This is a genomic window from Candidatus Eremiobacterota bacterium, from assembly GCA_031082125.1.
In the GTDB taxonomy this organism is placed as follows: domain Bacteria; phylum Vulcanimicrobiota; class CADAWZ01; order CADAWZ01; family Ess09-12; genus Ess09-12.
In genome coordinates, this window is record JAVHLM010000043.1 from 1 (window position 1) to 51126 (window position 51126).

47 protein-coding genes are annotated in these 51126 nt (G+C 58.6%); 27 read left to right on the forward strand and 20 right to left on the reverse strand.

Features of this window, described 5'->3' with window-relative positions; all coding sequences use genetic code 11:
• Positions 1-607: hypothetical protein (locus tag RDV48_28815; protein ID MDQ7826835.1), on the reverse strand; the 607-nt coding region annotated here is incomplete at its 3' end.
• A gap of 411 nt (positions 608-1018) precedes the next feature.
• Between RDV48_28815 and RDV48_28820 the strand changes: the two genes are divergently transcribed.
• The 4 genes from RDV48_28820 to RDV48_28835 all read left to right on the forward strand — a co-directional run bounded on the left by RDV48_28820 (position 1019) and on the right by RDV48_28835 (position 5477).
• Positions 1019-1882 (forward strand): peptidoglycan-binding domain-containing protein, encoded by an 864-nt coding sequence (locus RDV48_28820; GenBank protein MDQ7826836.1) that lies wholly within the window; start codon positions 1019-1021, stop codon positions 1880-1882.
• Positions 1866-2003, forward strand: coding sequence for a hypothetical protein (locus tag RDV48_28825; protein ID MDQ7826837.1), 138 nt, complete (start codon positions 1866-1868; stop codon positions 2001-2003). Before RDV48_28820 ends, RDV48_28825 begins: the two co-directional genes overlap by 17 nt.
• Positions 2004-2113: 110 nt before the next feature.
• Positions 2114-5353, forward strand: coding sequence for a VIT domain-containing protein (locus RDV48_28830; GenBank protein ID MDQ7826838.1), 3240 nt, complete (start codon positions 2114-2116; stop codon positions 5351-5353).
• Positions 5331-5477 carry a hypothetical protein gene (locus RDV48_28835; GenBank protein ID MDQ7826839.1) on the forward strand — a complete coding sequence of 49 codons (147 nt, stop codon included), beginning with the start codon at positions 5331-5333 and terminating at the stop codon, positions 5475-5477. The genes RDV48_28830 and RDV48_28835 overlap by 23 nt, the downstream gene beginning before the upstream one ends.
• Before the next feature lie 3 nt (positions 5478-5480).
• Here RDV48_28835 and RDV48_28840 read toward each other — a convergent pair whose 3' ends face one another.
• From RDV48_28840 to RDV48_28855, 4 genes are all read right to left on the reverse strand, one after another.
• Positions 5481-5675 carry a 4Fe-4S dicluster domain-containing protein gene (locus tag RDV48_28840; GenBank protein MDQ7826840.1) on the reverse strand — a complete coding sequence of 65 codons (195 nt, stop codon included), beginning with the start codon at positions 5673-5675 and terminating at the stop codon, positions 5481-5483.
• A complete protein-coding gene (locus tag RDV48_28845; GenBank protein ID MDQ7826841.1) occupies positions 5662-6288 on the reverse strand; it encodes a hypothetical protein in 627 nt (208 codons plus the stop codon). Before RDV48_28845 ends, RDV48_28840 begins: the two co-directional genes overlap by 14 nt.
• A gap of 145 nt (positions 6289-6433) precedes the next feature.
• Positions 6434-6736 (reverse strand): hypothetical protein, encoded by a 303-nt coding sequence (locus tag RDV48_28850; protein MDQ7826842.1) that lies wholly within the window; start codon positions 6734-6736, stop codon positions 6434-6436.
• Positions 6733-8307 (reverse strand): hypothetical protein, encoded by a 1575-nt coding sequence (locus tag RDV48_28855; protein ID MDQ7826843.1) that lies wholly within the window; start codon positions 8305-8307, stop codon positions 6733-6735. The genes RDV48_28850 and RDV48_28855 overlap by 4 nt, the downstream gene beginning before the upstream one ends.
• A 386-nt stretch (positions 8308-8693) precedes the next feature.
• Here RDV48_28855 and RDV48_28860 point away from each other — a divergent pair, with 386 nt between their 5' ends.
• The 7 genes from RDV48_28860 to RDV48_28890 all read left to right on the forward strand — a co-directional run bounded on the left by RDV48_28860 (position 8694) and on the right by RDV48_28890 (position 19382).
• The gene (locus tag RDV48_28860; GenBank protein ID MDQ7826844.1) at positions 8694-10607 is read left to right on the forward strand and encodes a tetratricopeptide repeat protein; all 1914 of its coding nucleotides are present in this window, start codon (positions 8694-8696) and stop codon (positions 10605-10607) included.
• 102 nt (positions 10608-10709) lie between these two features.
• Entirely contained in the window at positions 10710-11309 is a 600-nt protein-coding gene (locus RDV48_28865) for an iron-sulfur cluster assembly scaffold protein (GenBank protein MDQ7826845.1), read from the forward strand.
• Between the two features lie 12 nt (positions 11310-11321).
• Positions 11322-12506, forward strand: a complete 1185-nt coding sequence (locus RDV48_28870; GenBank protein ID MDQ7826846.1) for an IscS subfamily cysteine desulfurase — start codon at positions 11322-11324, stop codon at positions 12504-12506.
• A 13-nt stretch (positions 12507-12519) separates the two neighbouring features.
• The gene (locus RDV48_28875) at positions 12520-14313 is read left to right on the forward strand and encodes a rhomboid family intramembrane serine protease (protein MDQ7826847.1); all 1794 of its coding nucleotides are present in this window, start codon (positions 12520-12522) and stop codon (positions 14311-14313) included.
• Positions 14314-14481: 168 nt separating this feature from the next.
• Positions 14482-16128: a hypothetical protein gene (locus RDV48_28880; GenBank protein MDQ7826848.1), complete on the forward strand. Its 1647-nt coding sequence runs from the start codon at positions 14482-14484 to the stop codon at positions 16126-16128.
• Positions 16104-16928, forward strand: a complete 825-nt coding sequence (locus RDV48_28885) for a hypothetical protein (protein MDQ7826849.1) — start codon at positions 16104-16106, stop codon at positions 16926-16928. The genes RDV48_28880 and RDV48_28885 overlap by 25 nt, the downstream gene beginning before the upstream one ends.
• Before the next feature lie 213 nt (positions 16929-17141).
• Entirely contained in the window at positions 17142-19382 is a 2241-nt protein-coding gene (locus RDV48_28890) for a hypothetical protein (GenBank protein MDQ7826850.1), read from the forward strand.
• Here the strand turns inward: RDV48_28890 and RDV48_28895 are convergent.
• Positions 19366-19992 (reverse strand): hypothetical protein, encoded by a 627-nt coding sequence (locus RDV48_28895; GenBank protein ID MDQ7826851.1) that lies wholly within the window; start codon positions 19990-19992, stop codon positions 19366-19368. The two genes, RDV48_28890 and RDV48_28895, sit on opposite strands and share 17 nt — an antisense overlap.
• Positions 19993-20198: 206 nt before the next feature.
• Here RDV48_28895 and RDV48_28900 point away from each other — a divergent pair, with 206 nt between their 5' ends.
• A complete protein-coding gene (locus RDV48_28900) occupies positions 20199-20951 on the forward strand; it encodes an ankyrin repeat domain-containing protein (GenBank protein MDQ7826852.1) in 753 nt (250 codons plus the stop codon).
• A 113-nt stretch (positions 20952-21064) separates the two neighbouring features.
• On the opposite strand, the gene RDV48_28905 is transcribed toward RDV48_28900, so the two are convergent.
• Positions 21065-22231: an ATP-binding protein gene (locus RDV48_28905; GenBank protein MDQ7826853.1), complete on the reverse strand. Its 1167-nt coding sequence runs from the start codon at positions 22229-22231 to the stop codon at positions 21065-21067.
• Positions 22232-22301: 70 nt separating this feature from the next.
• Complete coding sequence (locus RDV48_28910) at positions 22302-22601, reverse strand: hypothetical protein (protein MDQ7826854.1); 300 nt, start codon at positions 22599-22601, stop codon at positions 22302-22304.
• Positions 22602-22754: 153 nt separating this feature from the next.
• Here RDV48_28910 and RDV48_28915 point away from each other — a divergent pair, with 153 nt between their 5' ends.
• The 5 genes from RDV48_28915 to RDV48_28935 all read left to right on the forward strand — a co-directional run bounded on the left by RDV48_28915 (position 22755) and on the right by RDV48_28935 (position 28423).
• Positions 22755-25196, forward strand: a complete 2442-nt coding sequence (locus RDV48_28915; protein ID MDQ7826855.1) for a hypothetical protein — start codon at positions 22755-22757, stop codon at positions 25194-25196.
• Between the two features lie 63 nt (positions 25197-25259).
• Complete coding sequence (locus RDV48_28920) at positions 25260-25769, forward strand: DUF2148 domain-containing protein (protein ID MDQ7826856.1); 510 nt, start codon at positions 25260-25262, stop codon at positions 25767-25769.
• A 31-nt stretch (positions 25770-25800) separates the two neighbouring features.
• A complete protein-coding gene (gene panB, locus RDV48_28925) occupies positions 25801-26640 on the forward strand; it encodes a 3-methyl-2-oxobutanoate hydroxymethyltransferase (protein ID MDQ7826857.1) in 840 nt (279 codons plus the stop codon).
• 106 nt (positions 26641-26746) lie between these two features.
• Complete coding sequence (gene folD / locus RDV48_28930; GenBank protein MDQ7826858.1) at positions 26747-27607, forward strand: bifunctional methylenetetrahydrofolate dehydrogenase/methenyltetrahydrofolate cyclohydrolase FolD; 861 nt, start codon at positions 26747-26749, stop codon at positions 27605-27607.
• A gap of 63 nt (positions 27608-27670) precedes the next feature.
• Positions 27671-28423: a PilZ domain-containing protein gene (locus RDV48_28935; protein MDQ7826859.1), complete on the forward strand. Its 753-nt coding sequence runs from the start codon at positions 27671-27673 to the stop codon at positions 28421-28423.
• A 3-nt stretch (positions 28424-28426) separates the two neighbouring features.
• On the opposite strand, the gene RDV48_28940 is transcribed toward RDV48_28935, so the two are convergent.
• The 8 genes from RDV48_28940 to RDV48_28975 form a co-directional block, all read right to left on the reverse strand.
• A complete protein-coding gene (locus RDV48_28940; GenBank protein ID MDQ7826860.1) occupies positions 28427-29839 on the reverse strand; it encodes a (Fe-S)-binding protein in 1413 nt (470 codons plus the stop codon).
• Entirely contained in the window at positions 29836-30504 is a 669-nt protein-coding gene (locus RDV48_28945; GenBank protein ID MDQ7826861.1) for a hypothetical protein, read from the reverse strand. Before RDV48_28945 ends, RDV48_28940 begins: the two co-directional genes overlap by 4 nt.
• The gene (locus tag RDV48_28950) at positions 30501-30920 is read right to left on the reverse strand and encodes a hypothetical protein (protein MDQ7826862.1); all 420 of its coding nucleotides are present in this window, start codon (positions 30918-30920) and stop codon (positions 30501-30503) included. The genes RDV48_28945 and RDV48_28950 overlap by 4 nt, the downstream gene beginning before the upstream one ends.
• Positions 30921-30939: 19 nt before the next feature.
• Entirely contained in the window at positions 30940-31620 is a 681-nt protein-coding gene (locus RDV48_28955) for a cytochrome b N-terminal domain-containing protein (GenBank protein ID MDQ7826863.1), read from the reverse strand.
• On the reverse strand, positions 31617-32156 hold the full coding sequence (locus RDV48_28960; protein ID MDQ7826864.1) for a ubiquinol-cytochrome c reductase iron-sulfur subunit: 540 nt from the start codon (positions 32154-32156) through the stop codon (positions 31617-31619). Before RDV48_28960 ends, RDV48_28955 begins: the two co-directional genes overlap by 4 nt.
• Positions 32153-32521, reverse strand: coding sequence for a hypothetical protein (locus RDV48_28965; protein MDQ7826865.1), 369 nt, complete (start codon positions 32519-32521; stop codon positions 32153-32155). Before RDV48_28965 ends, RDV48_28960 begins: the two co-directional genes overlap by 4 nt.
• Entirely contained in the window at positions 32518-33249 is a 732-nt protein-coding gene (locus RDV48_28970; protein MDQ7826866.1) for a respiratory nitrate reductase subunit gamma, read from the reverse strand. Before RDV48_28970 ends, RDV48_28965 begins: the two co-directional genes overlap by 4 nt.
• 63 nt (positions 33250-33312) lie before the next feature.
• The gene (locus RDV48_28975) at positions 33313-35790 is read right to left on the reverse strand and encodes a sodium-translocating pyrophosphatase (GenBank protein MDQ7826867.1); all 2478 of its coding nucleotides are present in this window, start codon (positions 35788-35790) and stop codon (positions 33313-33315) included.
• Positions 35791-36055: 265 nt separating this feature from the next.
• Here RDV48_28975 and RDV48_28980 point away from each other — a divergent pair, with 265 nt between their 5' ends.
• The 8 genes from RDV48_28980 to RDV48_29015 all read left to right on the forward strand — a co-directional run bounded on the left by RDV48_28980 (position 36056) and on the right by RDV48_29015 (position 46321).
• Positions 36056-40573: an FAD-dependent oxidoreductase gene (locus RDV48_28980; GenBank protein ID MDQ7826868.1), complete on the forward strand. Its 4518-nt coding sequence runs from the start codon at positions 36056-36058 to the stop codon at positions 40571-40573.
• A 9-nt stretch (positions 40574-40582) separates the two neighbouring features.
• Positions 40583-41005 carry a hydrogenase iron-sulfur subunit gene (locus RDV48_28985; protein MDQ7826869.1) on the forward strand — a complete coding sequence of 141 codons (423 nt, stop codon included), beginning with the start codon at positions 40583-40585 and terminating at the stop codon, positions 41003-41005.
• 27 nt (positions 41006-41032) lie between these two features.
• Positions 41033-41617: a 4Fe-4S dicluster domain-containing protein gene (locus tag RDV48_28990; protein ID MDQ7826870.1), complete on the forward strand. Its 585-nt coding sequence runs from the start codon at positions 41033-41035 to the stop codon at positions 41615-41617.
• On the forward strand, positions 41614-42501 hold the full coding sequence (locus RDV48_28995) for a CoB--CoM heterodisulfide reductase iron-sulfur subunit B family protein (protein MDQ7826871.1): 888 nt from the start codon (positions 41614-41616) through the stop codon (positions 42499-42501). Before RDV48_28990 ends, RDV48_28995 begins: the two co-directional genes overlap by 4 nt.
• A 71-nt stretch (positions 42502-42572) precedes the next feature.
• Positions 42573-43868 (forward strand): HD domain-containing phosphohydrolase, encoded by a 1296-nt coding sequence (locus RDV48_29000; protein ID MDQ7826872.1) that lies wholly within the window; start codon positions 42573-42575, stop codon positions 43866-43868.
• A gap of 23 nt (positions 43869-43891) precedes the next feature.
• Positions 43892-45127, forward strand: coding sequence for an MFS transporter (locus tag RDV48_29005; GenBank protein ID MDQ7826873.1), 1236 nt, complete (start codon positions 43892-43894; stop codon positions 45125-45127).
• Positions 45128-45168: 41 nt separating this feature from the next.
• Positions 45169-45501 (forward strand): STAS domain-containing protein, encoded by a 333-nt coding sequence (locus tag RDV48_29010; GenBank protein MDQ7826874.1) that lies wholly within the window; start codon positions 45169-45171, stop codon positions 45499-45501.
• A gap of 28 nt (positions 45502-45529) precedes the next feature.
• Complete coding sequence (locus RDV48_29015) at positions 45530-46321, forward strand: hypothetical protein (protein ID MDQ7826875.1); 792 nt, start codon at positions 45530-45532, stop codon at positions 46319-46321.
• Here RDV48_29015 and RDV48_29020 read toward each other — a convergent pair.
• Positions 46318-46767 carry a hypothetical protein gene (locus tag RDV48_29020; protein ID MDQ7826876.1) on the reverse strand — a complete coding sequence of 150 codons (450 nt, stop codon included), beginning with the start codon at positions 46765-46767 and terminating at the stop codon, positions 46318-46320. The genes RDV48_29015 and RDV48_29020 overlap by 4 nt on opposite strands.
• Positions 46764-47225 carry a PH domain-containing protein gene (locus RDV48_29025; protein MDQ7826877.1) on the reverse strand — a complete coding sequence of 154 codons (462 nt, stop codon included), beginning with the start codon at positions 47223-47225 and terminating at the stop codon, positions 46764-46766. The genes RDV48_29020 and RDV48_29025 overlap by 4 nt, the downstream gene beginning before the upstream one ends.
• Before the next feature lie 215 nt (positions 47226-47440).
• On the opposite strand from RDV48_29025, the gene RDV48_29030 reads away from it, so the two are divergent.
• Together RDV48_29030 and RDV48_29035 are read left to right on the forward strand one after the other, a co-directional pair.
• Complete coding sequence (locus RDV48_29030; GenBank protein MDQ7826878.1) at positions 47441-47599, forward strand: hypothetical protein; 159 nt, start codon at positions 47441-47443, stop codon at positions 47597-47599.
• 3 nt (positions 47600-47602) lie between these two features.
• Positions 47603-48052, forward strand: coding sequence for a hypothetical protein (locus tag RDV48_29035; GenBank protein MDQ7826879.1), 450 nt, complete (start codon positions 47603-47605; stop codon positions 48050-48052).
• A gap of 23 nt (positions 48053-48075) precedes the next feature.
• Here the strand turns inward: RDV48_29035 and RDV48_29040 are convergent, their stop codons facing one another.
• Entirely contained in the window at positions 48076-48510 is a 435-nt protein-coding gene (locus RDV48_29040; GenBank protein ID MDQ7826880.1) for a hypothetical protein, read from the reverse strand.
• A gap of 25 nt (positions 48511-48535) precedes the next feature.
• A partial coding sequence (locus RDV48_29045) for a hypothetical protein (GenBank protein MDQ7826881.1) occupies positions 48536-51126 on the reverse strand: 2591 nt, incomplete at its 5' end.

The window sequence follows — 51126 nt, forward strand, 5'->3', positions numbered from 1 at the left end:
TCACCTCACGCTCAAGGCCGCAAAGGGAGCGCACCTCTGCAATGGCGAGCCACCAGGACTCATTCTCAGACGTCGCGACCCTCGAGAGAGATCTCAGGGCGCTCTTGGCAATTTTTCCCTGGAGATAGGCTTCCCGGGTCAGGGGGAGCGACTTGAGGAGCTCATAGTTGTGCATCAGCTCCGAAGCGGTGCGCCCTGAGAACGAGAGATGCTCCGTGGCGAAAGTGCCCATGGAGCGGTAGCCTATTTGATCAACCCCTTTCGTTTTCAGAGTAACGAGAAGACCGCCCAGCACGAGATCAAGCGCCAGGCGGCCTCTGACTGCCTCGCAGAGCAGAAAATCAATGCGCTCTGCCCGCTCATCCCTGTCGATGGAGCTGAAGGACACGTCCTCCGAGAGCTTCTCCGCCTCGGGGATGAGGCCCTCCCTGGTAATCTTGACCATGTGCCCGGGCCTGCAGGTGGTCCCTGCGGGAAGCTCATAAGGCTCGGGGAGGAGAAGCATGTCCTCATAGTCCTGCGAAGAGAAAGAATCAGCGAGGTGAAGAAGCTCTTCTTCATCGGGAAGGTGCAATATATTATTGGGGCAGTGCTCTAAAGTCTTCATACGTATATTCTATCAGACTTCAAGAGAAAAATCAAAAGACATACCCCTTAAAAAGCCCAATGCAGAGGCATTATCAGGCTGTCATAGGATACCACCCAGAGGGCCTGAAAGGGGTGAAAAGGTCAAAAATGACCCTGAAGGCTTTAAACAATCACCAGGAAGCCACTGAGGCTTCTTCCCGCCCTATCGGCACATAGATCAAAAGAGGAAGATGCCATATTAAAATATTTGAGATTGTTTTATCCATTGAGATAAAATGGCCGCAATCCCTCACCCTTCATCTCGATATAATGGCAGGACTGTCGCTGTTTTGCCCGCTTGACGCGAAGCCTGGATCCGCTATAATATAATTATCAAATACTGTGAACATCTGGCAGTGTTCGATTGATTGCCAGAAAAGGAGCGCCTCCCATGGCAGGAACACTACCGATGAATATCCCAACCGGTTCCTCACCGTTACAGGCATCACCGTCGCTTACTGCAGAGGTGCAGCAGCGGCAGCAGGCAAGAGAGACCAGGCTCGGGCAGGAAAGCATGCCGCAGGTTGAAAGCCTCTCAGATAAAGAAATCAATGAGCTCAACGGTTTCTATAACAAGGTGACAGGACATATTGAGCAGATCCGCTTCCCGGAAGCGCTCAAAGGGCAGTCTTTCATAAGGGACGGCTCGGACCCCGAGCTGCTGGGCCTGATACAGCAGCTCCTGGAAAGGGCCCCAGAGCTCCAGGGATCATCGCTCGCTTCAAATGCCAAGAGCGGCCGCGTGTCAGCCTCGGATATAAAGGAACTGCAGAGCTTCCTGGAATCAAAAGGCTACTCGGTGGGCTCCACCGGCATAGATGGCCTCTATGGTCCCAGAACCCACCACGCAATGGAAGGGTTTCTCACCGGAAGGGCGCCCGACAGCGGGAACAGCACCATGGGCCAGGGCAGAGGCGGCACCACGGGCCAGGCAGGGGATACTCCCGCACACAATCCGCCTGCCGGCACAAAATCCACGCATCATACCACCGGTGCTCCGGGAACAACAGGCACGGGATCAGGACAGAGCACCGGGGCGCCTCCGGGTTACCAGACTATAAAGGGGCAGGTGCCAGCCGGCGTTGCTGAAAAGGCGAAGAGCCTTCTGGGCGGCGACTACGGCACCGAGACCCCATTTCAGCTCGACGGTAAAAACTATATGACCCGGGTAGAGCATCATTATCATCCTCCCGGGTACGTGGGAGGTCCCACGGGCTGGCACAAGGGTGTCACTGTCTATGAGCAGAAGCCTTGAACAGGCGGCCGGACAGGCAATTCAGGAGATTCTCTTTACCCATCACCTCATAGGGCACTTCGAGGGCGTAACCGATACTCCATGGTTTACAAAGCGCCCGTTATTCTATATAATCAATTAGGCCACCCGGTTCGAGCTCAGCAGATAATCCCGACCGCACACCGCACCCGATGACGCCTGTAAATGGGTTGCCTTCTATGTATCAGTCCTATTATGGAAGGGGGAAGTTACATGTGTTCATTATTGCGGGAAGACGGGCACGCAAGGCAGTTCGCCGCCACTGACGCCCTGCCCTTTGTTCAGGGACCCAAGGGGGAAAAGCCCATTGAGCTGAAGGACCTCGACATCAGGGTCGTGGTCTCGGGCCTCATTGCTGAGACCACGCAGACGATGAGGTTTTTCAATCCCAATCTCCGCGACATGGAGGGAAACCTTACCTTTCCCCTCCCTGACGGCGCTGCTGTCTGCCATTACGCGCTGGACGTGCGCGGCGGGATGGTTGAGGGCGTCGTGGTGCCGAAGCAGGAGGCACGGCGCATCCTCGAGGCAGAGGAGCGAAAGGGCATAGACCCGGGCCTCATCGAGAAGGTCCAGGGAAACCTTTACCGCACGCGGATCTATCCCCTCCCGGCCGGGGGCTCCCGCACCGTGAAGATCACCTACGTAAGCGGCCTCACCGTATCAGGGAACGACGCCGCCTATCACCTGCCCCTGAAGCATGCTGAAACCGTTGATAAAGTCACCCTCCGGGTCGAAGTCGCCCAGGCCCCCGTCACGCCTGAGCTCTCCGGCGGCATCGGGAACATGCAGCTCACGCAGTGGGAGAACCGATGGGTGGCCGAGGCGACCCTCGGGAAAGGGACGCCTGCCGAGGACCTGCAGGTGCGCCTCCCGCGCCTGCCCGACCACTTCACCCTGACGGAAAAAACCAGTGAAGGCGAGGTCTTCTTCTGTCTTTCGAGCAGAATCCCTGAAGATGAGGGCAAGGCGGAGGCCTGGATCCCCCAGCGCCTTGCCGTGGCCTGGGACGCCTCAGGAAGCCGCAGGGACAGCTCCCGGGACACAGAGTTCCTGGAAGAGCTCATCATGGCGGCTCCCGGCCTTGTCGTCGATCTCCTCGTGTTCCGGGACTGCCCGGAGTTACCGGTAAAGACCTTCCACACAGGCAAGGGAGAAACTGGTGCCCTTTTGGCATATCTCAGGGGAATGCCCTGCGATGGCGGGACAAACCTCGCCGCCCTTGACTTTTCATCGGCGCCCCATGAAGCCGGCGAGGCCTGGCTCCTCTTCAGTGACGGCCTGGGCACCCTCTCCCAGGAGCTCCCGAAATCAGGGGGGAAAGCCGTCATCGCCGTCACAGGCCAGGCGGAGAACAACAGCTCATATCTGAGATATCTTGCGGAATCCACGGGAGGCCTCCATATAAATCTGCTGAGAACTCCTCCGGCGAAAGCCTGCACTGACATGCTGGCGCTGAAGCGGGAAGCCCTGGAGATTGACAAATCAGAGGGATGCAATGACCTCCACCGTACCATTGAAGGCAGCCGCTTCACCCTGATTGGCAGGCTCTCAGGGGAATCAGGAAGCATCACCCTCAAAGGGAAAGGGGCACCCGCAGGAGCTATGGCACTCAGCACTGCCGGGGCTCCGGAAGGGAGAATTCTTGCAAGGGCCTGGGCAGGCATGGAAGCTGATAAGGTGAGCCTCACCGATCCGCAGAACAGGGAGAGGCTTCTTTCCCTGGGGCGCACCTATGGGCTTGTGACGCCCGGCACCTCGCTTCTCGTGCTGGAAAGCATCGAGCAGTATATCGAGTATGATATTGAGCCTCCCCTCTCGCTTCCCGAGATGGTGGCGGTGTTCCGCCGCCGCAGGGAGCAGGCATTCCAGACCAAGGATGCTCAAAAGGAGTCTCAGATAGAGAGGATCTACTCCCTCTGGGAGCAGAGAATTGTCTGGTGGGAGAGGGATTTTGAGGGCGAGTACGCCATGAAGAAAAAGGCCATTGCAGAGGAAAGAGCCTCCAGGCCTCCCGAGCCGAGACTGAGAAGGGAGGCAGGCAGCGCGGCATACCTGGGAGCCGCCCCGGAACTCTCACCCATTGAAGGCCTCGCTTTCGACATGGCCTCCATGGAGAGCCCTGAGCCGGAAATGGACTTATTGAGGGAGTGCAGCGAACCTATGCCGGAGCTCTGCGCGTCGCTGGCGCCCCCGCCGCCATCGCCTGCCGCCATGCCGTCCCTGCGGCAGGCCCCTGCAGACGCAGGAAAATCCGATGTGCAGTCTGCTCGTCAGGCATCGATCACCATCAAGCCCTGGGCGCCCGATACTCCTTACCTGACGGCCATGAGGAACGCCCCGGCCGATCAGCAGTACAGCCTTTACATGGAGCAGCGGGCATACTACGGCGAGAGCCCGGCCTTCTTCTTCGACTGCGGCGACTTCTTCCTCTCTCAAGGAACGAGAGCGCCTGGCCTCAGGATCCTTTCCAACCTTGTGGAGCTTGGCATTGACGATGCCGCCATGATCAGGATGTATGCCTGGCGGCTCCAGCAGGCTGAAGACCTTGACCTGGCCATCGAACTCCTCGAAAAGGTCCTCGCCGACCGCGGCGACGAGCCCCAGTCCTACAGGGATCTTGGCCTTGCCCTGGGACTGCGGTGGGAGCGCGGCCGCAGGGCCGCTGACCTCACCAGGGCAATGGAGCTCCTCTGGGAAGTGGTGCTCCGCCCATGGGACCGCTTCCCCGAGATCGAGCTCATCGCCCTCATGGAGCTCAACAGGCTCATCCATCTGGCGAAGAAGGAGGGCATACCGGTCCCTTCGGGGATAGACAGCCGCTTTATACGGCACCTCGATCTCGACATCCGCATCAGCATGTCATGGGATGCCGATCTCACCGATGTGGACCTCCACGTTTTCGAGCCGGGAGGCGATCACGCCTATTACGGCCACAACCTCACCGATTCCGGGGGCCTGGTCTCGAGGGATTTCAGGGAGGGCTACGGCCCCGAGGAGTATGTGCTGAAGGCCGCACAACCGGGCGCCTATACTATAAAAGCCCACTACTATGGATCGAGGCAGCAGTCGCTGCTGGGTCCCTGCACGGTCATCACCACCGTTTTTACTGATTTCGGCAGAGAAAACGAAAAGAAGCAGGTCCTGATGCTCCGCCTGGACAAGCCCAGCAGCGAGGCTGTCGTGGGGGAGATCACCATCGAGGGGAAGAGGAAAGCTTCCCCGCAGGCACAGGAGATGAAGGAGTGGCAGAAAGCCTTCAGAGCCCTGAGAAAGGGCATGACGGTGAACGAGATAGTCGCCGCAGTGGGCCAGCCGCTTGAGATAAAGGGAGATGACGAGATGATGCTGGTCTATAAGCCCCAGGAAGGCGTAGTGGTGCATGTGCTTGCAGCGCCGAGGCTCACTGCAGTGAAACAGATAATGGAAGGTGCCGAGCTGGATCTGCTTTGAGCTCCGGAGCAGGCCCGGTCCGCAGTTCACCGAGGATGTCCATGAGCATATCGTGTTGAAGGACATCCCCGGAGTGGACAGGGTCTATGCCCTTCTGCAGGGCACTTTTGCCTTGAAGCGGTAATCTCTACCCCTTTATCGCGATGGCCTGGAAGGGGCACTCGCTGCAGCACAGGGCGCACCACGTGCACTTTTCATAAAGATGCTCCGGGTATGCCATCTCCCTTGTCATGACGAGGGCCGCCTCGGGGCAGAGGTCGGCGCAGATCCCGCAGGAGGTGCACTGCCCGCTGGTCAAAATCCATTCTTTACGGCTGCTCATTGTCATTCTTCTTCAAGGTGCCAAGGGCGCTCCTGAATCCCCAGAGAAAGACCAGGATAAGAAGGGGAAAGGCTACCAGAAAGGTGAGCTGCGAGAGCTCCAGGTTCACATTTGAGCGGAGCTGAGTCTTGAGAAAAATCCAGAAAGGGCTCGGATGGGCCTGCAGGTACTCTTTCGCAGGGGCTTCCATGACAAAGGTGAAGCCCACGATGTTGAGGATATTTGCCAGGAACATGCACCACAGGGAAGTGAGAAAATTTTTATGCGAAAGGTGGTGGCCGCCATGAAAAAGCCGCAGCACCAGGGCGATGGCGAAGAGAATGGTGGCTGCAGGAACGAAGGGAAGGGCAATCTTGATGTCTGCCATTATATCAGGATTTAATACCAGGTAGCCTGCCGCCACCACCACTGCAAGAAGCACATCTACAACAAGCGTCGTGGTGACCTTCCACACCTCGATGGATACCCTCAGGGTGAGGAGCTTTTCCAGGGAGCGGTAATACTGCTGGACAAGGGCCAGAGCCATTGCCGCCATACCCAGAACGATTGATACGTCAAGCAGGGTCTGGAGCGTCCATATCTCCAGGGCTTTGTGAATTGTCGATGCCTCCATGGGACTCCCCCTTCATGATCATTGCAGGCACCCCCGCTGGGGCGAAAATCTTCCTCATCTTTAAGATAAATGAAATGCAAAAAAGATGCAACACCATAAGTATCAGGTGAAACCAGGAAATTCCCGCGTCGGAAGCCCGATAGCCTTATTCTTCAATGCGCCCCGTGAGCCTGTATCCGCGGCCTTCAAGGATGGGCAGCACGTGGGTGAAGAACTCCGGGGTGCCGGGCTTCACCGTTGTGGCATACGTGACGTTCCGATTACCGGAGGGATCGCCCGACAGGGCCTGGATCGGCTTCGAGAAAAGCTCCCTGAGCCTTGCCTCCAGTTCCCTGTCTGAAAGGGAGAATTTGAGCTCCCCGTTCTCTTCGAGGCTCACTTCCCCCATGATTTCACCGGGAACAAGCTCATCGGGCGTTTCTTCAAGGCGCTGCAGTACCAGTTTCATTTCCCTTGCACCGCTCCATTCGCCTGGGATTTGATGAAGGCCGCTTCTTTCTCGACGAGGGCGTAAAGCTCGGGGTCCTTGGCCTTCAGCAGCTTGGGATCGCTGTAATACAGGGCAAAGCCCTCTGCAAGGTTCTCCCTCTCGCCGGTCCCCGCGTAAGGCGTAACGGATTCATGCCTGCCATCACCGAAGCCCACGTGGGAGAAAGCCTTGTCGCGGCCCTCGGTCAATTCCTTAGAAAACCCGGGGGATTTCCTCTCGATGATGCTTTCGGTGGCGTGGCCCATCTCGTGAATGGGAGCCTGCTCCTTCAGGGCTGATTCCCTTATGAGAATGGTGTTCATGCCGTCCTTGTAAAAATGCTGGCCCAAGGTGGTGCTTCCCATAGGATCAACGCCCTTTATCTTTCCCGAGCCGTCTGTCCAGCTCTTGAGGCTCCCGTAATCATGGGCGTCAACGACGGAAGGCTTCGCATCGGGCTTGTCTTCGGGCCTGTAATAGAAGGTGTTGGGGACAAGCACCGGGTTGTTTGCCTGATCCAGCGGAATTGACTGGGGATCTTTTTTGAATTTGTCAATACTTTCGAGAAACTGCCTCTTCTGTTCAGGGTCCTGCACTGCTGCCGTCATGGTCTCCATATTCTTCAGGGACTCCTGCCTGAGTGCGGTGAGCCTGTCACCGTTGAGCTTCTCCACGCTGTCGTTGAACTGCTTTATTTCTTCAGGTGTCTTTGCCCCGTGGGCAGCGGCCATGTCATTGGTGCTCATCGGCTGTTGCGATACCTGCAGAGCAATCATCATTCCCATGGGGCCGGCAGCCCCTGCATCTGATCCCACAAGGGGACTGAAAATCATTGCCTTGTCCTTGGTCTCCTTTTCAACAAGCTCGGCCTCTTTTTTCCTCTGCTGCGCTTTCAGGTCGCTGAGCTCCTTCTCAAGCATGCTGCGCTCTTTTATTTTTTCGGCATCGGCATCAGACGCGCTCCCGAATATCGACATGGCGGGAGCCGGGGGAAGCCCGGCAAGCTTGCCTTCAAGCGCCTTTATCCGGGGTCCGTATTCCGCCTCAACATTCCCGAGGGCCTCCCGGGCATCTTTCCCCATCGCGGAGGCTCCGGCATTTATCGCGGCAGGGTCCTGGGACCTGATGACACCGGTATCCATGAGGTCCTGGCCGGGTTTCACTATTATGAACTTCGTGCCGTTGGCCTGGTTATATTTAAGCATGTCCAGGTCCACTGCGGCCAGCGTGTTGGTGAGATCCTGGGCCGAGGCCTCATCGGGCGCACCCACCCTGGAGTCCCGCACGATCATTGACGAGGCGATCTTCTCCCTCTCCGCACGCTCTGCCATCTGCCGCGCGATCTCCTGCTGGCTGAGGGCGGGCTTCGATCCGCCCGATTTCACGAACTGATCGTCCCCTGCGGCATGAACGCCGGGAGCATCTGCGCCCTGCGGGGCATCGGCCTCCGGGGCGCCAGGCGCTTGAGGGGCCTGGGCTTCCTGGGGTGCCGTCTGCACCTGTGGTGAGGTGCCTCTGAAAGAACCCGAGATCGCCGTGATTTCGTCCATCGTGCTCTCCTCCCGTAGGGTCATAGAATGAAAAAATCCGGTTACATGTGAAGATCCCAGATTTTCCGCTCAGAGAATCGCTTTTTCTTCAGGGCCTGTGGCGGCCCTTCAGCAGTGAAAGTTCTCCCCTTTCATAATAGATCAAACAGGGGAAAAATACCATTGATGATATGTAAAAAATGTAAAGAGAATGTTAAAAATTCATTATTTTTGTAAACATCTCGTTCACCATCCCTTCACGGTATCCTCACAGGCATGGGTCATACTGAGACCATAACACCGGGAAGAAGGTGATGGAACGACAGGCGACCCGGGGACATTGCCGGTGATGGCAGCAGGACTTGCAGCAAGAGGACTCGGGCCTGAGGCTATTGAACCTTTACCCCATGCATGCACAAGGAAAGATTCCTCTTCTCCCGCTCATCATAACAGCCCTTGCCTTGCTTCTGGCAGCGCCGGGGGGATGCAAGGGGAGCACGGAAAAAAATCCCCTTCCCATCAAGACGGCACCTGTGAACGAGCCCGCCAGGGAGGCAACCATCAGCGAAGATGCCGGAGCGCTCATCTATTCCTCCCTGGACATCCCTGGCGCCATCCTGCAGGAGCTCACCACCCTTGAGCTTGAGACAAAGCTCAAGGCGCTGAAGCACAGCGGAACCCTCGAGGGGAAGCTCAAGACCGGCCACATTTACCTCAGCCTTGGTGAACCCTCAAATGCCCTGTCCCTTTTTAAGGAGCTCACAGAGAAATACCCCCTGGAGGTGAAGCCTCTATGCTCGATGGCAGCAGCCCTTTTTCAGCAGGGCGACTTCAATGGCTCCATGGCATTCCTCGGCAGGGCCCGGACCCTCTCCCCTGCTTCTGCCGAGCCCTCCATAACCCTCGGGGAGGCCTGGACAAGGTGCTGGAATTTCCCTGACGGCATCAAGGAGTTTGACCAAGCCCTCAAGCTTGAGAAAAAGAATGCCTATCTTTTCATGGCACGCGGTGACCTTTACTTCACCAAGGGCGACTTCGACCTTGCCAGGGAAAATTACCGGCAGTCCGCGGCCCTTGCTCCCCGGGAGATCATGGCGCTCGAAAAAGAGGGCACCTGCGAGATTATCCTCGGGAACTATAAAAAGGGCCTTGAGCTTATAAGAAGGGCATACCGCCAGTCACCCGGGAACACCGTGACAGGCTACAGGCTCATCTCCTCCCTGAGAGACCCTGAGCGGACCGAGCTTTGCCGCACTATCGGAGCCTCATCGGGCGAGCCTGCCAAAACCCTGTTCAGCCTTGTCCTGGCGAAATTCCTCATCGACGGCGGACAATACGGCGAAGCCTGCACCCTCATTGAGGGACTTACCGGCAAAAAGGGCTTCCCCCGGGCAGGAAGCCTCCTTTATGCCTATGCCCTCCACAGGAGCGGCCGCACCGACCAGGCGATGAAGCTCACCTCCTCGCTGCTGGAGGGAACCCCATGGGACTGGAGCGGCCACGGGCTCATGGCAGTGATGCACCTCTCCCTGAAGGACTATGGGAATGCCCTGATTGAGAGCGAAAAGGCCTTTGAAATCGATCCCCTCGCGGGGAGGAGCAGGCTCCTGAGGAGCATGGCAGGAGCGCCCCTGCTGGCAGGAGAGCCCGTGGCGATCATGGGCCATATCAGGTCATACGAGGAGAAGCTGAAGACCTCCCGGGAGAAGGCGCCCCTCCATTTCATTCTCGGCGCCCTTTACAGCAGGGCTGCTGAATACGGGGGGGCCATAAGGCATTTCCGCGAGGCATCTGAATCTTCAAAGCACGATATGTTTTACCGGAGGCATTATGCAAGGCTTCTTATGGAATCAAGCGCCATCGAGGACAGGAAAAAGGCGGAAGCCCTCCTGCAGAGCGTCCTGAAAGCCCGGCCTGATGATCCCCTCGCCCACAGGGAGAAAGGAATGCTCTCGCTGAAAAACAGCTCGGCAGAGAAAGCCCTCGATGAATTCCGCCGCGCCCTGGCCATTTTTCACGGCGACGGCGCTGCCTGGTACTTCTGCGGTGTCACGGAGAACCTGAAAAAGAATCACGCCCCTGCCCTCAGGGACCTTGTGAAAGCCCTCGACGCCAGCCCTTCCGTGCCTGACATATTCCTTGAGATGGCAAAGAGCTACGAGGGGCTTAAAAAACCGGAGAGCGCCCTTCTTCTCTACCGGCAGTTCGAGCTTATGGAGAAGGAGCAGGGAGGCGGCAACCATGAGGCGCTCTCCATGGCACGGGCTAAAATCGAGGCTATGGAAAAAAACCTGCAGAAAAACCATCGGCATGAGAAATAACACATCTTAACGAGGAGAGCAGGAACGCATTGCATCTCTGAAAGAATTACTATTGAAATCGGTACGAGGCTCAGGGAGCCACAGAAGCAAGGAGGGATAGTCATGGCCTGGGATTACAGCGAAACGCTCAAGGATCATTTTTTCAACCCGCGGAACATCCTGGAGGTGCCCGAGGAGGAATACAGGGCTGACGGCATCGGCGAGGTAGGGAATGTGAAATGCGGCGACATGATGAAGATGTACGTGCAGATAGACGATTCCGAGCATATCACCGACTGCAAGTGGAAGACTTACGGGTGCGCCTCGGCGATAGGGAGCACGTCGCTCCTCTCGGAGATGGTGAAGGGAATGACCATAGATGAGGCGCTCAAGATTACCCCCGATGACATCGCCAAGGCGCTTGGCGGCCTCCCGTCCCAGAAGTTCCACTGCTCGGTGCTTGGCGACAAGGCGCTCCGTGCCGCCTTCGAGGACTACTTCACCAGGAAAGGCACCCCTGAAAGAATTCACTGGAAGCAGAAGGTCATCGTCTGCAAATGCCTCAACATATCCCGCGACGAGATTGAGAAACTCGTCGATGAAGGAGTGAGAGACTTCATCTCCCTCCAGGAAAAGACAAAGCTGGGAACGGGGTGCGGGGAGTGCATCGAAGAGGCGAAGAAGATCTTCGAAGAACTGAAAAAAGAACATTGCAGTGTGTAAGAGGAGGTCCCTATGCGCAAAGTATATCTTGACAATAACGCCACGACACCCCTTGACGAGGAGGTGAAACAGGTCATCAAGGATTCCCTCGATCTTTACGGGAATCCTTCAAGCCACCACGAATTCGGCAGGGAAGCCCGCAAGAGGATAGAGGAGGCCCGTGAGAAGCTGGCCCGTTTCATCAATGCGAAGCCCTCGGAGATAGTCTTCACCAGCGGCGGCTCGGAATCAAACAACATCGTGCTGAGAAGCCTTCTCTGCGCATCATTTGACTGCCCCTACAAGACCAAGAAAGGCACTCACATCATCACCTCCAGCATAGAGCACCCCTCGATCCTGGAGACATGCCGCTACCTCAAGTGCGAGACAGTGGCCATCACCTATCTCCCGGTGAACCAGTACGGCATCGTGAGCCCTGATGAACTGGAGAAGGCCATCAGGCCCGACACGGCCCTCATCTCGGTAATGTACGCCAACAATGAAGTGGGGACCATACAGCCCATAGCGGAGCTGGCGGAGATAGCCCATGCCCATGGCATTCATTTCCATACCGACGCGGTGCAGGCCCCGGCAAAGATACCCATTGACGTCGAGCACCTCAATGCCGATTTCCTCTCTCTTTCGGGCCACAAGATGTATGCCCCCAAGGGCGTGGGAATCCTCTATATCAAGCAGGGCACCCGCGTGTGCCCCCTCATTTCGGGAGGGCACCAGGAGACGGGCATCAGGGCCGGCACGGAGAACACCCTCGGGATCATCGCCATGGGAAAAGCTGCCGAGGTCGCCATGCGGGACTCCCACAAGGACATCCCCAGGGTAAAGATGCTCCGTGACAGGCTCGAGAGAGGCCTCCTGGAGAGAATACCCTACACGAGCGTCAACGGCCATCCTGAGTTGAGAGCCCCCAACACCCTCAATGTCTCCTTCAAATTCATCGAGGGGGAAGCGGTGCTCTATATGCTCGATCACGTCGGCATCGCCGTTTCCACAGGCTCGGCCTGCAGCTCAGGCTCCCTGAATCCCTCCCATGTGCTCACCTCGATGGGCACAGACATAGAAAAGATCCACAGCTCCATAAGATTAAGCCTTGGGAAATACACCAGCGAAGAGGATATTGACTATGTCGTCGAGCAGTTCCCGCCTGTAATAGAGAAACTGAGGAGGATGTCGCCTTTCTCGGCGCCGGCCTGCACTTAGAAAGAGCAGTGCAATGGCATCTGCAGGCTTCCCGGTGAAAAAATACAGAGCCTTTATAACCGTAGCGCTCATAGCAGTTAACTGTGCAGTCTTTGTCGCCTGCTGCCTGGCGGGAGGGCCCGGGGACACAGGGGTTCTTGTGGATCACGGGGCGAAAGTGGACGCCCTTATCTGGGAAGGTCAGTACTGGCGCCTCTTTGCCTCGATGTTTCTTCATATAGGCCTTCTCCATCTTCTCCTCAATGTTTACTGCCTCCTGATATTCGGCTCGCTGCTCGAGGAGGCCGTGGGACACTCTGCCCTGCTTCTCATATACCTCACTTCAGGCCTGATCGGCAACTCTGCGAGCCTTGCCTTCTCCTCATCAATCTCAGTGGGGGCCTCGGGTGCCATCCTGGGCGTGGTGGGAGCCCTGGCAGCCTTTGCCGTCTTTCACCGAAAGAGCATTCCCAGGGAAAGGTTCATCCTTTACACGGCTGCCCTCATCCCCTTCCTGGCCTCCCTTGCCTATTTCGGGTCCATGGAGAGTGGAGTTGACCAGGATGCCCACTGGGGAGGCTTCCTCTGGGGGGCCCTGGCAGGCCTCACCGTGGAATACTCGCGGAAAGGACCGAAGGCCCTTCCCATGGCTGTAGCGACAGCTCTGCTTCTCTCCTCTGCAGGAGCGCTCTTTCTCTCTGCCGGTCTTGCTCCCCAGAGAGACAGGGCGGTAAAGACTTACCTTGTGCTGGCAGGGCTTGACGAAGAGAGAGAAGATTATGGAGATGCCCGCCTCTCCCTTGAGAAGGCGGCGGCCCTTGATCCCGGGAACATGGAGGTCCTTCACCGCCTGGGAAAAGTCCTCATCAGCTCGGGAGATCTCCTGAAAGGCATTGTCACCTGGGAGCAGGCGGCTAAAAAGGACCGCACCATCAGGAGGAGCCTCTCAAAGGTCTATCTTATCATCGCCGAAAGCTCCCTCAATGCCGGCAAGACAGGCGACGCCCTCCTCTATTACCGGAAGACCCTGGAGTTCAATCCCCGGGAGGCGAAAGCATGGCAGGGGATGAGCAGCTATTATTTCCTTATGGGCGATCTTTCCATGGGCCTCGCCCTGCTGAAGAAGGCAATAGCCCTCACACCCGGCGACAGGGCCCTCGGCGCCCTCTTCAAAGAAAGCCTCAAGGAGCTGTTCCGTGTCGAGTGCTACCAGGCCAATGTCTTCTACACTCCCGATGTCAGGCCCCGTGAAAAGTCAGCCCGCCTCAACAGGGAAGGTGAGAAGGAGCTTGCCCGCACGGGGGACTATGAAAAGGCCCTGGCCCTTTTCCACCGCGCCCTTGCCCTGGACGGCACCTATGCCCTGCCCTATGAGAACATAGGCATGATTTACCTTGTCATCGGGAAATATGATCAGGCCCGGGAGTATCTTGAGAAGAGCATCAGCTGCGCGCCGGGAAACCCGGGTCCCTACACGGGCCTCGGAGATCTCGAGAGGCTTCAAGGCTCCCCTGAAAAAGCGGCACAGCTTTACAGGCGCTCTATAGCATGCAACAGCAGATTCGCCCCTGCCTATGCGCGGCTCGCCGAGCTGTTTCTCACCGGGAAGAACCATGGGAAGGCAGAAGAATATCTTGCCATGGCTCTGGCCCTGGACAGGGGGAACGCCCACTTTCACCTGCTGGCCTCTTCGCTGGCACTGGGGCAGGGCCAGGATGCCAGGCACTTCAGAGAGATGAACACGGCCCTGGCCCTGGCCCGTGCCGCCGGGAATGCTGATCTTGAGGCCTACATCCTGAAAAGGCTCAGGGCCAGGGGAACCAGGTGAATTTCGTACAGCCAGGAAAGAAATTTGCGAGTATAATCATGAGCGCAGGATGTTGACACCCTTTGGGGAATCGCTCAACAGGTGTTCTTCTGCTGCACCGCATTTGGCAGCGGCATTTTGCTATTCCTGCAGACATTACGGACATAGTGGTGAAAGGAGAACCGCCAGATGAACCTCTCGTCACGCTTTTCTGCCGAAAGATTTTCCCTTGTGGCGCTCCCGCTGCTCATGGTCATCGCCGCCTTCTGCCTTACAGGAGGATGCGGCGGAGGTGGCGGGTCATCGGGTGCCGGAGGTGGAGGCCTCTGGGGAGGCGCCGCGAGGACCGCGAAGATTCTCATTACTCTCCCTTTCCCCCAGAAAGGCGCTGAAGGCATCGTGAAAATCCGGGGCAACGTTCCGGGAGGGAAAGAAGAGATCCTGATGCGCGAAATTCCTGCCGGCACGACGTATTTTGCCATCTACATCTATGACCGCGGCACCACCGAGAATGCCGTGCCCCCTGTGCGCGTTGACAGGCCTGCTTCAGGCGATACGGCCACCGTCTCGATAAGCGGCGTGCCCATCGGCTGGAAGACAATCAGGATCCTGGCAAGCAACGCTGCAAATGAAGCTCTCGCCGAGTCATTTTTTGACGTGAACGTTATTACCGGCGACAACCCTGACATCACCATGACGCTCACTCCGACAATGTCGCCCTATGTTTCACCTTCGCCGATGCCAACCCCGACCCTTTCTCCTTCGCCTGAGCCGTCGCCTTCGCAGTCGCCTTCGCAGTCGCCTACGCCGAGCCCCCAGCCCACCTCGCAGCCGCCGGGCCCCCAGCCTTCCCCTTCCCCTTCGCCGACTTACGGCTGGAGCAAGTCCCTCACTCCCCTCACCCAGGGTGCCACCCTGAGGGGAATCTGGATGAAGGACGCCGGCCTTGGCTTCGCCGTCGGCGCAAGCGGGAAGATACTCAAGTGGAGCGGCTCGTCATGGTCTGACAACACGCCGTCGCCCTCGCTGGGGAACCTCAACGGCGTCTGCGGGAGGGCGAACACGACGCCGCCCAATAACGTGCACCTCGTCATCGCGGGAGACGGGGGAAAGATCACCTATTCCGACGACCAGATGGACTGGCACACCACCACTGTTGACGCCTCAAACAGGAATTTCCATTCCGTCTGCATCGACAATGCAAACAATGTCTATGCAGTGGGGCAGGGCGGCATGATCTGGAAATACGTTTACGCCTCCTCGACGTGGGAATCCCATACGAGCGGCACCGGAAATATTCTCTACGGGGTATGGGCGGCCGATTCATCGAATATTTACGCATGCGGGGCAGGCGGCGTTGTAATCAAAGGCAACGGTGCCTCGAACGGATGGACCGCCATGTCAAGCTCTACCCTTGAAGACCTCATTTCAATCTGGGGCACCTCAACGACCGATATCTACGCGTGCGGGACGAACAGGAAAGTCATTCACTACACGGGAGGCGCCGCCTGGCTCAATTTCTCCCCGGTGGCAGGCTCCGAGACTTTCTACTCGATCTATGGAGTCGGGGGATTTCTCTACGCGGCGGGATCAGGCGGGTCCGTTTTCAGCTATAACACCGGATGGGCGCAGGTAAGCACCGTTGACAGCAATGTTCTCTATGCGGTCTGGACTGACGGGACCAAGACCCTCGCGGTGGGAGGAAACGGCGTGTGCCTTGAGCATGCCTCGTCATCGATGTTCATATATTCCATCGGCGGGGGCTCTCCAACCTCAGGGGCGTCACATGCATCGGCGGCACCACCTACTCCGTGGGCACCAACAGCACCATTCTGAAGGGAACCCCCTGGACCGTGATGGAGCCTCCCAATCCTTTTCTGACGCTCAACTGCATCTGGGGCTCCGCGGGAAACAACATCTATGCCGGCGGGAAAGAGACCACCGATGGAAGGATACTGCTGTATAATGGTACAAGCTGGGGAATCGACTACACTTTCGTGGGGTCGGGATCGGAGCTGAAGGGGATCTGGGGCGCCGACGCCTCCAACGTCTATGCCGCCGGGTCGAGCAGCTCGGGTTATGCCGTGGTGCTGAAGAGAGCCGGGGCGAACAACTGGGTCTTTTCCTACACTTCAAACCCCACTTCTGCCACATTTTACGGGATCTGGGGATATGACAATTCAAACATGTACGCCTGGGGCCTCTGGCCTGCAGGCGAGGGGAGAGTGGCGCGCTTTAACGGGAGCATATGGACCGGCAATGACTTCACTGACTCCTCGTCGAGCATCTACGGGGTCTGGGGCCCCGATGCGGCAAACATCTATGCGGCAGGGGTGAATGACACGGGAGGGGTGGTGTACAAGAGAGGCACAGGGACAATGGGAGCCGGGAACTGGGGTGTCTTCAAGCAGTTCACCGCCGGGGACGCCGTGAGCCTGCACTCAATCTGGGGCACCTCGTCGTCGGACATATTCGTCTCATGCTATGACGGCAAGGTCGTCCATTATGACGGGAGCACCTGGAGCATTACCGCCGTGCTTGGCGCGGGATACGACCTGCTGAGCATCTGGGGCATATCGGCAACCGATGTCTACTCTGTGAGCAGGGACGGCCACATCATAAGGTACAACCCCTGATCCAGCCGGCTCTGGAACAAGGAACAGCGGGATTCAAAAACAGGGGAGCTCCCCTGTTTTTTTTGTTAACAGGCTGTTCACACATTGTTAAAAGAAAGGCCCTTCTGTTAATAATTCCTTAACCCATGGGGCCGGGAAATCATGTATAATAAACTCAGCCGCTTTTCAAGGGGTTTGCTTCGTGTTCTAAAAACGGCGCACAGGAGGGTTCCCATGAGCGAAGAGAACGACAGCATCAGCGAAGTCAAGAGCACTACCGAAAGGCCCCGGCAGGTCGAGCAGCAGGAGAGCCGCCCCGTCAGGGACTCTGCGCCGGCAAGGGAAGCACAGAAAAAGCCCGAGGAACAGGCTCCGGGCCAGCCTGCAAAGCCTGAATCAACATACAGCCCCAGCAGGGAGACCCAGGCAAGCCAGGGTGAAAAGCCCGGGAAGGCTGCCGGCACTGCCGGCGACATGGGGAGCGCCTGGCAGGACGCCCTCAGGAAAAAGCCCGCAGAGTCAAAAGCCGCCGAGGAGGCTGCCGGCGCCCAGGCCAAAAAGCCCTCGGAAGACAAGGGGCATGAGGCCGAGAGCCAGGGTGCAGAAGGCCATGGAGAGGGCCATGAGCCCGGCAAAGCGGCGATTCATACGGCGCACGCCACGGAATCAGGAGCGCTGGCTGTGGAAGCGAGCATAGAGGTGGCCAAGGAAAAGGCGGCCCACAAGGCACAGACCGGCCAAGGGCAGACAGAGGCCCCGAAGCCACCGGCAGCCGAGGGATCGAAGCCCGCCGCCGAGACTTCCAAGACACCGGCAGTGGAAGCACAGAAGACACCGGCCGCGGAAACGGCTAAGACGCCAGCCGCGGAGACCGCGAAGCCGCCGGTCCAGAGGCCCACCCCCGTCACCCAGGACATGCAGGACGTCGTTGACGCCGAGCTGAAAGCCCAGGAAGCACTCAAGAAGCCCGCTGCGGAAACAGCGAAGCCACCGGCCGCAGAAGCACAGAAGACACCGGCCGCGGAAACAGCTAAGACACCGGCCGCAGAGACCGCGAAGCCGCCAGCACAAAGGCCCACCCCCGTCACCCAGGACATGCAGGACGTCGTTGACGCCGAGCTGAAAGCCCAGGAAGCACTCAAGAAGCCTGCGGCGGAAACAGCGAAGCCACCGGCCGCAGAAGCACAGAAGACACCGGCCGCAGAGACTGCCAAGACGCCTGCCGGGGAAGCGGCGAAGCCCCCGGCCCAGAGGCCGACGCCCATCACCGAGGACATGCAGAAACTCGTGGACGCCGAGCTTAAAGCCCAGGAGGGCCTTAAGAAGCCCGCGGCGGAAACCGGCAAGGCACCGGCAGCAGAAGCTTCCAAGCCCCCCTTGGAATCGGGAAAACCCGGCGCCGAAGCCTCGAAGACGCCGGCAGAGAGCTCTAAAGCACCTTCATCAGAGGGAAGCAAGCCTTCTTCCGAGACCTCCAGACCGGCATCGGAGGCAGGCAAGACCCCTGCCGAGGCAACCAGGCCCGGTTTCAAGGAAAAATTCACCGAAGGCGCCGAAAAAGCCATGCACCATGCCAACAAGGTCCTTGGTCCCATGGCCATGGCTGCCGGGGCCGCCGAGTTTTCAGAAGGCCTCCACCAGGTGCAGCAAGGAAAGATACTTGAGGGCTCTCTCAACATGGCAGGGGGAGCGGCCGGCGTGACGGGGGGCGGAGCCGCGACGGTATCAGGCTTCTCCAACCCGGCAGCCTCGAGCCAGGCCGCCCTTGGAAGGGTGGCGGGCGGCGCCTTCGGGGTGGTCGTCGCCGCTGAAGGCGCCAAGGAGCTCACTCAGGGCATCAAGGAGGGAAGCGCCGGCAAGATAGCCGACGGAACCTTCAAGATAGGGGCCGGAGGAGCAATGACCACCGGGGCAGTCATCGGAAGCGCCGCCACGACTGGAGTGGCGATGGGAGCCCTTGCCACCGTTGACGGCTTGAAGACACTTGGCCAGGCTTACCAGGAAGGAAGCGTGGAAAAAGGTATCACCGGCAGCCTCAAGACCGGCGCCGGTGTGGCGATGATGGCCGGCGTGGCCACGGGCAATCCCATTCTCGCCGCAGGCGGTGCGGCAGTTTACGTGGGGACGGTGGCCTATGAGAACAGGGAGGCCCTTTACAACGGGGCCAAGCAGGTGGGAGGCGCCATCGCCGACGGTGCCAAGACGGCCTACAATGCCACCAAGGACTTCGCCGGCAACGTGGCGCAGAGCGTAAGCGAGAAAGCCTCGCAGATCAAGGAGGAAGCCGGGAAGGTCATCGAGGCCGGCAAGCAGAAAGCCGCCGAGGTAGCCGCTGCCGTCGCCGAGAAGGCGTCGCAGGTCAAGGAAGCCGTATCGAGCACGATTTCTTCGGCGGCCAGCAAAGTTTCAGATGCGGCTTCGGCCGTAGGAGGCGGAATGAAGAGCGCGTGGGGGTGGGCTACCTCGTGGTGGTAGCTGAGCCCGCCAGGGCATTCTCCATGACGATCGAGAGGGTTCTGCCGTCGGCATAGGCCATTTCAATCACCGACGTGGACTGCAGGTGGCAGCCCCTGGTGAGGGAAAAATCGATGGTCGATTCCACGGTCGTGTCCAGGCCCTCAAGCTCGTTCTTATCATGGGCGGTGCTTACAAGGTGAGCGATAAGCTCATCTTTTTTCTTCTCAAATGAGAGGACCACATACTCTGTCACCGAGGTGCCCCGCTCGGCCACCCATCCCTCACCCTCGCCCACTGGCTGGGAGGGAAAGGAGGCAGTGTGAGGGAAGGCGCTCTCTCCTGAGACGTCGGTGAGCGTGCCGTCGGGCTTCATCGCGAAGGAGAATCGGGCCCTCGTGAATTCCTCGGGGAGGCTCCCCATCAGGATTCCCTCAAAAGTGAGAGGCTCCTGGGTCATCTCTATGGTCATGTTTCCGTCGCCTGCGACATCGAGGACCTTGAGCCGCGACTTCGACGTGGACCGGCCCGCGGCGGTCTCTCCATCCCTGCTTTTAAGGAGCATGTTGATACCCTGCTCATAGGTGAGGACCTGATCCTTTTTCAATTTATAGGCTATCAGCTCTTTCATTTCATTGGTCTCCGCTCCAGGATTGGCTATCTTGCTCAATTCCACTACAAGGGGGAAAACCCTTCAGCACCGGATGCTCTGATGAAGTTATCCAGGCGGTTTACTTTCTGCAGCATTCCTGTATAACAGAGGTGACATGATCTCCCCGTCAAGGAGGGAAAGACGTGGAAGCACTATGCCCGAGATGCGGAAGGCGTAACAGTGGCATGAGCCATTTCTGCACGAAATGCGACGAGCCTCTGTTCATGCATCCCGATCTGTGGGGGGAGTTCAGCCCTGGAGCATTTGACAATTTCATCGAGCCTGCGGGCCGGGGGATCCCTCCCGATGGCTCCTACATCCTCCTCTCATCGGCCTTCGAGGAGAACAGGCACCAGTGGAATTCCCTGCACTGGGCCACTTTTTTCGGCATGACGGAGATGATTGAACTGCTCCTCGCCTCGGGGATCGATGTAAAGACCGTAAACCGTCTTGGCGAGACAGCCCTGCACCTTGCCAGAACCTGCTCAATTGCCCGCCTTCTCATCGAAAAAGGAGCCTCGATCAATGCCCGCAGCGTGAAAGGCGAGACACCCCTTTTTGAAGCACTCCGTTACGGGCAGCGCGACATGGTAGAGCTTCTGATAAAGCGCGGCGCCGATGTCAATGCCAGGAATGCCAGGGGGAGCACCCCGCTCCACAGGGCAGCGCGCATGGGAAGCGGGGAGCTTGCCGAGCTGCTCCTTCGCTATCGTGCAGAAGTGAACATGAGAGACTGCGAGGGAAGAACACCCCTCCACCTTGTGGAGTCCAGGGAAATGGCGGCCCTCCTCATCGCCTACAGGGCCGAGGTCAATGCCCGCGACATGAACGGCTGGACCCCCCTGGGCGCCACGCTGATCCGCGAGCGCGTCTCGTCGGGGAGCCAGGGGCTTTCTGAAGTGATAAGCCTTCTCATCGCCCGCGGCGCTGAGAAATAGCGGGATGGAGGAGGTCGCCGCGGCATATCGAAGGCTTAATCACAAGATGAACAGGAAAGGTCATATAATGAACGCGGACGGCTCAGGACGGACAAACCAGACTACGGAGCGCATCAGGGCAGCGAGGAAAGCCACCGGTGGGCTGTGACTGCCAGAACGCTCTGCAGGCCGTTCCTGTACACCTTCTTGATCCCTGCCCTCCTGACAAGCTGCACGGAGGGGATGTTCAGGCGGTTCTGGAACATCAGGAGGCTCGCAGCGGGAGCATCATCGTTCAGCTTTGCTTCCACCAGCAGGAAAGGCCTGTTGCTCTCCGCTATAAGAAAATCAACCTCCTGCTTTTCCTTGTTCTTCAGATAATGAAGGCTGAATCTCCCCCAGCCGAAATCGCTCCACGTCTCGACGGCCCTCAGGAGCTCAACGGCAACGAGGTTCTCAAAGCGCGCGGCCTCGTCGTCTATCACGGGAAAATTAAAGAGGTACATCTTCTTTTCCTTGAGGATGCTCCTCGAAATCTTCGCAGTCCAGGGAGAGAGGCGAAAGGTGAGATACAGGGAATCAAAGAGAAGGAGCCAGTTTTTCACTGTGTCAAAGGCCACCTGCAGGTCTCCCGCGAGGTTGTTCATGGACAGGGGGCTTCCCACTCTCGAGGGGATCAGCGCGGAGAGAAGCTCAAGGGTGTCAAGGTTGCGGATATCCGCAAGCGTTCTCATGTCGTCGCGGACAATCTGCTGGCCATAGGCCGCCGACCACCTCGACCAGAAGGCTTTCCTTCCCCTGGTAAAGGGCTCGGGGAAGCCGCTCAGCTCCCACAGTGAGTGAAATGTTTCTGCAGTCTCTGCTCCCGGGGCATCATCAAATCCCTCGAGGGGATTATTGATGAACTCTCTCACTGTCTTCCGGCGAGCAGAGAGCTCCGCCATCGTGAAGGGGAAAATATGGAACCTCAAGAAACGGCCTGCAAGCGAATCCCCCGCTTTCCTGGAATACTCCAGGCGGCCGCTCCCCGTGACAAGAAACTGATATTCTCCGGCAAACTGGTCACAGACTCCCTTGAGATAATTCTTCCAGTCGCGGTATTTATGGAGCTCATCCAGAATGACCAGGGGCTTTGATTTCACGCTGCTGCGAGGCTCTCTTGAGAAAAAACCTGGATCAGCGATAAGGCGGCGCTTGTCCTTCGCAAGGTCCCAGTTGAAATAGACGGTATCGGCAAAATCTTTTGCAACGATTTCCCTTGCAAAGGTGGTCTTGCCTGACTGGCGCGGCCCGGCGAGCATGATCAATCCCTTGTCGGCTGAGAGCTCATCCCATAACTCTTTGTAAACAGCTCTGCCATGCATGGTTAAATTATAACCCATACTCGGAAATAGTCAAGACTATTTCCGAGTATCTCTCCATGTAATGGAAGGCAGCCTTCTTCATATCGTCAAGAGATTGAGATGGAATAGAGCTGACCGCCCTGCGCCACCCGGAAGAGCTTGAAGCAGCCGGATAAATTCCTCGGAGTGATGATGTTATGAAAAATTTTTTGATAGATTCTTTCTCGTGATGCCATATCTTCATCTTCACAGGAGGCTCTTTCTCTTCGCTGGAGAGGCTTTCAGGGATATTTGCTGAAAAAATTGCACTACTGTCTTTTCCGGCCATCCAGATGCCATGGGGCGATGGCTTCCAAATCCAATGTACATCTTGTATTCTGCAGACAGCCCTTTTGACATGCCATTTATTTTGGAGTATAATTAAATAAGGGATACATAAGAGACCCATGAGTGGTAAATTACCAATGAAAGGAGGATGAATGTGAATAGCGCGGCCGGAGCTCACCTCAGGGAGGTCCCGCACCGGGAGGCCGAAACAGTCACTCAGGCTGTGCTTGCCACCCAGGAGGTTAAACCATCTCCCGAGGTGATCCGTGAGTATCCCGGCTACGAGGCCACCATGGAGGGCGGGCAGGTCTTCAAGGCACTCCCCGGCCTCCCACTGGTGACCTACGGCGCCGACGAGGTGCTCTCGCGATCAAACTGCAGGCATATTTTCAGGGATCTCACCGGAGAGGTTCTGGACTGGAACCTCTGGTGCCTCTCTTCTGCAGCGGTCAGGCTCGATCTTCTCATCGGGGAGGCTCTCCTCTCCCTGAACGGGAAGCTTGAGATGCTCGGTTATGTGCGGGTTTCCGACTTTGTGCGCGAGGAGCTTGGGATCTCATCCCGGAGCGGTTATGAGCTGATGAGGAATGCGAAGGCCCTTCAGAAGCTCCCCCTCATCAGGGAGGCTCTTGAAAAGGGGCAGCTCAGGAAGAGCGCACTGCGGTATCTTTTCCAGGTCGTGAAGCCTGAAACCGAAGCCGAATGGCTTTCAAAGGCCATGCAGTGCACCGTGAGAGAAATTGAAGAGGAGGTGAAGAAATTCAAGTCGGGTGCCGGGGAGGCCGGCATCGATTCCTTTGTCGCCGGCGATGACGATGAAGAGGACGCAGGGAGCCTCGCCGTAAGCGCGCGGGCTCCTTTTTCTGTTGCCGCAAAATGGGACCGGGCGTTGGAAGTGTTCCGCAGGATGGAGGAGGCTGAGCTCCCTTCGGAGCATTTCGTGGAGGCCCTTATCGGCGAGTTTGTCGCTTCGGCGCCGCTCGAAGGTCTCGGGGATCCTGGCACAACGCTGCAGTCTCCGGAGGATTCCGATTCCGGGACAGGGAAACCGGGGGCTCGGGAGGCCGCGGGAGCTGCTCTCTGCCGCCTGCAGGGGAATGAATCCCATGGCGACTGCGCCACCCACGGCGAGGGGGCATACTCTCGGAATAGCCTTGATGCTTCCGACACAAGGGAGAACGGAGCCGATCCCGCTATCGAGGAGAAAGCCCTTCTCCTTGGCGCCCTGGCGGGTGCCATAGGCTCCCTCGATGACGAGGCCTCCTTCGGCGAGCGGGACATGGAGCTTGCCCGCCAGGTCCACAAGGACCTCGAAGAGGTATCGCACCTCTGGGAGTTCCTCCCCTGGAAGCCCGTCACCGTGGAGCTTCCCCCGGAGTTCCAGGCTCCCCTGAGCCACAGGCCCGAGGCCGATACCGCCGTCACCCCTGACGGCACCCTGGTGCGCCCTCCCGCCGATCCCTTCAAGACGGTCGCCCGCCTCCGGAAGATGGCTTCACTGCTGCACTCCCTCTCCTTCTACCAGGGGAGGCTCCTGCGGACTCTCAACAATTTCGGTCTCTATAAGGACATGCTCTTCCTCTCCCTGGGGCATTACACCAGGGAGCGCCTCGGGATGTCCCGCAGCACCGCGTATTCTCTCATCAAATTAGAAAGGAGTTATCTGGAATATCCCGATATGCTGGACCTTGTGCAGGTGGGAAAGCTCTCCCCTGAGCAGGCGCGGCATCTTGCCAGGGTATTCAATGAGGGGACCCGCGTCCAGGGGGCGTGGCTCTCCTACGCCCAGGAGGTTCCTGTCGCCACCCTGATGGCTGCCGTCGAGGGGTTCCTGCGCTTCGCCAAAAGGGCGGTCCACAAAAAGTGGGACATCCATCCCGAGGCCTTCGAGGTGGCCGTCACGGGAAGGTCCGTCAAAAGGATCATCCAGGCTGATTCAATTGCCCATGAACCCAATGGGGATATGGGTTTGGATGCCGCAGTCCAGATTTCCGCACAGCAAAAAACAGGGGAAGGGGGACATAGTTCCGGGGGAGCCGTCATCTGGGAGGTCACCCAGGGCAGGGAGCACCCCGATCTCCCTGAGATTCTCTCGATCCTCTCGGGAGAGACCCCGGAAGAAGGGACCTTCGGGTCGAACCTCTCGGACAGGGGCACCCTCATCCGCTTCTTCATCAAAAAAGATCTTGTTCCCCTCTGGAACCACGCCGTGAGGATCTGGGCCGCCGGCAGGCCAGAAACGGCCGTCGATGCCAGTCAGCAGCTTGCCCTCTTCATCGAGGCCCTCCTTGATACTTTTCTTGCCACCTGGGACCTCCCGGAAAAGCGGGACATCCACCACCGCACCCTTGCCCGGGATAATTACCAGTGCCAGGCCCCGGGCTGCAAGTGCCGGCGGAATCTGCATTCCCATCACATCATCTTCCGCTCACACGGGGGAAGCGACAAGCTTCACAACAGAATCACCCTCTGCATGGCCCACCACCTCAGGTGCGTCCATGAGGGCCACCTTGTCATCAGGGGCAGGGCGCCTCACATCCTCACCTTCATCTTTCCCCTCGGCAGGGAAATCGGCGGGCCCTGTACAACTAATTAAAACAGAGACAGAAAACCGCGCATGAAAGAAGCCATAAGACAATTCAAAAGGAGGTGCTTCTCTGTGAAAATACTTGAAACCGTGGCAGAGCTGATGGATCTTGCCGCCAGGACGGCGCCCAAGAGCGCGGGGCAGGACTACATTCTCACCAGAATCCTGAGCGGGGCCGAGGTGAATGCTCTTGCCGACGCGATGATAAAGCATGGGACCGAGAAAGGAAAGAAAAACTTCGACAGGGACGGGGAAAACGTGCGCCGCTCCCCCGTGGTGCTCCTTGTGGGCGTGAAGGATGCGAAGCCCGTGGGCCTCAACTGCGGCGCATGCGGGGCCATGTGCGCCGATATCAAGCCTGCCGATCACGGCGAATTCAGGGGCCCCCACTGCGCCCTCCGCCTGCTGGACATGGGCATTGCAATAGGCTCGGCAGTGAAGACGGCACAGCTGCTGAACGCCGACAACAGGATAATGTACCGCATAGGCGCCGCCGCAATAAGCGCAGGGATGATCGACTGGGATTTCGCCATGGGCATTCCCATCTCGGCCTCTGGCAAGAGCATTTACTTTGACCGCTGAGAGGTCAGCAATAATACGAAGGAGGAAGATTATGGACCGGAAAAAAATGACAATTCCCATGCTTCGCGAGATGAAGGAGAAAGGGGAGAAAATCTCTTTTCTCACGGCATACGACTACCCTTTTGCCCTCCTCCAGGACAGGGCGGGCATCGACATGATCCTCGTGGGTGATTCTCTCGGGATGACAGTGCTTGGCTATAAAACGACGCTCCCCGTGACGATGGATGACATGGTGCGCCACGCGGCGGCAGTCTCGCGGGCGGCAAAATCCGCCTTCCTGATAGGCGACATGCCTTACATGTCCTACCAGCCCAGCATAGAAGACGCCATCCGCAACGCCGGCCGCTTCATGAGCGAGTGCGGCATGGATGCCATAAAGCTCGAGGGCGGCGTCACTGTCGTTGACACCATCAAGGCCCTTGTAAAGGCCGGCATCCCCGTGATGGGCCACATCGGCATGACCCCCCAGTACGCCGCCCAGTTCGGGGGCTACAAGGTGCGGGGCAAGGACGCCGAGTCGGCCAATATGCTCTTTGAGGACGCCAAGGCCATCGAGGAAGCGGGGGCCTTTGCGGTCCTCCTTGAGTGCGTCCCCGCCAAGGTCACCGAAAAGATCACGAAAGAGCTCTCCATTCTCACCCTCAGCATCGGCGCAGGGCCCTCATGCGACGGCCAGCTCCTCATCATGCACGACGTGATAGGCCTTTTCGAGGCATTCCAGCCCAAGTTCGTGAGGCAGTACTGCAACATATCGCCTGTTGTGGAGGAAGCATTCAGGAAATACAAGGAAGAGGTGAAATCGGGAGCCTTCCCGGCGCCGGAGCACTTCTACCACATCAAGCAGGACGAGCTCGCCAAGGTGGGGCACTGAAGCGGAGAAACAGAAGCCATATGCCGGCCGGAAATGGGGCCGATGAAGGCTGCCGCGGAAGGCCGATTTTTGCCTGACGGCAGGCTGAAGGAGACGAGGAGGAACGATGGCCGCAAAGCTACTTGATGGGAAAGCCATAGCGAAAGAGCTCCAGGAGGGCATCGCCGCAGAGGTGAAACACCTTTCAGAGAGCCGCGGCATCGTGCCGGGCCTCCACGTGGTCCTCGCGGGAGAAGATCCCGCCTCGCAGGTCTATGTGAAGAACAAGCACAGGACCTGCGAGAAACTGGGTTTTTCCTCGGTGGTCCACAGCCTCCCGAAAGAGACCGGGCAGCGGGAGCTCCTGGATCTCGTGAGGCGCCTCAACGAAGACAGGGCAGTTCATGGGATACTTGTACAGCTCCCTCTCCCCTCCCCGCTTGATTCCTCTGAGATAATGATGGCGATAGATCCGCGCAAGGATGTTGACGGCTTTCATCCCGTGAACCTGGGAAGGCTTCTCATGGGAGACACCCCCTTCCCGCCCTGCACCCCCTACGGCATCATGGAGCTCCTCGGGCGCACAGGTGTTGATCTCAAGGGGAAGGAGGCCGTGGTGATAGGGCGCAGCACCATCGTGGGGAAGCCTTTGGCCCTCCTTCTCCTCCAAGGCCATGCCACCGTCACCATATGCCACTCAAAGACAAAAAACCTTGAGGAGGTGGCGAGAAGGGCCGACATCCTTGTCGCGGCCATCGGGAAGGCCAATTTCGTCACTTCCTCATTCGTGAAGGAAGGCGCCGTCGTTATCGACGTGGGCATCAACAGGCTCGCCGACGGAAAGCTTGCCGGCGACGTGAGCTTTGAAGAGGTCCGCAAGATTGCCTCGTGGATCACGCCCGTCCCGGGCGGTGTAGGACCTATGACCATCGCGATGCTGATGAGGAACACCCTCAGGGCAGCCCAGAGCTCTCCTGTTGCGGAATAATGCAATTTCTGCTATAGTGGTGATCGGCATCCAGAAATAATACCGGCAGAGCGACATACTCCATTGCTGAAAAACATACTGGGAATATTCAAAGGCCCGAAAGCAGAGGAAGGTCCCCCTGAGAAGAAGCAGCCGGGGAAGGACCGCCTGTTCTCCCTCGAAAACTGCAGGATCACCGCCGTTATCCCCCCGCGCCAGAGAATGGTCATCCGCCACATGACCGAGAACGGGATGATTTTCAAATGCGCCCTCATGCTCGCAGAGCAGGAGGCGGTGACCTTCCAGCTCACCTATTTCCATTTCGACGACAAAAAGCCGCCCCAGGTCCTGGAGCTGCCCATAATGATTCTGAAGAAAGGCTCCGTCGGCGAAAAGGACTTTCTCTACGAGGCTCAGTTCCTGAAGCCCCGCGACGGCGGGCTGCTGAAGTTCTTTGAGTATCTCTCGGAGCTCGAGAAGAAGCGCCAGGGGCAGATCGACCTTTCTGAGAGGAGGGACAGCCTCCGGCAGGACAGGGTGCTCTCTGTGTTTTCAAAGAACATCAAAGGTTACAAGGGCCTCACGAGGGACCTGAGCGCCAGCGGGATGATGGTCGTCTGTGACGGAGGGCTCCAGAAGGGTGAAGAGATCGATCTCTCCCTTGAGCTTGATGAATACGGCGTGGAACCTTTGAAGCTCAGAGGCGAGGTGCGGTGGGTCGTCGTGATGGAAAACGAGAAAATAAGGGCCGGCATAAGGTTTCTTGAGATATCCCGTCAGCACCGCACTATGATAGAGAACTATGTGAATGCCCTGAAGCCGAAAGAGGATGAATAGCCCCTAAAGGGCATTGTAAATGAGCTCATGAATGCCTCCCGCAGAGACCGGTGCCGAAAAGAATCCCTCTTTCTCCTGGTACCGCGGGAGCACCTCCCTGAAAGCCGTTCGGCATGTGGCACATGGTGCCGCGAGGAACGTGGCGCCTGAATCCCTCAGGGCCTCCATGCGAGGCAGCGCGCTCTTCTCCCTGAAACCTGAAAGCTCGGGCGCCAGAAGGCCTCCCCCGCCGCCGCAGCAGAATGAGCGCTCTTTTATGGTGCCTGGTGCCATCTCTACGAAATAAGGCACGGCGCTTCTCACGAGAAACCGCACCTCTTCAAGATGCCCCGCTGCTCTCGCCATATGGCAGGGATCGTGGAGAGTGACTCTCAAGCTCTTGTTGGCGGAGCGGTCAAGCCTGAGGGCCCCCCTTTCAACAAGATCGGCAGTGAACGAGCATATTGATGAGGGGGGCTTCGTGAGCAGCTCCCCGAGAGGGCCGTTCATCGTGTCGGAATAAAGGGAAATGGCGCGGAAGCCCTCACCGCTCTCGCCTACCACGACTTCCTTCACCTCAAGCTCTCTCACGTGCCTCCATATCCTGCCGTCAATGGCCTTCATCGAGGGGTATCCCAGGAACATGCCCATATTGAGAGCGTCGCAGGCGCCGCTTGAAAGTGTCCAGGAGATGCCGGCCCGGTGGAAGACGAGGGCATAGCCCTTCATCGTGGCCCTGTGCTCGACAAGATCCCGGGCGGGAGGGATAAGAAGCACCCCGGCGCCCTTCACATCGACAGGCATCTTTGCCTCAACGCCTTTTTCGGCTTTTATCTCGGAAGCCAGCTCCCCGGCGATGCGTGCTATATCGGCAGGCGCAAGGTTCTCGCTGTTGCCCCTCTCGAGTGTCCTCAAGGCCCTCGCGGCGATAAATGCCGACGACACGCCTGCGGCGGCAAGGCACTGGCGCACGGCAATGGTCACCTCGGAGGTGTCAATCCCGAAGGGGCAATAGAAGGCGCAGCGGCGGCACAGGGTGCACTGATGGAAATAAGTGAAAAGGAGGCTCATGAGCCCCGGATCAGGAGCCCTGTCACGGGAGACAAAGGCCGAGACGCGGCCGGGGGACCCGAGGGCACCCCGGTAAATCCCCCTCAGCAGCTCGGCGCGGGCCACCGGCATGTTCCTGGGATCCCCTGTGCCAATGTATCCGTGGCATTTTTCGGCGCAGGCCCCGCAGCGGACACAGGCATCCATCGCGTGGCGAAGGGCTCTTGACCTGAAAAGGAGGGCTTTGAACTCTTCTAGAAAGCATCTCACCAGGTCTCCGGCATCAAAGTGACCCAGCCCGGGCACTCCCGCTTCCGAAGGCCCGGCCAAGGCCGGCATGGCATCCTGCGATGCAAAAGGCCTGAAAGGAGGGCTGTTTTTTTTCATGGGGGCCCCTCCTCTGCCACAGGAGGCTTCTCTTCGCCGCTCCCCGCGGCGCTGTACATCGAAAGAAGCCCCGCCACGAGGAAGACCGTCACGAGAAGAAGTCCCAGCACTATGCAGGCAGTGATGGCGGCGCTTCTTCTTTCTTCCCGCATTGCCTGAACCTTCAGATAGAGCTTCTGCACGTCAAGGCCAATCCGCGCGCTCTCCCCCAGCAGCTGATCCTCGGTAGTCAAGGGCTTCTTCATGAGGGCGCAGAATCTCCCGCTGCACTCTTCAAGGCGCGTGAGAAGGGGCGACACATCGGTATGAGAATCCTTTCCGTATTTTTCTATGATGAGCCGGGTTCTGTCAATTCCGTCACAGGTGACGGTGAAAGACTGCCATATCTTGAAGATAGACTTCTGCACCGCGTCGGTATGCTGAGCAGTGGGGACGGGCTCCCTGTCCTCTATGAAAGGCTTCCAGTGATCCCCGACAGGATCTTTGTGGCAACGGGCGCAGGTCACGACATATCTCACCGAGCCGTCGCCAGCGGGAACGGCAACAAGGCCGGGGTTCCTTATCTCAAGGGCCACCTCCCCGCGGCAGGGCTCACTGCGGGCTGTTCCATGTGACATTACTGCGAAAAGGACCGCCATTGCGAAAATGGCAAGGCTGCTTCTCATGACATGCTCCCCCAGATGCCAAGTGCAATCACGGCAAGAATCACGACAAGGCCCAGTGCAAAAAAGACTTTTCTTTTCAGGATGCGCCGCTCGGGATTCCTGTCCAGGAACGGCAGCAGAAGCACCATCAGGGCAAAGGCCATGGGAATGAGAAGGCCAAGGGGCTCTGCAAGGGCGCCGAAAACACTGCGTGGGACAATCTTGAGGATCTGATAGACAGGAAGAAAATACCATTCCGGCTTCAGGTGGGGGGGAGTGCTCGCAGGGTTGGCAGGGTCCTCAGGATGGCCGGGGATGAATACTACGGCGGCGATGAAAAATTGCATCACTACGATAACCGCAAGCAGATGCCTGAGGACCTCGTGAGGCCAGAACGGGTCCGTCCCCCATGGCCAGTTCTCCTTCGTATACTTCATACCATGCTCACCCCCTCCGTCACAGCGGCCTTGCTATGCCTGTCTTCCGTATCATAAGAAAATGCCCTCCCATCAGGATCGCTGTCACTGCCGGGATGACCACCACATGGAGGGCAAAAAACCTCCCCAGAGTGACTGCTGAAAGAGCGCTCCCCCCCCTCATCACATCCGCCACCTGCTTCCCTATCACGGGGAGAGCCTCAGGGACCGAGGTGGCGATAGTCGTCGCCCAGTAGGAGAGCTGTGTCCAGGGAAGGAGGTACCCCGTGAAATTCATCGCGAGCACCAGGCCGAAGAGGAGGACGCCCGACACCCAGTGGAGCTCCCGCGGCGCCTTGTAAGCCTGGGTAAAGAAGACCCTCATCACATGGAGAATCATGGTGATGACCATGAAGCCCGCCCCTGTGGCATGGATCTTCCTCACAAGCCACCCGAGGGGCACCTCAGCGGTGATGATCTGCACGCTCCGGTAAGCATAGTCCGGATGGGGCACGTAGTGGGCCAGCAGAAACATTCCCGTGATGACCTGCACGGCGAAAAAAACCAGGGAGAGGCCCCCGAAGCAGCCGCTGAAGTCCATGATGCCCCGGTAGTGAGGGACGCGCTTTTCCAGCACTTCCTCCCTGAACCACGACACGATGCCGGTGCGCTCCTCAATCCAGCCGAGGGCCTGTTCCCGCGTTATCCTGGGCAGCTTCACGAGCTCTTCCTCCCGATTATGATCTCATCGCCTCTCTCCTCGAAGGGGATTTTCTCAAGGGGGAGGGGCGCCGGCCCGGCGATCACCCTGCCGTGGGAATCAAAAACGCCGTCGTGGCAGGGGCAATAGAAGACATAAGGGTCGGTGACGGCAGCGGGGGCGCCCTTTGCCGCCCCTCTCGGCACCCATTTCACGAGGCATCCCAGGTGGGTGCAGACAGCGGAAAAGACGGTGACAGCGCCTGCCTCATCCCTTACCACAAGAAGGGGCGTGCTTCCGTACATTACCTCATGCGCCCGGCCCGGGGCAAGCGCCCCTTTCTTTACCACGACATCCTTCACGGCGGCCTCCTGCCCCGGAGGCGAAAAAAAACGCACGATGCCATAGATGGAGAGGCCTGCGAAGAAGGTGCCGAAGCTCCCGAGGAGGGCCGCAAGAAAAGAGCGCCTGGCGAAGAAGGTGTCAAGCCCTCCGCCGCCTTCCATTGCCTGCCTCATGAATTCTCCGGGAGAGCGCTCCGCATTATTTTCGCTCACTTCACCATCCCCCCTCCCGACATCTGTGCCTGATGGCCGTATATATGCTTCACGCCCAGATAGCCATGGCACCTGTTGCAGTGGTTTCTCACCGTGTGGCACCGAAGGCACACCCGCTCACTGAAATCACCGCTGGCAAGAGCTTCCTGATGGTAATACTTCCATTTTTCCTGGGGATTGTGGGAGAGGGGCGCAAGGTCCCTTTCCTTTTCCACGGTGAGACCGTATGGTCCCTTGCCATTGTGGGCCGGCATGGGCACCGCCTCGGGACCCCACCCTAAAGCCATGCCTGCGGCAGCGGAGAGAAAGCAGAGCAGGGCCGCGATGGCCAGCGCATTTCTGAACTTCCGGTCATATCCCTTCATCGCTGCTCCTCACTGTTCCAGGGATTTTTATGCCTCTTCCCTGCACCCGCCTGGGTGAGTGGCGGCGAGAAGAAGAGAGCGGCGCCGTGCAGAAGCTTGCCGAAGGGCACATAGGCCGCAAGGGCGCAGACAAGGAGGTAATGGACTGTGAAAATCACCGTGGGAAATATGATGTTATGGTCAAAGGAAGGTGCACGCAGACTGAGCAGGCTCTGCAGGAAGAACTTCACTGCGAGAAGATCTGTCTGGAAGCAATATTTCATCAGAATGCCCGTGAGAGCGATTGCTGCAAGATAAAGCAGGACCAGGTAATCCTCAGGGGTGGAGAGGTACGCAAGGGGTGCCCTGGAGCAGCGCCTTGCAAGGAGATAGAGAAGGGAGGCAATGAAAATGCATGCGGGCACGATGCCTGCTGACTGGAGGGCAACGAGCCACTGCGGTACTGGAGGCGGCCAGAGATAGCGGAGATGCTTGACCAGGATGAGAAGGAGCGAGTAGTGAAAGGCGAGGGAGGCAACCCAGAGGGCCTTGTTCTCCCTGAGAAGGCTCCTGAAAACAAGAGCTTCTCCAAGGACACGGAACACTGCGCTCACAGGGCCGCGGGGAACAGGCCAGAGCGGTATCCTGAGAGGCGCAGGCGTGGAAAGCCAGAGCACCGTTCGGTAGAGAAGCCCGAAGACCAGGAGCACAAAAGCGCCATAGCTGCAGAGCATCAACGATGGTATCAAGGCTTTACCTCCCGTACAGCAAAAGGGGGAAGGCTCTCACCTTCCCCCCGGTTCTCACATTCCTTACGCCACCTTCTCTATTTCACCCTCAACCTTGACGGTCTTGATCCTCATGCCGTAGAAGGAGCGGTAGGCAAAGATGGCGCCGATTATGAAGAGTATCACGCCTACGGTCACCGCCTGCTGCTGAGGCATGGTGATGGCCATCTCGACGGCCAGCAGTCCGAAAAGCGTTGTAAACTTGATGATGGGGTTCAGGGCCACCGACGAGGTGTCCTTGTAAGGGTCGCCCACGGTGTCGCCTACGACGGTGGCGGCATGAAGGGGTGTGCCCTTTTCCTTGAGGTCCACCTCGACGACCTTCTTCGCATTGTCCCAGGCGCCGCCCGCATTGGCCATATAGACGGCGGCGAAGAGGCCGAAGAGGGCGATGGATATGAGGTAGCTCACGAAGAAGAAGTGGTTGAAGCAGGCAAAGCCCAGGGCGAAGCAGAAGATCACGATGAAGATGTTCACCATGCCGTTCTGGGCGTAGATGGTGCAGATCTTCACCACTTCCTTGCTGTCCTTGATGGAAGCCTTTTCAACGCCTTCAAGTTTGATGTGTTTCTTTATGAATTCTACGGCCCTGTAAGCTCCTGTGGTCACGGCCTGCATCGACGCGCCGCAGAACCAGTAGATGACGGCGCCGCCGGCTATGAGGCCCAGGATGTCCATGGGATTGAGAAGGCTGAGGCCGATGCTGATATCGAACCTCTCCATCTCCGCGACGTTTCCCGCCGCTTTGGCCCTCTCGTAGAGATTGTTCAGCAGGATGATGATGGAGAAGATCATCGTAGTAGCTCCCACGACGGCGGTGCCTATGAGGACCGGCTTGGCCGTGGCCTTGAAGGTGTTGCCGGCGCCGTCGTTCTTTTCCAGGAAATGCTTGGCTTCTTCAAAATTGGGCTCGAAGCCGAAGTCCTTCTTGAGCTCCTCTTTCACGTCGGGTATCTGCTCGATGAGGGAGAGCTCGTAGATTGACTGGGCGTTGTCAGTCACGGGTCCATAGGAGTCAACGGCGATGGTCACGGGCCCCATCCCCAGGAAGCCGAAGGCAACGAGGCCGAAGGCAAAGACGGAGCTGTACTTTGGGAACAGGAAGACGTCAAGGCCGGCCTGGCTGGTGAGCCAGGCGATGAGCATGAGGCCCAGCAGGGTGAGGCCCATCCAGAAAGCTGAGAAGTTGCCGGCCACGAGCCCTGAGAGGATCGTGAGGGAGGCGCCGCCTTCCCTTGAGGCGTTCACGATCTCCTTCACATGGCTGGAATTGGAGCTGGTGAAGATCTTGGTGAGCTCGGGGATGACGGCTGCCGCCAGGGTGCCGCAGCTTATAATGGTGGCGAGCTTCCACCAGAGGCCCGGGTGCGTCTGCGAGAGCGGGGAGAGGAGCAGAAAGCTCGTAAGGTAGGTCATCAGTATCGAGAGAATCGACGTGAGCCATACCAGGTTGGTGAGAGGCTGCTCGAAGTCGAGATCCTCCCTCTTCCCGTAAAGAGCCCTGGACAGTATGCTGTTGAGCCAGTAAGAGAGCATCGAGGTGATAATCATCAGGACACGCATCGTGAATATCCAGATGATGAGATCCGACTGGAACTGGGCCTGCACCGCCAGGCATATGAACACGATAAGGGCCACGCCCGTGACGCCGTAAGTCTCGAATCCGTCGGCCGTGGGTCCCACGCTGTCGCCGGCATTGTCGCCTGTGCAGTCAGCTATGACGCCGGGATTTCTCGCATCATCCTCCTTGATGTTGAAGACAATCTTCATGAGATCGGAGCCGATATCGGCAATCTTCGTGAAGATACCGCCACAGATACGGAGCACGCTCGCACCCAGGGACTCGCCGATGGCGAATCCTATGAAGCATGCCCCCGCTTCTTCAGGGCCGACGAAAAGCAAGATGCCAAGCATGATGAGGAGCTCTACGCTCACCAGCAGCAGGCCGATGCTCATTCCCGCCTTGAGGGGGATCTCAAAGATCGGGAAAGGCTTTCCCGCAAGCGACGCAAAGGCCGTGCGCGAGTTGGAAAGAGTGTTCATCCTGATGCCGAACCAGGCGACGCCGTATGAGCCGGCGATACCGACGACTGACCAGATGAGGATTCCGATGACCTTGAGGAGCGGGAGATCCTTGAGCACCTTGAAGTAATAGAGAATGCATATGCCGATTATTATCTCCAGGGCCAGCAGGAATTTGCCCTGCTGGATGAGGTAGGTCTTGCAGGTCTCCCAGATGACGTTGGAGACCTCGAGCATGCTCTTGTGAGCCGGGAGCTTCTTGACCTGCATATACTGGATCAGGCCGAAGAGGCCGCCAAGCAGGCACACCAGGAGGCCGACGATAAGAAGCGTGCGCCCGGGAATCTGGCTCCCGCCGATGGTGAACACCGAGTTCAGCTCCGGCAGGGGTATATCAGTCTCGCTTGCGAAAGCGAGGGGGGCGAAGACTGCCATAATAAGCACTATGGCGGCACACACCTTGATAATATCCGGTTTCATCACACTGAGGCCTCTCACAAGGGCCCTCCCGGAGCTCTCCGAGCTGCTCCATTCTCTTTTCACGAACATCCCTCCTTATTATTTTTCATAATTCTCATAAGCACCACCCACGCCGGGCGCCATCCCGCAAAATGGCGGAAACCCCGGGATTTTTAACAGTTCTCTATCTTCCGTGAAAAACCTTCCTGGCGCTCCCCTTTCCCCTTCAAAAGGGATCTCCAGGGGCCCCGGAGAACTCATCACCAGAGAAAGAAAGGTGACCCCGATGGGTGACACAGAGATCGCGAGAGAGATGACACATGAGATCCCCTGCGGTGCGGTGCTGGTGCTGGGGGGAGGAATAGGCGGGATGCAGGCGGCGCTTGACTGCGCCGATTCAGGCTTCAAGGTGTACCTTGTGGAGAAGGACCCCTGCATAGGCGGGATGATGGCCCAGCTTGACAAGACTTTCCCCACCAACGACTGCGCCATGTGCACCATGGCTCCCAGGCTCGCAGGCGTCTCCCGCCACCTCAACATTGAGATGATCACCGGCGCAGAGCTCGTGGCCCTTGAGGGAAAGCCCGGCAGGTTCACCGCCACGGTGACCCAGAAGCCCCGCTTCATCGACGTGTCGCGCTGCACAGGCTGCGCTCTCTGCGAAGCCGAGTGCCCGGTCATACTGCCCCGCGAGACTGACGGCGGCCTTTCCACGCGGAAGGCAATTTACCGCCGCTATCCCCAGGCCGTGCCGGCAGCCTTCTCCATTGACAAGAAAGGCACGGCGCCCTGCAGGCACACCTGCCCCGCCCACCTTTCGGTCCAGGGCTACATGGCCCTCACGGCCCAGGGAAAATTCCGCGAGGCCCTCGAGGTAATCTACAAGGACATCCCCTTTGCAGGCGTCTGCGGGCGCATCTGCCCCCATACATGCGAGGAGCGCTGCTCAAGGGGCGACGACGGCGAGGCCCTTTCCATCCGCTCGGTAAAGAGGTTCCTCGCCGACAGGCTCCCTGATTTCGAGGTGCCTCTCCCGGAGCAGGAATCGGACAGAAAAGTAGCCCTTGTAGGCGGCGGCCCCTCTTCCTTCACGGCAGCCTACCACCTGAGGCGCATGGGCTATGGCGCCACCGTCTTTGAGCGCCTGCCCCAGACAGGCGGGATGCTCCGCTGGGGAGTGCCGCCTTTTCGCCTCCCCCGCGATGTGATTGACGAGGAGACGGGACGCATCGTCAAGATGAACGCTCACGTGGAGACAGGGGTGAACGTCGGCAGCGACGTGACCTTACAGGATCTTGCTGCCAGGGGGTTTGATGCCGTCTATATTGCCACGGGCCTCCCGAAAAGCAGAGCCCTTGGCTATGAGGGCGAGGACTCACCGCAGGTCCTGCCGCTCCTTGAGTTCCTCACGAAGGTCTATACCAACAAGATATCCCAGATGAAAGGCACCGTGGCGGTCATAGGAGGCGGCAACACCGCCGTTGACGCGGCAAGAACGGCGCTGCGCCTGGGTGCATCGAAAGTCACCATGGTGTTCCTGGAAACACGTAAGGTGATGCCCGCTTACGAGGAAGAAGTCGCCGATGCCCTCGCTGAAGGAGTCATACTCCGCGAGAGCACCTCGCCAAGGGCCTTTGCCTTCGAGAAAGGCACGCTCACAGGCCTCAAGGTGCAGAAGGTGACCCTCGCCCCCCCCGAATCAGAGGGCCTTCCCTTTCTCATCGCCATCCCCGGCGGGAAGGTGAGGCCTGTGCCTGTTACGGGAACCGAGGAGGTGATCCCCTGTGACGCCATCATCACCGCCATCGGCCAGCAAAGGGACGACACAGTCTTCTCGGGGCTTGCCGATGACATCGTGGCTGCCCTCCTGAAGGACGGCACTGCCAGTATGCCTTTCGAGGGGAGGGAAATCACCCTTCTCGCGGGAGGCGATCTCAAGAGAGGGCCGGCCTCCGCCATTGAGGCGATGGCCGACGGGAAGCGCGCCGCCATGATCCTGGACTGCCTCTTCAGGAATGAGCCTCCTCCCCCTGAAGAATCATTTCCCGAGCCGGTCAAGGCGGAGCTTGATGAAGACGAGCCATTCTCAAAGCGCATCGTCCCTCCAAGGGCCGTCCTCTCCGAGGCCGTCAAGGATTTCCGGGAGATAGAAAAGGGCTTCACCGAGCAGCAGGTAATGACCGAAGCAACGCGGTGCCTCTCATGCGGCATCTGCTCGGAATGCATGCGCTGCGAGGAGGTCTGCGAGGCAAAGGCCATCTGCCACGACGCCTACGGCGAGACCACAAGGTCCCTGGAAGTGGGAGCCCTCATCATGGCCCCCGGCTTCTCGCTTTTTGACGCGGCCGGGCGGCATGAATACGGCCTCGGGCGCTGGAAGAACGTCGTCACGAGCCTTCAGTTCGAAAGGATCCTGAGCGCCGGCGGCCCCACCATGGGCGCGCTTGAGCGACCCGGGGATCACAGGCTTCCCTCGAGCGTAGCCTTCCTCCAGTGCGTGGGATCGCGGGAGGAGGAGCGGCAGTTCTGCTCGTCTGTGTGCTGCATGTACGCCACCAAGCAGGCCCTCCTTGTGAAGGAGCACCATCCCGAGGTCCATGCGGAGGTCTTTTATATTGACCTCCGCGCTTTCGGGAAGGGCTTCGAAAATTTTTACGAGAGGGCAAAGCAGGCAGGTGTCGCCTACACCCGCACCAACGTCTCGATGCTCAAGGAGGAGCCTGTCACGGGTAATCTTCTCTTCACTGTCCGCGAAGAGGACGGGAGCCTGAAGGAACGGCGCTTCGAGATGGTGGTCCTCTCATGCGGCCTGTCGGCCCCTGAAAGCTTCAAGAGGCTTGCCGAGGTCACCGGTATAGAGACTGACCCTTACGGATTCTGCAGGACCGAAACCTTCGCCCCCCTTGACACGAGCCGCGAGGGCATCTTCGTATGCGGCGCCTTCCAGGAGCCCAAGGACATCCCCGAGACCGTCTCACAGGCAAGCGCCGCTGCCGGGAGAGCGGCAGGGCTCCTTGCGGCGAGCCGCCATACCCTGGTGAAGATAAAGGAGTATCCACCCGAGCGCCCCGTGGAAGGCGAGGAAGCCCGCGTGGGCGTTTTCATCTGCCACTGCGGGAAAAACATCGGCGGCGTGCTGGACATACCCTCGCTCGTCAGGGAGGCGGCAGCACTGGGACTTGTGGCCCACGCCGAGGAGAACCTTTACACGTGCTCCAGTGATTCCCTGGAGAAGATCAGGGCCACCATCAAGGAAAAGAACCTCAACAGGGTCGTCGTGGCATCATGCACCCCGAGGACCCATGAGGCCCTGTTCCAGGAAGCCCTCCGGGAGGCAGGCCTCAATCCCTACCTCTTCGAGATGGCCAATATCCGCGACCAGTGCTCTTGGGTCCATGCCCATGAGACGGAAAAGGCGGGGCATAAGGCCGTGGCCCTTATCAGGGCAGCGGTGGCAAAAGCCCGGCTCCTGGCGCCGCTGAGGGAAGCCCACGTCCCCGTAAAGAAAGCCGCACTCGTCGTGGGAGGGGGCCTGGCGGGTCTCACGGCTGCGCTTGAGCTCGCGGGCCAGGGCTTCCCCGTATCCCTCGTGGAGCGGTCAGACGAATTAGGCGGCATGGTGAAAAAGATCCATACCACCGACAGGGGCGAAGACACGGCTGCCTTTATCGGAGGCCTGGCAGCTTCGGTGAAAAGCCATCCCCTCGTGACGGTTTACACCGACGCGGCCCTCAAGGAGTTTAAAGGCTTTCAGGGCAATTTCAACGCCGTCATTGCCACCGGTGAAGGCGACGTATCTGTTGAAGCCGGGGCGGCCATAGTTGCCACCGGTGCCGTGGAGCACTCGCCGAAAGAATATCTCTACGGGAGCGACAGCCGTGTCATGACGCTGATGGATCTCGAGGGGCGCCTTGCCTTGAAGGATGAGGTCCTCGTGAAGGCCCGCGAGATTGCCTTCATTCAGTGCGTGGGATCGCGCAACGAAGAGAGGCCCTACTGCAGCCGCATCTGCTGCACAGGCGCCGTGAAGAGGGCGATACTCCTCAAGGAGCAGAATCCCGCGGCGGCCATCTATATCCTGTACCGCGACATCAGGACTTTCGGCTTCAGAGAGGAGCTCTATGCCCGGGCAAGGGAGAGGGGCATCATATTCATTCACCACGCCGACAGTGAAAAGCCCGTGCTGGATGCTGCCGGCGGCACGCTTTCCCTCACGGTGAGGGACACGACCCTGGGCTGCACCGTAAAGCTCTCTCCTGACCTGGTGGTGCTGAGCGCCGCCACGGTCCCCTCACCGGGAGCCGAAGCCTTCGTCGAGATCATGAAAGTGCCTGTCACGGCCGACGGCTTTTTCCTCGAGGCCCACATGAAGCTCAGGCCCGTGGAATTCGCCTCGAAAGGCATCTTCCTCTGCGGCACGGCCCACTACCCCAAGTTCATGGACGAGACTGTCGCCCAAGCCTGCGCCGCTGCCGAGAGGGCCGCCACCATCCTCTCGAGGGACTTCGTAGAGGTCGAAGGAATCGTGGCGCGCGTCAACAGCAACAAGTGCATAGCCTGCCTCACCTGCGTGAGAAGCTGCCCGTACAATGTCCCGAAGATCCTGCACCGCACCAGGACGGCAACGGCTGCTTACATTGAAGAGGCTGAATGCCACGGCTGCGGGACCTGCGCCAGCGAATGCCCCGCCAAAGCGATCACCCTTCTGCATTATTCCGATGCCGAGGTCTTCGCCACGAGCTGCGGCCTGCTGGCCCCCGAAGAATGTCCCGGCGGGGTGACGGCGCCGGGCAAGCCAACGTAAGGAGAGAGCATGGAGAACTTCGAGCCCCAGATAATCGCCTTCTGCTGCCACTACTGCGCCTTTGCCGCGGCGGACCTCGCAGGCTCCATGAGGCTTGAATACCCTCCCAACGTGAAAATAATCAGGCTCCCGTGCACCGGCAAGATAGATGTCCTCCACCTCCTTAAAAGCTTCGAGGAGGGTGCCGACGGCATCTTCGTGGCGGGATGCCTCGAGGGAACCTGCCACTTCCTGAAGGGCAACATAAGGGCTAAAAGACGCGTGGAGTATGCCCGCGAGCTTATGACCGAGGCAGGAATTGACGCCGAGAGGCTCGCCATGTACAACCTCTCCTCCGCCGAGGGGAGCCGCTTTGCTGCCATCGCCCGCGAGATGACGGCAAAGATAAGGAAGCTGGGCCCCCTTGGAAGGCCCGTGAGAGAGCGGGTATGAGGTGCGTCAGCACAGAAAGGAACGCTGATGAAAGGCGAACAGTGTGACACGGCTTTGAGCGCAGGGCTGCTTGGCTCTGAGTTCACTGCGGCAATTGCGAAGCTATCGGGCTCAAAGGTGACCCTCTGCTACCAGTGCCACCGGTGCTCGAGCGGCTGCCCCATCTCCCGCTTTGCCATGGACGACGCGCCTTCGAAGATAATCCACGCCATAAGGCTGGGCCTCAAGGACATGGTCCTCGGGAGCAACACGATCTGGATATGCGCCTCCTGCAAGACCTGCACGGCGCGGTGCCCCCAGGGGATCGATATCGCCGCCGTTATGGATGCCGCGAGAAAGATATCCCTCAGGGAAGGCTTCAATCCACCGGAAAAGGATATTACCATATTCTACGAGGAGATGCTCAGGATGGTAAAGCTCACCGGGAGATCCTTCGAGCCCGGCCTCATCGGCATGCTCAAGCTCCGCACCGGGAACTTCACCGAGGACCTGGGCCTGGGCCTCACGCTGCTCCTTAAGGGAAAGCTCCCCGTGCTGCCCCATATCTCGTCGGCAACGCCTGAGCTCAACAGGCTTATAAGCCGCGCAAGGAAGATGGAGGAGGGGAAATGAAGGATCGCTACGCGCTCTACGAAGGCTGCTCCCTCCATGGCACGGGCCGGGAGTACTACGAGTCCCTCAAGGCGGTCTTCAAAATCCTCGCAGTACGCCTGGACAAGGTGCAGCACTGGACGTGCTGCGGCACGTCGTCGCGAATCTCTGAGAGCCCCCTCGTGGCTGCCGCTCTTCCCCTCAGGAACATCATCCAGGCCGAGAAGCAGGGGAAAACCGATGTGCTCGCACCCTGCGCCGCGTGCTTCGCCCGCCTCAAGGACTCCCTTTACAAATACAGGGAGAAGGCGGAGCTCCGGGAGTCGCTCCGCTCCCTCTTTGAATACGACTTCAAGGACTCCGTGAAGGTCCTCCATCCCCTCGAGGTCCTTGCCGAAAGGGAAGGATTGAAGATAATCCGTGAGAAGGTAAAAATGTCCCTCAAGGGCGTGCGGGCCGTCGCCTACTATGGCTGCCTCATCACGAGGCCGCCGGAGATCATGCAGTGCGACGATCCCGAGTACCCTCTCCATATGGACAGGATCCTCGCGGCAGCAGGCATTGAGATGCTTGACTGGTCTTACAAGACTGAATGCTGCGGCGCCTCCCTCTCCCTTACAAGGAAAGATGTGGTGATAACGCTCTGCGAGCGCATCCTCACAGAAGCCGTCGCGAGGGGAGCCGACGTAATAGCCGTAGCGTGCCCCCTCTGTCACGCGAACCTCGATATGCGCCAGAAGGAAGTGGAGGAAAAATCCCAGAAGAAATCGTCTATCCCCATCCTTTATTTTACCGAGCTCCTGTCCCTCGCCTTCGGCATCCCGCCTTCTCAGGTCCCCCTCTCGCGCCACCTTACCAGCGCCGCCCCCCTTCTCGAGAAGATCGGCGCCCTGTCAAAGGGGTGAAGTCCGGGAAGCAGATCTTCCCGTGCGCCAGCCCATCACCGCCAGGGGCTGACGGCAAGGAGTAATAATCGATGAAGGCTCCAGAAAAAGAGCAGTGCCACAGAGAGGCAATCGACGAGCTTCTCTGGCAGGAGATAAATGTGGCCCTTGCAAAAGGCGGGCTCATTGCCGCCCTCATCGGCTTTATAATGGGCACTTCCCTCATCTTCCTCTTCCTCCGCCTGAGAGTCCCTCATATCCTTATGGCCTCAAGCTTTGCCCTCTCCGGCGGAATACTTTCCCTCATTATCTCCCTTTACGCAAAGAAAGGCAGGGTGCGCAGGAAAGAGGCCTGGATCATCATGGTGACGCTCTCCCTCTACCCCAGCGTGTACTACCTGCTCAACGCCTTCACAAGCCGCGAATCGGCCATCCTGGAGATTATCGCGAGCCCCACCTTCGGCGCCTACCTCATCGGCATCATGTTCTCCATACTGTTCTTTGACTGGCGCCTTTCTTATGTCACGGGCTTACTTTCAGGATTCGGGTATTTCCTCGCCTACCTCGCCGTGACCCCGGGAGCCATCTCGGCGTATTTTTCCGATCCCTCCTGCCTGTTCTCCCTCGTGCTGTCAAAACCCCCTGTCTATGTCTCCAAGAGCCTCCTGCTCGTGGGCTCGGGCATTCTGGCCGGCTTCATCTCGGGCCTTCTCAAGCGCTTCATCACGAGGCTCCTTGACGAGCAGCAGGAAAGGTTCGCCCTCACCGAAGCCTTCACGAGGGAGCTGCTGGAGACCCAGAAGGAGATTGCCCACCGCCTCCTCATAGCAGCGGAGCTCAGAGACAACGACACGGGGATGCACCTGCAAAGGATGAGCCGTTACTGCGCCATACTCGGGCATCAGTGCGGCCTCGATGAAAAGGAGACTGCCGAGCTTCTCGAGGCGAGCCCCATGCATGACGTGGGGAAAATAGGCATCCCCGACGCCATCCTGATGAAAAACGGCAAGCTCACCGATGAGGAGTGGGTGGTGATGAAGACACACGCCGAAATAGGCGGGACCATGCTCAGGGATACCACCTCGCCGCTCCTGGAAAAAGCCCGCATCATCGCCCTCACCCACCATGAAAAGTGGGACGGCACGGGCTACCCCCGGGGCCTCAAGGGCGGGGAGATCCCCCTCCTCGGAAGAATCACCTGCATCTGTGACGTCTTTGACGCCCTCACCTCCACGCGGCCTTACAAGAAGGCATGGACCGTCGAGGAGGCGATGGCGGAGATAAGAAAGAAGAGCGGAAGCGACTTTGATCCCGCCCTGGTGGAGGCCTTCGAAAAGGTCCTTCCCGAGGTGGTGGAGGTGAAGGATCGCTATTCGTCGGGGGGCTGAGGGGAAGAAAAATCCCATGAGCGGTGAAGCTTGAGGAGGTTCCCATGAAACTGCTGGCTGACGCGGTGCGCTTCCTGGGCCTGCGCCGCTCAATGATCGGCCTTCTCGGAATGGTGGTCCTCGTCGGGATGGGTGAGCGGATGGCAGAGCGCTTCCTGCCGCTCTATCTGCTGGCCCTCGGAGGCACCGACATTATCATAGGGCTCCTCGCCGGCCTGGACGATCTGCTCTCGGCGCTCTACTCCTTCCCCGGCGGGTACCTCTCAGACAGGCTGGGCACCAAGCGAGCGCTGGCCGTTTTCAACGTGATCGCAATGGTCGGCTATCTGGTGGTGATCCTGATACCTGCGTGGCCGGCGGTAATCGTCGGATCGTTCTTCTTCCTCTCGTGGTCGGCCATAAGCCTGCCGGCATCAATGTCGCTGGTGAGCAGCGTGCTGCCTTCGAAGCAGCGCACCATGGGCGTCACGATGCATTCCCTGGTGCGCCGCTTCCCAATGGCCCTCGGGCCGGTAGTCGGTGGCGCGCTGATCGGAATCTATGGCGTTGAACAGGGCGTCCGGGCCGCTTTCATAGTGGCCATGCTTCTGGCGCTGGTCGCTCTGGTCATGCAGCAGCGCCTTATTTCCGAGCCAGAGAAACCGGACAAGGCCGACGCTGCCCGGCCGGCCCTGCGCACCGTCTGGAGAGAGATGCCGCCGGCACTCAAAGAGCTTCTGATCTCCGATATTCTGGTTCGCTTCTGCGAGCGCATTCCTTACGCCTTCGTGGTAATCTGGGCCACCCGCCTGATCCGCGCCCCTGTCAGCGAGCTCGAGTTCGGCTGGCTGACGGCCATTGAAATGGCCACCGCCGTCCTTATCTATATCCCTGTGGCATGGCTTGCCGACCGCGGCCGCAAGAAGCCTTTCGTGGCCGTCACCTTCGGCTTCTTCACCATCTTCCCGCTGATCCTTCTCTTCTGCCAGTCGTGGTGGACGCTGGTCCTGGCCTTCATGGTGCGCGGACTCAAGGAGTTCGGTGAGCCGACGCGCAAGGCGCTGATCATGGACCTGGCCCCGGCCGACCGCAGGGCAGCGACCTTCGGGGCTTATTATCTTGCCCGTGACATGGTTGTCTCTCTGGCGGCATTCGGGGGCGGCTTCCTGTGGCTCGTGAGCCCCAGGGTGAACCTGCTTGTGGCCTTCGGCTTCGGCCTCCTGGGGACCGCCTGGTTCATCCTCCGCGGCGGTGATCTGGGGGTGGAGAAAGGAAAGTGACTGTCTTTCAGGAATCATTAACTCATGAGCAAGGAGAAGGCATGGAGATAAAAGAGCGCGTACAAGAGGGTATCAAGATAGTGGAGCTGAAAGGGAGCCTCGACGGAGAGGGGGCAAAAAAGCTCGACGGAAGGCTCAAGGAGCTCTTCGCCTTTGAATCAAGGCTGCTGGTGAACTGCAAAAACCTTGAGTATATCAGCAGCCTTGGAATTCGCTCAATAATGACGGCATCGAGGATACTCCACAACCGCTTCGTGCTCTGCGAGCTGCTGGACAGAGTCAGGGATGTCTTCGAAGTCTCAGGCCTGATGCGCCATCTTCCCATGTACGCCAGCGAGAGAGAAGCCCTGGAGGCCCTGAAGAAATTTCCCTGAGGTTTTTTCCGGGCGCGGAGTGAGCGCCATGCACTTTGTCCATATTCCCCATGCCTATACTGCCGAGGAGCAGAGGCGCCTCGGTTACGTGGCCGATTTCTGCCCGTACTGCCGGGGGCTCCGGTGCTTCAGTTTCGTGGAGATCAACCTCGTGACGAGATTCATGCTCATCCCCACAAGAAAAGAATTTGTCCGCGAGGAGATCAAATGCTCGGCGTGCAAAATCCGCCTCCTCAGCGAAAAGAAACGGTATACCGCCATTGAGAAAAAGCCCCTGCCGCCTGTCAAGCTCATGGAGAAAACTCTCCCCGGATTCAACAATGAGTTCGCCCACCGCCTCGCCCTTGAGGAAACCCTCGAGCTGGAGCCTCATTCCCTCCCCTGTGAAACACGGCAGTTCTTCATCAGGGAGATTTTCAACGTTCTCTCTCCGGACCTGGATTTCCGATGCAGCACATGCTGTATCGACCTGCCCGTCGCGATAGCGCTTACAGGCATCTTCGCGCTGCCCTTTCTCACTTATTTGAAGCTTGCAGACCTGGTGAGCTCCGAGGTGCTTGATGGAGCCACCGCCATCTCAGCGCTTGCCTGCCTTGGTGCCCTTGTCATAGTGATCCGCGGGGAGCCCCGGAGATATCTGCGCAGGGTGCTGCTCCCCAAGCTCGTGAAAGGCCTGAGAGTCATCGAGCCCCTGAGGGAGGAGCTCGTCACCTGCCTGGAGCACATGGCCCGGGAGCACCCGGATTATGCAAAGCTTTTCCGGGACAGGGAGATTGACTTGCTCCTCAATGGCCTTGACGAATGGTATCAGAGCAACTAAAGCTCGCTGATGACCTGGAAAGACGTTTCGAAATGAAAACCTTTTGACGCGGCCCGGGGAATATACCTGAAGGCCTCCTCGGGAATACCTGTGAAAGCCCCCGTCTCATAACCCCTGTACCTGAAGCGGTCTCCCGGCCCGGCCTTTTTCAGCACGACAAGGGCCTGGGCATCAAGGGGGATGATGAGCTCCCCGGCGGGCTTCTTCCCTTCCAGTTTCTCCACCTTCAGCAGCGTTTTTCCCTCATCGCCCTTTTCCCTTCGATACTCATCATTGACAATGACACCCTCGATGAGCACTATTTTTCCCAGGGGAACCCCAAGGCTCCCGATGATCGTGCATGAAGTGAGCGAGGCTGCGGGAATCGTTCTCTGCTCTGCGGGGCTCACAGTGCCGGCCGAAAAAACCATGAGGGCAATCACACCGATGAGAACAAAGTTTTTCATAGGTTCACCTCTTGCTGTTTAAGAACCCGGAGAAACTCCCCGGCATCCTGAACAGAGAGCATCACGGAGAAGCCTTCGCTCGTGGGGATATAGACTATATTCGAGCTGGTGGTGAGAAAGAGGAGAGCTTTCTCCTTGTTTTTCAGCCTGAACCATCCCGCGGCGAACCCGGGAAGGCCTATCCCGTTGCTTCTCCACGAAGGATTCAGGGGATTGTCCTTTGAAAGGGTGATTATCTCGGCCTTATCTTTCATTATCGCCCGCGATGGGATGAACCTCCCGTAGAGCGCTGACCTGATACGGAGTCCCTCTGCGCTGAGTACGAAAGAGACTCTGTTCATTGAGAGTGCCATGGAGGCCATGAGCACGGTGATGACCGCCACAAGCACGGTGAGGGACCAGAACACGATGACGGGGGTCTGGGAGCCCGGGACCATTGAAAAGACTTTACCTTCCATGCTGTTACTCCTCCTTGTTGATATCTTTCCTGATCTTTGGTGGGAGCCTACCCTTTCCCTCTTTTCTTTCATGAGGGATCACGATGAGCATAATGACCCGGTGAAGGGGATGAAGGCAAAGATGTTGAAATATTTATCAGATGCGCTGCACCATATGCCGCTGCTCTTCACCAGGAACCTTTCACCCTGCCAGAATCATCATCGGGAGGTGCCCCATGAAGTGCAATTTGCTCCTGCCTGCTGTCATTGTCTTCCTTGCCCTGGCTCTGCCGGTCTCCGGCGGGGACCTTCCCCGCGTGGACACGCGGATCGACAGAATGGATCTGAATGGAGAGCACTATAGCGGCCGCTACCTGGGCTGCAACTTCGGCTGAGCCATGAACTGGGAGCTCAGGTCGAGCTCGGTGCTTGCGCCTCAGAAGGATAACACCTATGAGACGAAAAACATGGAGGACGGCAACGCAAAGACTGCCTGGTGCGAAGGCGCCGACGACGACGGGTGCGGCGAATGGTTTGAGTGCGTCTTCGTCAAGGGCATGGGGAAAGAGGCTGTCTGCAGCGGCATCTCGCTCACCAATGGCTACGCAAAGAATGAAGCTGCCTGGAAAGAGAACAGCCGCGTCAGGACTCTCAGGGTCGAACTCAACGGGAAGCCTCTCCAGGAGATTGCCCTCAGGGACACCATGTATCCCCAGCATGCCACCTTCAGGCCCGGGATAAAAGTGAAAATAGGCGACCGCCTCCGCTTTGTCATCACCTCAGTCTACCGGGGCTCAAAGTATGCCGACACCGCCATCTCCGACATGACGCTCACCGGCGCTCATTAGCTTAATGTTCCGGCCTGAGGCTCTCACGGCCTTGCCTGCCTCACGTCGTGTATCGTCAGGATGCCTATCACCGCGAGGTAGATGCCAAGCGCCGCAGGCAGTGCCAGGTACCAGGGGAAACCGGGCAGGTTCACGTCCTGGTGAGGCCTCACCGGATCTTTCGGGTTGATCCTGCACCGCGTAAGCCCCTGGTCTCCTTCACAATCCCCGAGCTGCCGTGCGCTGTACTGCACCCCTTTCCACTGGTACGTAAACTCATAATATTTCATGACCCTGCCGCTTCTGGTGTACTTTGTGTTTTCCAGCCTGTAGGTGCAGCTCACATAGGGCCATGAACGGGTCTCGAGATAGAATGGAAAAAATTTCAGCGGTGGGACCACGACGAGCAGAATTCCCACGACCGTCAGCACGGAGGCAATAATCAAAGTCTGCAGCTTGTCAGCGGACAATTCGCTCACCTGCTCCCGGACTCATCGCCTGCCGTCAGGGATAGACTTTCGCGAGGGCCAGGGCCTCCCTGTACTTGACCTCTGACGCGGGCCTCTCGAGGATCTGCGTCACCTGGGGCTTCTCGCTCCCCAGGGCCTTGAGGGCTACCGAGGAGAACTCCACCCAGTCCTGGTCCTCCATGAAACTCTGACCTTTCTTGCGGTACACTACCCTTGACTTCATAGGCGATTTCTTTCCCTCGTCAAGGCAGTCAGGGCAGAAATCGACTCTCTGGAATGCCTTGCCGCCGCAGTCGGGGCAGTCTCTCGAGAGGCGGATATTGGATTCCTTGTAAACCTCATCGGAATCCTTCACCGAGAGCTTCTCGGGATCGAAGGAGATCTCGTCCACATTCTCGACAAAGGCCGAGGACTTTCCGAAGACCGAACGCTTCACGTTCAGCAGAAGGCCGCTCGTCAGAAGCTTTTCAGTGGCAGACTTGTGATCGACCTTTTCCGCCGCCGCCATGGAGGCAACCTGCTGATGTGCCTCAACGGCCTCGTCGGCCAGCAGCAGCGCCGCCGCAGACTGCGCCCCCATGACGGATGGCCTGTCGGTTCTCACGAGAGCGGGGCCCGTGGAGCCCATGGCAATGGCCTGCCTGACCTGCCTTTCCGCTTCCTGGATTATTGTGGGCTCCATGTTGAGAGCTTTCATGAGGTCAAGGAACCTGGACTGCCCGCGGCCCGTTGACGTGGCCTGGAGGAAGTTCTGCATGAAGAGATCGCGCATCTCCCTGTCTTTACCGATGCTCTCCATCAGATGGTCAAAGAACATCTTTCCCTTGCTGCTCAGAATGGCGTTGTTGCAGACATCAAAGAGGGCGTCGCGGCTCGTGGCATTGGAGAAGACCTGCCTCACCGTGTCCCTGAACTGCTCCTTCTGGTGGCCTGTTGACGAGAGATGTGCCAGGCTCCGCATGAACTCCTCGCGGAGCTCCTGGGAGCCCTTGATCCTCTCGGCGAAGCCCTCGAAGGCCGCCGCTCCCTGAGGATGGGAGATGCCTTTCTGGATGATTGACAGGAAGGCATTTCCCACGTTCACATCATTGCGGACCTCGCCCAGGAGCTCCAGAAGCTTCTGGTGGCCGCCGTCAGTGCGGGAAAGGCCTGAGAGGGCGGTGATGAAGCCTGCCGACATCCCCCTGTCCGTTGAGATGTTCTGCAGGAACTTATAGAGGCTGTCCTTCGTAGCAGGGCTCTTGGACGCCTCATGAAGAAAGGAGACAAGTGAATCGGCCAGGCGCCCGTCCTCACCGGACTGGGTGAGGAGCTCTGCGAGCGCCCCTTTGCTCTCGGGATTCTGCGAGGCAGAGAGCAGCATCTTGAGGCGCGCCGGCATCATCTCGGGGAGCTGCGACGCGTAGTGGAGCTCCGACGCCAGGGCATCCCTTCCTCTCTGGGTCCGTGAAGCCGACAGATCGGCCTTTACATGGAGTGCCGAAAGCTCGTCGTCTTCCGAGACCTTCTCCATAAGGGCGGCCAGGGCGTCGCGCCTGTCCTGGAGCTCCATGGTGCGGGCTCTCATATGAGCGCTGCTTGACGCGAGCTCGGGGTTCTGCGAGGCGAACCGGTATTCCTGGGCCACCTGCTCGCGGCCTTCAGGGTTTCCAAGAGCCTGGCTGCGGAGGGTGATCTCGCCCCCTGCCACTTCTTCATGATGGACGGCCTGCTGATAGTAGGTATTGAGGGCCTGGGAGCCCTTTTCCGTCGATGCGCAGGCAACGCGCATCTTCATTTCAGAGTTCGCGATTGAGGGTTCTGCCTCGGCTCTCTGGTAATATTCCGCCAGTGCTTTGGCCCCCTCGTAATTCTTCATCACCGAGGTCCTCAGGGTGATCTCCGAGGCGGCGGCCTCACTGTGCGCACTTTCGGCAGCCGTCAGCTCTCGCATGGCATGGGGGTCTTCCGCCGATCTCATCGCGCTCTCCCGCACCATCACCGCCGATGCCGCCTGCCCGGGCTTCTCGCTGAGGGCCATGTTGTAGGCTGCCAGCGCTTCGGGGTCCCTGGCGGACTTGAGGGCGCTCTCATAGACCCTGGCCTCGCTCGCGGCAAGCTCGGGCTTCTGGCTTATTGCGGTATTGAAATCCTTGATGGCTTCAGGATCTTTCAGGGATCTTGCAGAGCTCTCATAGACCCTGATCTCGGAGGCCGCCAGGTCGGGATCGGCCTTCAGGGTCCTGTTGAAGTCCCTGAGAGCCGAGGGATCCTCCTTGGAGTCGATGGCGCTCTGCTCCACCCGCACGTGGGATGCAGAAAGGTCATTGTCGGCCTTCATGTCATTGTAGAACTCCCTAAGGGCGGCAGGGTCTTCTGCGGATTTTATCGAGCTCTGCTCCACTCTCACATGGGACGCCGAGAGGTTGCTGTCCTTCTTCAGGTCATTGTAGAATTCCTTGAGGGCCCCGGCATCCTCGGTGGACTTCATCGAGCTCTGCTCCACTCTCACATGGGACGCCGAGAGGTTGCTGTCCTTCTTCAGGTCATTGTAGAATTCCTTGAGGGCCCCGGCATCCTCGGTGGACTTCATCGAGCTCTGCTCCACTCTCACATGGGACGCCGAGAGGTTGCTGTCCTTCTTCA

What these genes read in the sequence shown, in the direction of transcription:
- RDV48_28820 (MDQ7826836.1), top strand. Translation starts at nt 1,019, where the DNA reads ATGGCAGGAACACTACCGATGAATATCCCAACCGGTTCCTCACCGTTA.
- RDV48_28825 (MDQ7826837.1), top strand. Translation starts at nt 1,866, where the DNA reads ATGAGCAGAAGCCTTGAACAGGCGGCCGGACAGGCAATTCAGGAGATT.
- RDV48_28830 (MDQ7826838.1), top strand. Translation starts at nt 2,114, where the DNA reads ATGTGTTCATTATTGCGGGAAGACGGGCACGCAAGGCAGTTCGCCGCC.
- RDV48_28840 (MDQ7826840.1), bottom strand. Translation starts at nt 5,675, where the DNA reads ATGAGCAGCCGTAAAGAATGGATTTTGACCAGCGGGCAGTGCACCTCC.
- RDV48_28845 (MDQ7826841.1), bottom strand. Translation starts at nt 6,288, where the DNA reads ATGGAGGCATCGACAATTCACAAAGCCCTGGAGATATGGACGCTCCAG.
- RDV48_28850 (MDQ7826842.1), bottom strand. Translation starts at nt 6,736, where the DNA reads ATGAAACTGGTACTGCAGCGCCTTGAAGAAACGCCCGATGAGCTTGTT.
- RDV48_28855 (MDQ7826843.1), bottom strand. Translation starts at nt 8,307, where the DNA reads ATGGACGAAATCACGGCGATCTCGGGTTCTTTCAGAGGCACCTCACCA.
- RDV48_28860 (MDQ7826844.1), top strand. Translation starts at nt 8,694, where the DNA reads ATGCATGCACAAGGAAAGATTCCTCTTCTCCCGCTCATCATAACAGCC.
- RDV48_28865 (MDQ7826845.1), top strand. Translation starts at nt 10,710, where the DNA reads ATGGCCTGGGATTACAGCGAAACGCTCAAGGATCATTTTTTCAACCCG.
- RDV48_28870 (MDQ7826846.1), top strand. Translation starts at nt 11,322, where the DNA reads ATGCGCAAAGTATATCTTGACAATAACGCCACGACACCCCTTGACGAG.
- RDV48_28875 (MDQ7826847.1), top strand. Translation starts at nt 12,520, where the DNA reads ATGGCATCTGCAGGCTTCCCGGTGAAAAAATACAGAGCCTTTATAACC.
- RDV48_28880 (MDQ7826848.1), top strand. Translation starts at nt 14,482, where the DNA reads ATGAACCTCTCGTCACGCTTTTCTGCCGAAAGATTTTCCCTTGTGGCG.
- RDV48_28890 (MDQ7826850.1), top strand. Translation starts at nt 17,142, where the DNA reads ATGAGCGAAGAGAACGACAGCATCAGCGAAGTCAAGAGCACTACCGAA.
- RDV48_28895 (MDQ7826851.1), bottom strand. Translation starts at nt 19,992, where the DNA reads ATGAAAGAGCTGATAGCCTATAAATTGAAAAAGGATCAGGTCCTCACC.
- RDV48_28900 (MDQ7826852.1), top strand. Translation starts at nt 20,199, where the DNA reads ATGAGCCATTTCTGCACGAAATGCGACGAGCCTCTGTTCATGCATCCC.
- RDV48_28905 (MDQ7826853.1), bottom strand. Translation starts at nt 22,231, where the DNA reads ATGCTCGCCGGGCCGCGCCAGTCAGGCAAGACCACCTTTGCAAGGGAA.
- RDV48_28910 (MDQ7826854.1), bottom strand. Translation starts at nt 22,601, where the DNA reads ATGGCCGGAAAAGACAGTAGTGCAATTTTTTCAGCAAATATCCCTGAA.
- panB (MDQ7826857.1), top strand. Translation starts at nt 25,801, where the DNA reads ATGGACCGGAAAAAAATGACAATTCCCATGCTTCGCGAGATGAAGGAG.
- folD (MDQ7826858.1), top strand. Translation starts at nt 26,747, where the DNA reads ATGGCCGCAAAGCTACTTGATGGGAAAGCCATAGCGAAAGAGCTCCAG.
- RDV48_28940 (MDQ7826860.1), bottom strand. Translation starts at nt 29,839, where the DNA reads ATGAAAAAAAACAGCCCTCCTTTCAGGCCTTTTGCATCGCAGGATGCC.
- RDV48_28945 (MDQ7826861.1), bottom strand. Translation starts at nt 30,504, where the DNA reads ATGAGAAGCAGCCTTGCCATTTTCGCAATGGCGGTCCTTTTCGCAGTA.
- RDV48_28950 (MDQ7826862.1), bottom strand. Translation starts at nt 30,920, where the DNA reads ATGAAGTATACGAAGGAGAACTGGCCATGGGGGACGGACCCGTTCTGG.
- RDV48_28965 (MDQ7826865.1), bottom strand. Translation starts at nt 32,521, where the DNA reads ATGAAGGGATATGACCGGAAGTTCAGAAATGCGCTGGCCATCGCGGCC.
- RDV48_28975 (MDQ7826867.1), bottom strand. Translation starts at nt 35,790, where the DNA reads ATGAAACCGGATATTATCAAGGTGTGTGCCGCCATAGTGCTTATTATG.
- RDV48_28980 (MDQ7826868.1), top strand. Translation starts at nt 36,056, where the DNA reads ATGGGTGACACAGAGATCGCGAGAGAGATGACACATGAGATCCCCTGC.
- RDV48_28985 (MDQ7826869.1), top strand. Translation starts at nt 40,583, where the DNA reads ATGGAGAACTTCGAGCCCCAGATAATCGCCTTCTGCTGCCACTACTGC.
- RDV48_28990 (MDQ7826870.1), top strand. Translation starts at nt 41,033, where the DNA reads ATGAAAGGCGAACAGTGTGACACGGCTTTGAGCGCAGGGCTGCTTGGC.
- RDV48_28995 (MDQ7826871.1), top strand. Translation starts at nt 41,614, where the DNA reads ATGAAGGATCGCTACGCGCTCTACGAAGGCTGCTCCCTCCATGGCACG.
- RDV48_29000 (MDQ7826872.1), top strand. Translation starts at nt 42,573, where the DNA reads ATGAAGGCTCCAGAAAAAGAGCAGTGCCACAGAGAGGCAATCGACGAG.
- RDV48_29010 (MDQ7826874.1), top strand. Translation starts at nt 45,169, where the DNA reads ATGGAGATAAAAGAGCGCGTACAAGAGGGTATCAAGATAGTGGAGCTG.
- RDV48_29015 (MDQ7826875.1), top strand. Translation starts at nt 45,530, where the DNA reads ATGCACTTTGTCCATATTCCCCATGCCTATACTGCCGAGGAGCAGAGG.
- RDV48_29020 (MDQ7826876.1), bottom strand. Translation starts at nt 46,767, where the DNA reads ATGAAAAACTTTGTTCTCATCGGTGTGATTGCCCTCATGGTTTTTTCG.
- RDV48_29025 (MDQ7826877.1), bottom strand. Translation starts at nt 47,225, where the DNA reads ATGGAAGGTAAAGTCTTTTCAATGGTCCCGGGCTCCCAGACCCCCGTC.
- RDV48_29030 (MDQ7826878.1), top strand. Translation starts at nt 47,441, where the DNA reads ATGAAGTGCAATTTGCTCCTGCCTGCTGTCATTGTCTTCCTTGCCCTG.
- RDV48_29035 (MDQ7826879.1), top strand. Translation starts at nt 47,603, where the DNA reads ATGAACTGGGAGCTCAGGTCGAGCTCGGTGCTTGCGCCTCAGAAGGAT.